Consider the following 55,052-nt stretch of genomic DNA (forward strand, 5'->3'; position numbering starts at 1 on the left):
CACTGATCGCGGCGACAGGGCCGAGGTCGAGACCCCCGTCCGGCCCGTCCTGACTCAGGTCGCCGAGCCGAGCGACACAATCACCCTCGGCCCCTTCGCGGGGACGATCGAGCCCCGCTATCAGGCTCAGCTCGGCTTCCAGATCCCCGGCCGGATGGTGGCGCGTGACGTCACGGTGGGCGACCTCGTCAAGAAGGGGCAGCGCCTGGCCGCCCTCGACACCATCGTCAGCCGCTTCGACCTGACCCGCGCCGAGGCTGACCTCGCCGATGCCCGGGCCCAGGCCGAGAACGCGGAGGCCGCCGAGGCGCGCACGCGCCGCCTGATGACCGGCAACAGCGTCGCGCAGGCCACGCTGGATCAGGCCGTCGCCCGGCGCGACACCGCGCGGGCCCGCGTCGATCAGGCGATGGCGAGCTTGCAGAAGGCCCGGGACCAGATGGGTTACACGGAGCTGAAGGCCGAGTTCGATGGCGTCGTCACGCAGCGCCTCGCCGAGATCGGGCAGGTTCTGAGTGCGGGCCAGGGCGTGGTCACCGTGGCCCGGCCGGACGTGCGTGAGGCGGTCATCGACATACCGGAAGCCTATGTCGCGGCGCTGCCCCCGGATTGCCGCTTCACCGTCGCGCTCCAGAGCGCCCCGGACCTGACCACGACCGGCCGGGTGCGCGAGATTGCGCCGCTCGCCGAGGCCGGGACGCGCTCGAAGCGGATCCGGATCGCCCTGGACGATCCCGGGCCTGCCTTTCGCTTGGGTGCGACCATCGATGTCGCGCTCGCCAGCAATGTCCATCCACGGTTCCTGCTCCCCCCCTCGGCGCTGCTGGAGGAGGGCGGCCGGCGCTCGGTCTGGGTGGTCGCGCCGGACGGCAAGTCGGTGGCTCGGCGCGACGTGACGGTGGTGTCGGAGCGCGACCGTGCGGATCAGGGCCGCATCGCCGTCATCGACGGTCTGCGGGCCGGCGACCGGGTCGTGGTCGCCGGCGTCCACTCGCTCAAGGACGGTCAGCCCGTGCGGCTGACGCACGACGCCGTCTGAGACGGTGGCACGGGGTTTGACGTGAAAAGCTTCAATCTCTCCGACTGGGCGCTCGGGCACCGCTCGTTCGTCTGATTCCTGATGCTCGTTGCGCTCATCGCGGGCGTGATGGCCTATACCCGCCTCGGTCGTGAGGAGGATCCACCGTTCACGATCAAGACCATGGTGGTGCAGACCACATGGCCGGGCGCGACCGTCAAGGAGACCCTCGATCAGGTCACCGACCGGGTCGAGAAGGAACTGCAACAGCTCAACGGGCTGGATTATGTCCGCAGCTATACGACCCCGGGCTTCTCCACGGTCTTCGTACAGTTCCGCGATACGCTGAAGAAGAATGAGATCCAACCGGCCTTCTATCAGGTCCGCAAGCGCCTGGGCGACATCAAGGGACAATTTCCCGAGGGCGTGCAGGGGCCGTTCTTCAATGACGAGTTCGGCGACGTCTACGGCAACATCTACGCCTTCACGGCCGACGGCCTGACCTACCGGCAGCTGCGCGATTACGTCGAGGGCGTGCGCACCGAGGTGCTGCGGGTGCCCGATATCGGGAAGACCCAGCTGATCGGCACCGAGGCCGAGACGATCTTCCTCGATTTCTCGACCCGCAAGCTCGCCGGCTATGGCATCGACTTCTCGGCCCTGATCAAGGCGCTCCAGGCGCAGAACGCCGTCTCCGCCTCGGGCGTGGTCCAGGCCGGCCCCGAACGGGTCTCGCTCCGGGTCAGCGGTTCCTTCGCGTCCGAGACCGCACTTCAGGATTTCAATCTGCGGGTGAACGACCGCTTCTTCCGCCTTGCCGATATCGCCGAGATCAGCCGCGGCTACGAGGACCCGCCCTCCGCCCTGTTCCGGGTGGACGGCAAGCCGGCGATCGGCCTCGCCATCGCGATGCGGCCCGGCGCCAACCTGCTGCATTTCGGCGCGGCGCTGAAGGAGCGGATGCGCCTGATCGAGGCAAAGCTGCCCGTGGGCGTCGGAATCCACCTCGTGTCGGATCAGCCCAAACAGGTCGAGCACGCGGTCGGCGGTTTCACCGAGGCTTTGGTCGAGGCCATCGTGATCGTGCTGGCGGTCAGCTTCGTGAGTCTCGGCGTCCGGGCCGGCCTCGTGGTCTCGGTATCGATCCCCCTCGTCCTCGCGATCGTCTTCGTCATCATGCAGATCATGGACGTTACGCTGCAGCGCATTTCGCTCGGCGCGCTGATCATCGCACTCGGCCTCCTCGTCGATGACGCCATGATCACCGTGGAGATGATGGTGGCGCGGCTGGAGCGCGGCGACACGCTCCTGAAGGCCGCGACCTTCGCCTACACCTCGACGGCCTTCCCGATGCTGACCGGGACGCTCGTCACGGTAGCGGGCTTCCTGCCGATCGGCTTCAACGGGTCGGGGGCGGGCGAATACACCTACTCGCTGTTCGTGGTGCTGGCGGCCTCGCTGCTGGTGTCCTGGGTGGTCGCGGTGCTGTTCGCGCCGCTCATCGGCGTGACGCTGCTTCCCAAGACCATGAAGCACCACAGCGAAAAGGATGGGCTGTTCACCCGGATGTTCACGGCGGCTCTGCGCGTCGCGATGCGCTGGCACTGGAGCACGGTGGTGGCCTGCCTCGCCGTGATGGCCGTTGCCATCATCGGCATGGGCCACGTGCAGCAGCAGTTCTTCCCGTCCTCGGACCGCTCTGAGGTGCTGGTCGATCTGACCCTGCCGCAGAACGCCACGATCGCCGAGACGCGGGCGCAGATGGACCGCTTCGAGGCGAGGCTGAAGGACGATTCCGACGTTTCGAGCTGGTCGTCCTATGTGGGGCAGGGGGCCGTGCGCTTCTACCTGCCCCTCGATCAACAATTGTCGAACGCGTTCTTCGGGCAGATCGTGATCGTCACGGAATCGCTCGAGGTCCGCGACCACGTGATGGCGCGCCTTCAGAACATGGCCCGACGCGACTTCGTTGGAACCGACGTGTTGGTTCAGCCGCTCAGCCTCGGGCCGCCTGTGGGACGACCGGTCCAGTACCGCCTCAGCGGACCGAATATGGAAACGGTGCGCCACCTCGCCCTCGATCTCGCCAACGTGGTCGCGAGCGACACACGCCTCGACGTACCGACCTTCGACTGGAATGAGCCCGGCAAGGTTCTGCGGGTCGAGATCCTGCAGGACAAGGCGCGCCAACTCGGCGTGTCGAGCCAGGATGTCGCCGGCATCCTCAACGGCATCGAGGGTGGTCAGACGATCACGCAGGTGCGCGATTCGATCTACCTCGTGAACGTCGTCGGCCGCGCGCGCGCCGCCGAACGCTCCTCCCTCGATACCTTGCAATCGCTGCAGGTCGGGCTGTCCAACGGCACCGTGGTGCCGCTGCTGGCCTTCGCGCGGATCGGCTACGGGCTCGAACAGCCGATCGTCTGGCGTCGGGACCGGTTGCCGACCGTAACGGTTCGGGCGACGATCCATGGAACGACGCAGCCCGCCACCATCGTGGCCGCTCTCCAGCCCGGCATCGCCGCCTTCGTGAAAGCGCTGCAGGAGGGTTATACCCTGACGACCGGCGGAGCCGTCGAAGAATCCGCCAAGGGCCAGGGGCCGATCGCGGCGGTCGTGCCGGTCATGTTGCTCGCGATGGCGCTGCTGCTGATGATCCAGCTTCAAAGCGTCGGGCGCATGCTGCTGGTCTTCACCGTGGCGCCCCTCGGACTGATCGGCGTCGTGCCGGCGCTGCTGCTGTTCGACAAGCCGATGGGTTTCGTGGCGATCCTCGGCATCCTGGCGCTGGTTGGGATCATCATCCGCAACGCGGTCATTCTGGTGAGCCAGATCGAGGAGTTCCGCGACGAAGGTATGGCGCCCTGGGACGCGGTCTTCGAGGCGACCCATCACCGGATGCGGCCGATCCTGTTGACGGCCGCGGCGGCGAGCCTCGGCCTGATCCCGATCGCCCGCGAGGTGTTCTGGGGGCCGATGGCCTACGCGATGATCGGCGGCATCCTAGCCGCCACCGTCCTCACGCTCCTGTTCCTGCCCGCCCTGTATGTCGGCTGCTACCGGATCCGGCCAAGTGCCGGCGGCTCAGTGGCATCCACCGCCTGACTCGGCGCGGGCGTGACGACAACGCTTCGTCACTGGCTTCGCGAGGCGGGCAGACAGAAAGGTCAGCCCGCATCCCGAAGCCGACGCCAGCTGCTGTGCGGACCAAGACACCACGTCCGAAGACACAATAATGTATAAATCTGACGAAGATCCAAGACCATGACCGGATCCGCCTTTGACAACAACGTCATCACATCTTGATTTCTGGATATTGAACACTTAAATTTTTCAGGCGTTGTCGTTGTTATTCTTCTGCCGCGGCGCGTTTGCTCGACGCCCGGATGGCGGATCGCGATGCAATCGATCTTCGCGACGAAAGGCCTTCATCCGCGGAACCGGTTCAATATCCGGCGCGACATGGTGGCGGCGCAGGGGCTGCCCATGGCGTTGAGTTATGGCGCCGAGAAACCTTTCGAGGCACGGATTGAGGCCGCCCGGATCGGATCCCTCGACGTCGCGCGGTATGCGCAGAACGCCGACACGGGTGAGACGACGCCGGCGAAGAGCCGGCGCTATGGGAACGACGGGGGCCTCCTCGTCGCGTTGCCGCTCACCGGCGCGATCAGCAGCCTTCAGAACGATCGCTGCAAAGCTGCGGACCCGGAAGCCCCTGGTCCTCGACAGCCGTCCGGCGGTGAATGAGAGCGGCATGGGCTGCCGGAGCCTGTGCGTGGAGATACCGCGCGAGCGCCTGCAACGGGCGCTCGCACCCGCACAGATCCACGCCTCTCTCGAAATCAGCGCCGACCTACCGTCCAGCCTTCTGGCCAGCACGTTTCTGCGCGTATTGGTCGACGTGCATTCTCAGCTCTCCCCGAACGGCGTCGAGCGGATGGCATCGATCACCGTCGATCTGATCGTGGCCAGCCCCGCCGAGCGACTGGCCCGGGACGTTCCCCAGTCGCTCCGTGCCACGATCCTGCTGCAGCGGGCCAAAGCCTTCATCGCGGCCAATCTCCACGATCCCGCGCTGGATCCGCCGTGTTTCGCAGCCGCAATGGGCGTTTCCCTGCGCCGCCTCTAAGACATGTTCCACGAGGCCGGCCAGCACATCGCAGACTACATCGAGCGACGCCGGCTCGAGATGGTGGCCCGACGCCTTATCGACCCGAGCTGCGCCCACATTGCGATCCGCATCCTCGCCTATGGCTGCGGCTTCGTCAGCCAAGCTCACTTTTCCCGACGCTTCGAGGATCACTTCGGCGTGACGCCGCGGGAATTCCGGCACAGGGCTGCCTGGGCAGCGCGCTGCTATGGGTCGCGTGCCGGCAATCCGGAAACCTTGCGCATGCTTCGAACGTAGGGAGGAACCGAGAAGCCAAGGTTCCCCCGCATGAACGCCTTCATCGCCGTCGTCTTGGTCTGCGCCAACGGCATCCCCCAGGACACCTGTACGGATGACCGCGCCCTGGAGGTGCGCAAGGTCCGCGTCGCGAACGAACTCGGCTGCGCCACGGGCTGGCAGGAGATCATCGCCCGCACCGAGCGACGCGACGAGATCGGCAAGAGCGCCTACCTCAAGACCGAATGCCGCCGCGTGAAGGAGCCCCAGTGACGACCGCTACCTGTCGTACTTGATGTAGGCGAAGCGCGGATCGGTCGGCGTCCCCTCCAGCCCGTGGCCTTCCAGGCCAGGCTGCCAGGACACCACCTCCTCGATCTTCTTCGCCAGCGCGAAATCCTTCTCGGTGATGCCCTTGGCGGCGTGGTTCATCAACCGCACCTCGACCCAGGCGTAGGACGCCGTGAGGTCGGGATGGTGCCACGCCGCTTCCGCGAGATGACCCACCGTATTGATCACCATGAGCGTGCTCTTCCAGCCTGACGTCTTGTAGGTGCGGCGGATCCACCCGTCCTCGAGCCGCCATGCGGGCAGTTCCGCCTTGAGCCGCGCCTCCACGGTCGCATCGTCCAGCACGCCCTCACGCCGTTCACTCATCTGCCGCCCTCCCTCGATCGATCGGCGCAAGGTGCCGCCGCATCCGGCCCGGTGCAAGCGTATCCGCCGCGGTGGACGCGGCGACATGCGAGCCCTATGACCATTTTCCAATGGCGCCGGCACACGTCCGCACTTCAGTCTGCCTCGCCTGAACACTGCAAGAGACGACGGGAGAAGGCGTGATGCTGTCACGGCGCGCGATGCTCGCCGGCGGCCTGCTGGGCGGCCTCGGCCTTCGGGCGGCGCGGGCCGACACGCCGGTTGTCCGCCTCGGGAGCCTGCCCTTCGGAACCTCGACCTGGGAGGCGGCGGTGATCAAGGCCCGCGGCCTCGATGCAGCCAACGGGTTCCAGCTCGACCCCGTCAAGCTCGCCGGGAACGACGCCGCGCGGATCAGCTTCATCGGCGGCCAAGTCGATACGATCGTCGGCGATCTGCTCTGGGCGGCACGCCTAGGCAATGACGGGCAGGCGGTGCGTTTCATCCCGTATTCGACCTCGGAGGGCGCCGTGATGGTGCCGACCGACAGCCCGATCAAGAGCCTGAAGGACCTCGACGGGAAGCGCTTCGGCGTGGCGGGCGGTCCGCTGGACAAGAACTGGCTGCTCCTGAAGGCCCAGGCCAAGGACGTCGCCGGCATCGATCTGGAGCGCGCCGCGGAGATCGCCTACGGCGCGCCGCCGCTCATCACCCTGAAGCTGGAGCAGGGGGCGCTCGACGCGGCACTGACCTACTGGACCTATTGCGCGCGGCTCGAAGCCAAGAAATTCCGCCGCCTCATCGGCGCGGAGGACATCATGCACGCCCTCGGAGTCCCCGGGGACGTGGCGCTGATCGGCTATCTCTTCCAGGACGCCACCGTGAAGGAGAAGCCGGAGGCGGTCGCCGGCTTCTACCGCGCGTCCCGCGCCGCCAAGGACATGCTGGCCCAGGATCCGTCCACGTGGGAGATCGTGCGCCCGCTGATGGCCGCGGAGGACGAGGCGACCTTCGAGGCGCTGAAGCGCGATTTTCTGGCCGGCATCCCCCGCCGCCCAGTGGCGGAGGAGCGCGCCGACGCGGAGAAGCTCTACGCCGTAATGGCGCGGCTCGGGGGGGCGCGCCTCGTCGGCAAGGGGAGCAGCCTGCCGCCCGACCTCTATTACGACAACAGCCGCAATGGCTGAGGCGTCCCTCCGCCACCGATTTGTCCCGCGCGTCCGGATTGCCGGGACCGCATGGGCGCGCTGACCCGGATCGCGTCCCTGGTCGTGCTCATCGGCGCGTGGCAGGCGACCGCGCTGGAGGCGCATTCGCGCCTGCTCCCGGCGCCGCTGACGGTGCTGAGCTTTATCGCGCAGGAGGCCGCTCGGGGCGATCTTGCCCACAATATCGGCATCACCCTGTTGCGGGTGGCGATCTCCTTCGCGATCGCGATGGTGCTCGGCGTTGCGTTGGGCGTGGCGCTCGGCCGCTCGAAGGCCGCCGACCTGACCCTCGATACGCCGCTCCTCGTGCTGCTCAACACGCCCGCCCTCGTGATCACGGTGCTGGCCTATGTCTGGGTCGGGCTGACCGAGACGGCCGCCATCCTGGCAGTGGTGCTCAACAAGCTGCCGAACGTCGCGGTGATCGTGCGCGAGGGCGCCCGCAACCTCGACCCCGGCCTCGACGAGATGGCCCGTGCCTACCGCCTCGACCGCTGGACCTGGGCCCGGGATGTCCTGATCCCGCAGCTTCAGCCCTACATGGTCACCGCCGCCCGGTCGGGGCTATCGCTCGCCTGGAAAATCGTGCTCGTGGTCGAGCTGCTCGGCCGGCCGGACGGGGTCGGCTTCGCGATCAACTACTACTTCGTCCAGAGCACCGACGTGGCCGCAATCATCGGCTACAGCCTCGTCTTCATGGCCGTGATGATCGGCATCGATGTCCTCCTCCTTCAGCGGCTCGAAGCCCATGTCCGCCGCTGGCGCTGAACCCGTCCTGCGGGTTGCGATCGCTTCGAAATGGTACCGGCCGCGCGGCGCCGAGCCCGTCGAGGCGGTCCGCGACCTCGCCTTCGGCATCGCGGCCGGCGAGATCGTCTGCCTGATCGGTCCGTCCGGCGCGGGCAAGACCACGACGTTGCGCATCCTCCTCGGGCTCGACACCGCGTTCGAAGGCCGCGTTTCCGGGGCCGAGCAGGCCGGCATGGTGTTCCAGGAGCCGCGGCTGCTGCCCTGGCGCAGCGTCGAGCACAACGTGCGGCTGGGCCTGCCCCGGGCGCGGCGGGGCCTCGATCTCGATGGCCTGTTCGCGCAGCTTGGGCTGACGCCATGGCGCGACCGCTACCCGAAGGCACTCTCCCTCGGGATGCAGCGGCGCGTGGCCCTCGCCCGGGCGCTCGCCGCAGGGCCACGGGTGCTGGTCCTCGATGAACCCTTCGTCTCCCTCGACGATGCCGCGGCCGCCGAGCTGCGCGGCCTCGTGGTCGAAACCGTCGATCGGGCGGGCATGAGCGTCCTGATGGTGACCCACAACGTTGCCGAGGCGATCGGAATCGCGGATCGCCTGCTCCTCGTCTCGCGCCGGCCGGCGAGCCTGATCGCCGATATACCCCTCGACCGGCCGCGTCAGGCGCGCGACCGGGCCTGGGCGGAGGCGACCCGGGCCATGCTCGCAGCGCAGCACCCGGAGATCATCGCGCTCTGAGCGAACCTCAGTTCGCCCTGGCGTCGACGTCCAGCCGGTCGAGCACGAGGGCGGGGGAACGCGCGGCGCCCAGATCGATGAAGCCGATTCCGGCGGGCTCCTTGGCCATGGCGTGCAGCACCAGCTTACCAGGCTTCATCACGAACTGGCCCATCGCCGCCCCGATCGCCTTGGCGGCAGGACCATTGCCGAGGATGATCGGGATGCCGAGCAGGCTCGCGGTGACATATTCCTTGCGCAGCTCATCGGGCCTGAGGCTGAGATCCTTTGCCTGCGCGGCCAGGAAGCGCTCGAACAGGCCGGCATTCTCCACCGTGAGGTCGAGGCTCTTGGCACTGCCGGAGAACATCAGCAGGGTCGCCGCCGGGAGGGTACCGGAGAGAAGTTCCGGTCCAATCCCGCCCAGCGTTCCGGACAGGCGGACAGTGCCGATCTCGCGGCCCGAAATCGTGATGTCGCGGACCAGCAGATCGCGCGCCTTCCCGTCGACGGCCAGGTCGGCCACCACGTCGAAGTCGACGTTGCGGTAGCCATAGGCCGGGAGCATCCCGACGATCGGCTGGCCGGCCAGCAGATCCGCAGGCAGGCTCAGGCCCGACAGGGTCAGGCGGCTGTTGCTCGGTACGCCGTCGGTGGGCGGACCGAAGGCGAGGCTGGCCTCCCGGAGCACTATCCGGGATCCTGGCTGCGGCGTGACGGTGACCGCCAGGGGATCTCCGGTCCGCGGTTCGACACCCTTCGGGTCCGCGGGCTTGCCGGCATTGAGGCGAGCCGTCTCGGAGCCGGTCCCACGGGCCGGGATCCGTCCGTCCCGATGGGGCGTCCGCTCCGGGGTGGCCTCCGGCGGAAGTTCAATGGCGAGGTCGTTGAGGGTCAGATTGCCGATCTGCGGCGTGAGGCGACGCATCTCGGCATCGGAGAAGCCGGTCCCGGCCGCCGGCTCGGCGGCGATACCCTGCAGTGCCGCCACCGTGGGGGCGAGGGACGCCCCGGTCAGTGTCAGGCGGCCGAGCTGCGTGCGCAGGCCGCCCCGCGACAGCGCGAGATCCTCAAGCCGCGTACCGGCCTCCGGCCCGGCGGACGCATAGGCGATCCGGCGGATCTCGAACAGCAATGGCCCCTTCGGATCGGCATCGCTGACGCTGAGACCCTGCAACTCCAGGCTTCCCAAGGTGGTCGCGGCGATCAGGTCGGCCGCCGCAGCCGCGAAGGCGCGGCGATCGGCGCCGTCCTGAAAGCCCCCGGCCACGATGGCGAAGGCGCCATTCCAGCCATCGGGGATCTGCCGACCGCCGAGGTCGCGCCCGCTCAGGCTCGCAATCTTCACGGTTGTGCCGCGGGCATCAGCGTAGACGACGTCCGCAACCTGGATCGTCCCGTAGACGCGCTGGACCGGCCCTTTGCCGTCCCCGGGAGTGGTGTAGAGGCGGCTCAGCGCCGCGAGATCGAGATCCGTCGCCCGCACCTGACCGTAGGTCCCTGAGCCACCATTCGGCCCCGCCACCACGTTCACGGTCGCACCGGCGGCCGTGAGCTCGCCGACGCGGCCGGCTCGTACGTCCCGGGCCACGACATCGCGATAGGTTACGGTCTGGCGGTTCTCCCCGGGCCCGGCATTCTCCGATGTCAGGACCGGGACCGTCAGGCTGGCGGCATCGAGCCGTGCGAGCCGCTCGTTCCACGGAACCGCCGAGTCCGGGCGCAGGATCGCGGCAAGGTCCTCCTTCGAGAGGCGTGTGCCGCTCGCCGTCAGCTTCGGCGCCTTGAGGAGCGTGCCGCCAAGCGGCAGAACCACGTCGGTGACCGTCACGTCCTGGACCGCAGCGGCGCCCTCCTGCGCAACGAGCGGCGCGGGGAGCGCGACGAGGCCGAGCAGCACCGCCGTTCCGGCCGCCGCCAGGGTCGACCGGAGGCGGAATCGGGCCTTCGGAGAGATCATGACAGGGTCCGGATCAGAGAGCGTGTGCGTGTCCGTTACGCGTGCCGCGTTTTGCCGGGCGAGGCAATCGCGCCCGCCGGCTTACCCTGTCGAGCCCGCACGGGTGTCGTAAGCCGGCAACGACCGGAGCGTCAGGCCCCGCACCAGACTTCCTAAAGCGAGAAGGAGGTCCCGCAGCCGCAGGATGCGGTGGCGAGCGGGTTCTCGATCTTGAAAGACTGGCCGATCAGATCGTTCACGAAATCGATGGTCGAGCCGCTCATGTATTCCAGCGAGACCGGGTCAACGACCACGGTGGCGCCGTCGCGCTCGATCGCGACGTCCTGCGCCTCACGGCTCCGGACAATATCGAATGCGTAGGAGAAGCCCGAGCAGCCGCCGCCGTTGACGCTGATCCGCAGCGATGAGCCTGCGGGCTCGGCAACCATAATCTCGTTGATGCGCTTGGCGGCGCGATCGGTCAGGGTGATGTCAGCCATTGGTCTCAAGGCCACGCATTCGTTCGGTGGACGCCGCCGCCGGACCGTTGTCCCGGACGTCATGACCGACAAGATATGGATCATGAGCCCGCGCCGCAACGCGTGGGATGAGAGGTAGTCATGACCGGTTTGCGTGAGACAGCGGACAGCTCCCGTGCGGCCTAACGGCGAGCGTTGGCGTGCGCCCTACGCCACGGACCCGGCCCGGACCCGGGGCCGCCTCATCCCCGAGGCCGGCTCGCCGACGCGCAGCGACTTTCAGCGCGACCGGGACCGGATCGTGCATTCGACCGCGTTCCGCCGCCTGAAGCACAAGACGCAGGTCTTCGTGCATCACGAGGGCGACCATTACCGGACCCGGCTGACCCATACTTTGGAGGTCAGCCAGATCGGCCGGGCGCTGGCACGGGCGCTGGGTCTCGACGAGGATCTGGCTGAGGCCTTGGCGTTGAGCCACGACCTCGGCCACACGTGCTTCGGCCATACCGGCGAGGACGCGCTGGATGCCTGCATGGCCGACCATGGCGGTTTCGACCATAACGCGCAGGCCCTGCGGATCGTCACACGCCTCGAACGTCGATACGCCGGATTCGACGGGCTCAACCTCGCCTGGGAGACGCTGGAGGGTCTGGTCAAGCACAACGGCCCGCTGCTCGATGCTGAAGGCCAGCCGATGCCGCGATACGCCGAGCGCGGCATCCCAGCCGCGATCCTGGAATACGACGCTCTGAACCCCCTCGATTTGTGGAGCCAGGCCGGTCCGGAGGCACAGGCCGCCTCGCTCGCCGACGATATCGCCTACGCGGCCCACGACCTCGATGACGGCCTGCGCGCCGGCCTGTTCGAGATACCGGATTTGCGCGCCGTCCCGTCCCTGGCCGGGCTGCTCGATGAGATCGACGGACTTCACCCCGGCCTGGAACCCTCGCGCAAGATCCACGAACTGGCGCGCCGGGTCATCACACGCTTCGTGGAGGACGTGATCCGCGAAAGCGATCACCGGATCGCTGCGCTCAAGCCGCGCAGCGTCGAGGACATCCGCGGGGCGCGCGAGCCGGTCATCGCGTTCTCGGCCGCCATCGCGGCGGCCGACGCCGACGTCATGCGCTTCCTGTGGGGGCGGATGTACCGGCACCCGGGCGTGGTGGCGGTGCGCAAGAAGGCCGATGCCATCGTCCGCGACCTGTTCGCCGCGTTCACGGCGGATCCATCTCGCATGCCCGAAGAATGGCATATCGGATTGGACGGCGCACCGACTGCGCGGATCGCGCGCCGTGTTGCCGACTATATTGCCGGCATGACTGATACCTATGCGGTGCTGGCCCACCGCAAGCTCTACGACGCGACCCCGGATCTGCACTGGGAGTTGCCGAGCCGGGGATTGCCGCTGGCCGAGCCTTGAAACCCGTCGACTGACTGCTGGCACGGCGCTGCGGCCGGGGAATCATCCGTGACCCGGCCGCCCCCTTTACCTTGAACCACCGAAGAGTTTTCGGGCGCCCTGGTCAGCAGCCGCAGCCGTAACCGTAGGCGCCGCCGGTGACGGGATAGCCGTAACCGTATCCATATCCGCCATAGGCCGCCGGATAGCCGTAGCCGTAAGCGCCATACCCGTAGCCACCATAACCACCGTAGCCGTACCCCCCGTAGAGGCTACCGGCGGCGAGACCCAATCCGAGGCCGAGGCCGGCACCGGCAAGTCCGTAGCCCAGGCCGCGTCCATAGCCGTAGCCCCGCCCGTATCCCCGGCCATAACCGTATCCATACCGGTGGCCGTAGTATCCGCCCCGATAGCCGTAGCCGCCGGCGCGGAAGCCGTAGCCGTAATGTCCGCCCTGGAACCCGCCACCCCGGTATCCGCCCGCTTCCGCGGCCGGTGCGGCCAGGAGGAGGGCGCACAGCGCCGAGCCGGCCATCATCAAGGTCTTCATGAAGGTCTCCCCGTTCGAAGATTCGCGATCGCCGCCGACGAGACCGCCTTGCCCAAGACGAAACAAGATTTTTTCGAATGGATCGGTAATCTCCGCACGGGATCGTCCGATCGGACCACCCGTGGGCCAGCCGCCGCGGATCCGGGTCCCGCGCATACCCGGCGCCGTGACACCCTCCCGCCCCCTTGCTAGACGGCCGGGGCGGGCCCGGCTCGATTGGGCCGGGCAACAGGTTCCCCGCGAGCGAGACTGAGACCGATGAATATATTCGCCCTGTTCGAGGCGCGCGTACGCGAGGCCGTGGAGGCACTCATCCGCGCCGGTCAACTACCGGACGGGCTGGATCTCGGCCGCGTGGTCGTCGAGCCGCCCCGCGACCCATCCCATGGCGATCTCGCCACCAACGCCGCCCTGGTGCTCGCCAAGGAGGCACGGACCAACCCGAAGGCCCTGGGCGAGGCGCTGGCCGGGGAACTGCGGGCCGATCCGCGAATCGTCGAAGCCAGCGTCGCCGGGCCCGGCTTCATCAACCTGCGGCTCGATCCCGCGATCTTCCATGCCGTGCTGCGCAGCGCCCTCTCGGCGCCGGAGGCGTTCGGCCGGGCGCAGATGCCGGGTGGCCCGATCAACGTCGAGTACGTCTCGGCCAATCCCACCGGGCCGATGCATGTCGGGCACGGCCGGGGTGCGGTGTTCGGCGATGCGCTCTGCAACCTGCTGGTCGCCGCTGGTCGAACAGTGACCCGGGAATACTACATCAACGATGCCGGCGCGCAGGTCGACGTCCTGGCCCGCTCCGCCTTCCAGCGCTACCGCGAGGCGCTGAACGAGCCCTACGTGATCGGGGAGGGCCTGTATCCGGGTGACTATCTGAAGCCCGTCGGCGCCAAGCTCGCCGAGACCCATGGGCGCGCCCTCCTCGATCAGTCCGAGGCGGAATGGCTGCCTGTGGTGCGCGAGACCGCGCTTGCCATGATGATGGACATGATCCGGGCCGATCTGGAGGCGATCGGCATCCGGCACGATGTGTTCTTCTCCGAGAAGACGCTTCAGGAGAGCGGCGCCGTGAAGGCGCTCCTGCAGGAGCTGCGGGAGCGTGGACTGGTCTACGAGGGCCGGCTGCCGCCGCCGAAGGGCCAGCTCCCCGAGGATTGGGAGGACCGCGAGCAGACGTTGTTCCGGACCAAGGAGTTCGGCGACGACAGCGACCGCCCGCTGCTGAAGTCCGACGGGTCCTACACCTACTTCGCCTCCGATATCGCCTATCACCGGGCGAAATACCTCGCGGGTACCACCGAGCTGATCGACGTGCTCGGCGCCGACCATGGCGGCTACGTGAAGCGCATGCAGGCCGCCGTGAAGGCCGTCAGCGACGGCCAAGCGACGCTCGACGTCAAGCTCTGCCAGCTGGTGCGGCTGTTGCGCGCAGGCGAGCCGGTGAAGATGTCGAAGCGCGCCGGCGAATTCGTCACCCTGCGCGACGTCATCGACGAGGTTGGCCGCGACGCAATCCGCTTCATGATGCTCTATCGCAAGAACGACGCGACGCTGGATTTCGATCTGGCCAAAGTGGTCGAGCAGTCGAAGGACAACCCGGTCTTCTACGTCCAATATGCCCACGCTCGCGTGCGCTCGGTCCAGCGGCAGGCGCGCGACGCCTTCCCGGACGCCGACCTGTCCCCGGCCGCACTGCTGGCGGAGGCGGATTTCGGCCTGCTCACCGATACCGGGGAAGCCGAGATGATGCGGCTCATCGCCCAATATCCGCGGGTGCTCGAATCGGCAGCCAACGCCCACGAACCCCACCGGATCGCGTTCCACCTCTACGAAATCGCTTCGTCCCTTCATAGTTTCTGGAACAAGGGCAAAGACTTGCCGCAATTACGGTTTGTTAATGCAACCGATCGAAAGTCGACCTGGGCCCGGCTGGCGCTCGCCGAAGCACTTCGGAGCACGCTTGCCGCGGGCCTCACGGTGCTCGGTGTGACCGCGCCGGACGAGATGCGATAGGCCCAGCTCCGATGGGCCTCTGACCGGCGCTGATGTAAGGATGCTGCCATGACGAACGCTTCGCGCGCTCAGGTCGATCTGGACGCCTTCGCGCGCGATCTGCGTCATGATGGCCAAACGGGTCAGGGTTCCGCAAAGACCGACCCGCTGGCCGAGCTGGCGCGGATCGTCGGGCAGGACGACCCGTTCCGGGCCCTGCTGGCAGCCCGCGACCAGATGCGGGCCGTTGCACCCGCGGAGCCGCAGGTCGGCTGGAACGGGCGGGTGGAGCCGAGTTTCGCCCCCGAGCCGGTCAAGGCTTCGCCAGCCGATGCTTTCGATCAGTATCTGGCCTCGGTCGAGCGCGATACGCACGAGGAGGCGCCCTACGCCCATCAAGGCGACGTGGCCGTGGAAGCCGGCGAGGGCAGCTACGCGGACGACCGGCCGCTGCGGCGGACCAACCCACGGCGGCGGTTGGTCTCCGTCGGGGCGGGCATCGCCGTCGTGGCGGTCGCTGTAACCGGGGCACTGACCTACAAGGGCATGAACAGCGGCGGGCACGGCGGCATACCCGTGGTCCAGGCCGATTCGACCCCCCTCAAGGTGGCCCCCAAGGTGGCTGACGGCGTCGAGATCCCCGATCAGAACCGGCAGATCTACGATCCGAAGGGGAAGAAGGAGGGGCAGATCAAGATCGTGAACCGCGAGGAGCAGCCCCTCGACGTGGCCGAGGCCGCGCGCGCCGTTCAGGGTCCCACGGTCGCCGCATCGAACCAGGGTGGCACGACGCCCGGGAACGGCCCGTTCGAGGCCTTCGGTGAGCCCCGGCGAGTCCGCACGGTCGCGGTGAAGCCCGAGGCGCCGCCCGCGCCGCCGGCCCGTGAAGCGCAGGCCGATGCCGCCCCGTCCCCGATTCCCACCATGATGTTGCCCGGCGACGATCCGGCCCCGCCGCCTGCGCCGAAGGCCAAGCCGGGCCGGCAGGCCGCGGCGAGCATACCCCAGGCGACCCCGGCCCCCGTCGAGGCACCGCCGACCCCCGCGCCCGTGGAAGCGCCGCCGCCCAAGCCGGTTGCGGTGAAGCCGCCGCCGAAGGCTGCGCAGCGCGTCGCCACGGCGGGCCCGGCCTCGATCCCGGACACGACGGCCAGCACGACCACCGATGACGCGGCGCTGAGAAGCGGTCCGGTCGGCGGTTTCGCGGTGCAACTCGGCGTCCGCGGCTCAGCGGCCGAGGCCCGGGCCGCGCTGCATCAGATGCAGGGTAAGTACAGCCAGCTGGCCGGCAAGCCGGAGCTCATCCGTCAGGCGGAGGTCAACGGCAAGACCATCTTCCGCGTACGCGTCGGGCCGCTGGAGAAGGCCGAGGCGTCCAGCCTGTGCAGCGTCCTTCAGAGCGCGGGCGGCCAGTGCTTCGTCGCCAAGAACTGACGGCCTGAGCAGCCCGTCGTCACGGATCCTCGCGAGCGGGCTGCCGCGGGTGTTCCCGGAGGGCCCTCGGGCCCGATAAGCGGGATCGTTCGCTCCGTTTCGTCGCGCCCGACACGATCGTCCCCGCGAACCGGGATACGGCGGGGAGACTTGCCTCCATCCGAGTCCCGGGGGCAACACGTCCGGCTCGCGAGCTTGTTCGCCACATTGCGCCGTCGATTCGTCTTGCCGGCTCCCCGTTCCCGCCCGACTCTGTAAGCATCGATTCGGACCGGCCGAGAGCGCCTTCGCGCCGCGCACCCCCTGAATTTTCGAGACGTCCCGATGACCTCCCGTGCCCTGATTCTCGGCTGCGCCGGCAAGTCGCTCTCCCCCGAGGAGGCCGCCTTCTTCCGCGAAGTTCGCCCCTGGGGCTTCATCCTGTTCAAGCGCAACATCGGCACGCCCGAAGAGGTGCGCGGCCTGACCGATGCCCTGCGCGCCTGCATCGGCCGTAACACGGCGCCGATCCTGATCGATCAGGAGGGCGGCCGGGTCCAGCGCATGGGTCCCCCGCATTGGCCGGCTTATCCGGCGGGCGGCCGCTATGGACGGCTGAACGGCAGCGCCCGGACGATCGCCCGGCTCGGGGCGCGCCTGATGGCGCACGATCTCGCAGACGTCGGCATCAACGTCGATTGCGCCCCCGTCCTCGACGTTCCGGCACCGGGCGCCCACGACATCATCGGCGACCGGGCCTACGGGACGGATCCTGCCTCCGTCGCCGCGATCGGCCGGGCGGTTGCCGAAGGTCTGATGGCCGGCGGGGTCCTGCCGGTGATGAAGCACATCCCGGGGCACGGCCGCGCCGCCTGCGACAGCCACCACGGGCTACCGATCGTCGAGTCCAGCCGCGAGTCCCTGATAGCGCAGGATTTTCGCCCGTTTGAGGCGCTCGCGGACCTGCCGATGGCGATGTCGGCCCACGTGGTGTTCACCGCGATCGACCCCGAGCACCCGGCTACGCAATCCGCAACGGTCATCCGGGAGGTGATCCGGGGCACGATCGGCTTCGACGGCCTGCTGATGACCGACGACCTGTCGATGCACGCCCTGACCGGGACATTCCGTGAGCGGACCGAGCGCGCCTTCGCGGCCGGCATCGATATCGGCCTCCACTGCAATGGCGCGATGGAGGAGATGCGCGCGGTCGCCGAGGCGGCGCCTTTGCTCGCTGGACGGGCGGCGGAACGGGCCGCCACCGCGCTGGCGCGGCTCGGTCCCGCCGGCGACGGCCTGGACCTCCCGGAAGCGCGGGCTCAGTTCGCCGCGGCCCTGGCGGCGGCCTGACCCGCTGTCGTCCACCGCGGCGTTCCACCGCCCTGGCACCGCCCATGCTTGTGTTCGGGCGGCGTGATCCCTAGGTTCGCCCCGAAATCCTCAACCGGACGTGGCGTCCCGCTCCCGCTTTCCCGGGGCGTACGCAGGAGGTTGCCATGGGCAGCATGAGTATCTGGCACTGGGTCATCGTCGCGGTCATCGTGATGCTGCTCTTCGGGCGCGGTAAGGTCTCCGACCTGATGGGCGACGTCGCCAAGGGCATCAAGGCGTTCAAGAAAGGCATGGCGGAGGACGAGACGCCCCCGACCAGCCCGACCGTCGTGCCGCCGAGCGAGCCCGTCCGCACGATCCCGCATACCGCCGAGACCAGCCCCGGCACCGCCATCCCGGCGAGCCATATCCCCGGCGGCGAACGCAAGCCGGTGTGAGGGGACTCCCACGGGACGTGCGCTGGTGTAGAGCCTGACGGGAGCCGAACTTCGGTTCCCCGGGCAGCAGGACCGTCGACGACATGCTGGACATGAGTTGGGGCGAGGTGATGCTGATCGGCGGCGTCGCCCTCATCGTCATCGGGCCGAAGGACTTGCCGAAGGCGCTTCGCACCGTCGGACAGATCACCTCGAAGCTGCGCCGCATGGCCGGCGAGTTCCAGATGCAGTTCAACGAGGCGATCCGAGAGGCGGAACTCGATGAGGTTCGCCGCGAGGTCGACGGCATCCGCAATACCGTGCGCGGCGTGGGATCGACCTTCAATCCCGTCCAGACGATCCGCGACGAACTGAAGGGTGCCGTGGAAGGCCGGGCCAAGGTCGGGCCCGAGAAACTCGGCCCCCCGCCGCCGGGTGAAGAGACGCGCTCCCTGGCCGAGGCCACGGCGCAGCTGAAGGCCGAGCAGGAGGCCGTCGCTCCTGCGGTCGAACCGGCCCCTGTCGAATCCGTAGCGCAGCCGGCGGCGGCTGAGGCGCCGCTTCCGGTGCCCGGCTCGGTCGACGACCCGTTCGGGCCGCCCGCCGAGCCGGCCGCCGTCGATGACGCCCACCGCGACACGAAGAACGGCGCCGCTGTCCGATGATGACCGACACCGATGAGGCCGAGATCGAGGCCTCCCGGGCTCCTCTGCTCGAACACCTGATCGAGCTGCGCGCGCGCCTGATCAAATCGCTCATCGCCTTCGTGGCGATGTTCTTTCTGTGCTTTTTCTTCTCGCGCAACATCTACAACGTGTTGGTTTACCCCTACACGTCGGTGGTGGGCACAGAGAATGCCGAGCTGATTGCGACCCACTTCCTCGAGCAGGTCTTCACCAACATCAAGCTCAGCGTCTTCGGCGCGGCCTTCCTGGCCTTCCCGGTGATCGCCACGCAGATCTACGCCTTCGTGGCGCCGGGCCTATACCGGAACGAGCGCAAGGCCTTCCTGCCCTACCTCGTGGCGACACCGATCTTCTTCCTGCTCGGCGCGCTGGTGGTGTTCTTCCTGGCGATGCCGCTCCTGATCAAGTTCTCGGTTTCGCTCCAGCAAGTGGGTGTCGCCGGCGAGCCGACCATCAAGCTGATGCCGAAGGTCGACGAGTACCTCTCGCTGATCATGACGCTGATCTTCGCGTTCGGAATCGCGTTCCAATTGCCTGTGATCCTGACCCTGCTGGGGCAGATCGGCATCATCGACGCGGCCTTCCTGCGCGAGAAGCGGCGCTACGCCATCGTCCTGGTCTTCGTCGCCGCGGCGGTTTTGACGCCGCCTGACGTGATCTCTCAGCTCTCGCTCGCCTTGCCGATGCTGATCCTCTACGAGGCCTCTGTGTTCTCGGTGGCCCGAGTCGAGAAGCTGCGCGCGGCGCGGCGGGTCCAGGAAGGGCTGGATCCGTAGGATGCCTGTCGCTCAGTCCGGGGCGCGCAGGCGGTAGCCGACACCGGTTTCGGTGAGCAGATAGTGCGGGCGTTCCGGGTCCGGCTCCAGCTTCTGTCGCAACTGCCGGATATAGACGCGCAGGTATTGCGGATCGGAGGAAGCCGGCGCGTGGCGCATCAGCTGGGCGTGCGTCAGGACCTTGCCCGCATGCTGCACGAGGACGCGCAGGAAGTCGTATTCCCGCGGCGAGAGCTTCACCTCCCGCTCGCCGACCCGCACGATCCGTCGCACGAGATCGACCGTCAGGTCGTCGACTCGAAAGACCGGCCGCTCGCCCTGCATGGCCAGACGGTGCCGGAGCGCCGTGCGGATGCGGGCGAGTAACTCGTTCATGCCGAACGGCTTCGTCACGTAGTCGTCGGCCCCGAGGTCCAGGGCTTCGACCTTTCCGCGCTCGTCGTCGCGGCTCGACAGGACGAGGACCGGCAGGTCCGGCCAGCGCTCACGGATCTTTCCGAGCAATGCGTGGCCGGTCATGTCGGGCAGGCCCAGATCGAGGATCGCGAGGTCGAGGCCGCCCGCTTCCAGAGCCGAAAGCGCCGCAGCGCCGTCCCCGGCCTCGACGATCGCGTAGCCCTGGGTGCCGAGACCGGTTCGGAGCAGGCGCCGGATCGGCGGCTCGTCGTCGATGACCAGGATGCTGGCGGACGCGCTCATTCCACCCGCAGCAGCACGTGCCGCTTCTTGCCGAAGGAGAGCTTGATGACGCCATCCGCCGTCAGGTCGCCCTGGCCGAGCGTGGCCTTCTCGTCGGTTACCGGCACGTCGTTGACCCGCAATCCGCCGCCTTTAATCTGGCGCCGCGCTTCGCTGGTCGACGGCACCAGCTTGGCGATGTCGGGCCCGAAGGCCGTGAGCACGCCGAGCCCGGCCTCCAGCGTGGCGGCCGGCACCGAGACGCTCGGCAGATCGGCCGCGAGCGTCCCCTCCACGAAGGTCTTGCGCGCTGTCTCGGCGGCCGCCTCCGCGGCCTCGCGGCCATGCATCAGGGCCGTCGCCTCCGTGGCCAGCACCGTCTTGGCCGCGTTGATCTCGGAGCCGGCGAGGGCCGCGAGCCGGGTGATCTCCGCCATCGGCAGCAGGGTGAACAGCTTGAGGAAGCGAGCCACGTCCGCATCCTCGGTGTTCCGCCAGAACTGCCAGTAATCGTAGGGCTTCAGCATCTCCGGGTTGAGCCAGACGGCACCCGCGGCGGTCTTCCCCATCTTGGCGCCCGACGAGGTTGTCAGGAGCGGACAGGTCAGCGCGTAGAGCTGCGGCGTACCCATGCGGCGGCCGAGATCGATGCCGTTGACGATGTTGCCCCACTGATCCGAGCCGCCCATCTGCATCACGCAGCCGTAGCGCCGGTTCAGCTCCACGAAGTCGTAGGATTGTAGGATCATGTAATTGAATTCGAGGAACGAAAGCTCCTGATCGCGCTCCAGACGCAGGCGCACGCTGTCCATCGACAGCATGCGGTTCACCGAGAAATGCCGGCCCACATCGCGCAGCATCTCGATGTAGTTGAGTTTCGTCAGCCACTCGGCGTTGTCGACCATCACGGCGTCGTTCGCGCCTTCGCCGAAGCGCAGGAACCGATCGAAGGTCTTGCGGATCTCGGCCTTGTTGGCGTCGATCTGCTCGACGGTCAGGATCTTCCGGGTCTCGTCGCGTCCGGACGGGTCGCCGACCCGGGTGGTGCCGCCGCCCATCAGGGCGATCGGCTTGCCCCCGGTCGCCTGCAGCCAGTGCAGCATCATGATCGACAGCAGGTGCCCGACATGGAGCGAGGGCGCCGTGCAATCGTAGCCGACATAGGTCGTGAGCCGCCCCTCAACGGCCGCGGCATCGATCCCGGCGAGGTCGGAGGTCTGGTGGATATAGCCGCGCTCGGTCAGGATCCGGAGGAGATCGGATTTCGGCGCGAAGCTCTCGGCGGTCATGGTTACAATCTCGGGCCGCGTGCTGGCGCGACAGGCCGAGGCCCCGCATGCTAGCTCGCGCTGGGTTCAGGATACGGCGGGCTCTTAGCAGGGCGCTGGCCGAAAGGCACGGGGCGGAACGGCATGGCGATGATGCGCGCGATCGGACTGATGAGCGGCACGTCGCTGGACGGCGTCGACATCGCGCTGATCGAGACCGACGGCGAGCGGGTCCATGTGGTGAAGGGGGCCAACAACTTCCTGGAGCCGCTGGGGCCGACCGGGTATCGCGGATACGCGGACGACGAGAAGGCGCTCCTCCGGGCCGCCACCAAGGATGCGGAATCCGTCCTCCATCCCGGGGACCGGCCCGGCCGCCTGCCGGAGGCGGAGGCCTTCGTCACACAGGCCCATGCCGAGGCGGTGGAACGCTTTCTCGAAGAGAACGGCCTGGCCGCCTCGGAGATCGACGTCATCGGCTTCCACGGCCAGACCGTGATCCACCGTCCGGACCAGCGCCTGTCGATCCAGATCGGCGACGGGCAAGCGCTGGCGACGCGCCTCGGCATCCCCGTGGTCTCGGACCTGCGCCGCGCCGATGTCGAGGCGGGCGGGCAGGGGGCACCGCTGGTGCCGGTGTTCCACAAAGCGCTGGCCGAGGCGTCGGGCTTCGACGGGCCGTTCGGCATCCTCAATATCGGCGGGGTCGCCAACGCGACACTCATCGACTCGAAGGGCGGCGTGATCGCCTTCGATACCGGCCCCGGCAACGCCCTGATCGACGAGTGGATGCAGGAGCGCGAGGGCAAGAACCTCGACGATGGCGGCCGCACCGCCGCCCGGGGCCGGCCCGACGAGCAGTTGCTCGCGTGGCTGCTGACGCACCCGTTCTTCTTCCGCAAGCCGCCGAAATCGCTGGATCGGAACTGGTTTTCGCACAAGCTGGCGGGCCAACTCACGACCGAGGACGGCGCCGCGACGCTCACTGCCTTTACGGCGCGCGCCGTGGCCCGCGCCCTGGACCACGCCCCCGAGATCCCAACCCGCTGGATCGTCGCCGGCGGCGGGGCGCGCAATGGCGAGTTGGTCCGGCTGCTGAACTACCACCTGCGCGCGGAGATCACGACCGCGGACGCGATCGGCTGGTCCTCGGCCTATCTGGAGGCGCAGGCCTTTGCCTATCTTGCGGTGCGCTCGCTGCAGGGTCTGCCGATCACGTTGCCGTCGACCACCGGGGTCCGCGAGCCCATGACGGGTGGGGTTCTGGCGCGTCCGTGAGCCTCGGCTACGCTCTGCGGCGGATCATCGAGGAATACCCGCTCGCCCGGCTCGACCCACCTGCCAAGCATCCACTCGCCGCGGTGATCCGGAAGGGCGCGCCGGATGAGGTGCGCGGCGCTCTGGCTTCGATCGACGGGCCCTTCCTCGTGAAGGGCAGCCCGGGGCGCGGCAGCAAGTGGGCGGCCGTGCCGTGGATCGCAATCTTCGATCCCGCGGTCACCACGAGCGCAACCCGGGGCTATTACCTCGTCTACCTCTTCCCGGCACATCGTGAGGCTGTCCATCTGTCTCTGGCGCAGGGGACGGTTGCGGCCATCCGCGAGCACGGGGCCGGCGCGGGCGATCATCTCCGGGCGAGCGGGGCTATGTTCCGGGCGCGCCTCGCCGATTTCGCCGATCGACTGCCAAATGAAACGATCGGCCTCGGCACGGTCGGCGAACTGCCGGAGGGCTACGAGGCGGCGCACATCCTAGGGTTGACCTACGATCTCGATGCGCTCGGCGATGAGCGGCGGCTGCGGACTGATCTCACGATGGCTGTCACGGCCTATCGAGCGCTGAAGGCGCGGGGTGGCCTCGATTGTAAGACGTGTTCCGTCTAGGGATGTAGCCTATAAACTACAGAATACGCGACGCTGACGATTCGCCAGACCGAAACCTTCGCGGGGTGGTTTTCAACATTGCGCGACGAGCAGGCGCGAGCTCAGAGCAACGTCCGGATCAAGCGCCTCGGGTTGGGAAACCCGGGCGATGTGAGACCCTTCGGCGCCGAAGTGAGCGCGCGTCGATTATGGTCCGGGCTCTCACGTTTACTTCGCACAACGCGGGGAGGCGTTTGTCCTACTCCTGTGCGGCGACAAGCGAACGCAGGATCGAACCATACGCGAGGCATAGTTCATCGATCGGCAGGAGCAGGGCCGATGACCATCGAAACCCGTGTCTGGGACGTCGTGGAGCATCTCGACACGCCAGAGCGCATCGCGGCCTATATCGAAGCTGCGTTGGACGATGGTGATCCCGCGCTTCTTTCCGCGGCGATCGGCGAGGTGGCGCGGGCTTACGGATGACGCAGATCGCGTTCGAGACGGGACGGTCTCGTGAGAGTTTGTACCGGACCCTGCCCGAGATGGGTAACCCGGAGCTCGACACGCTGGTGAGCGTCCTCAAGGCGGTCGGCCTCCGGCTCAGCGTCCAGCCTATCGCCGAGTCGAAGCCGGCTTAGCATCGGAAGCATGCACCATCGTTTGTGCCCCCGCCGCTCCCGCGCTAAGGCAGCCGGGCCATGTCGCACAACACCTTCGGCCACCTGTTCCGCGTCACGACCTTCGGCGAGAGCCACGGGGTCGCGCTGGGCTGCGTGGTGGATGGCTGCCCGCCCGGCCTGCCGCTGGAGGCCGAGGAGATCCAGGCGGAACTCGACCGGCGCAAGCCCGGTCAGTCGCGCTTCACTACCCAGCGCCGCGAGCCTGATCAGGTGAAGATCCTGTCGGGCGTCTTCGCCGACGACCGCACCGATGGCCGCCAGTTCACCACCGGCACGCCGATCGCGCTGATGATCGAGAATACGGATCAGCGCTCGAAGGATTATTCCGAGATCCGCGACAGCTATCGGCCCGGCCACGCCGACTACACCTACGACGCCAAATACGGCATCCGTGACTATCGTGGGGGCGGCCGCTCCTCGGCCCGGGAGACCGCCGCGCGCGTCGCCGCCGGCGCCGTGGCCCGCAAGGTCATTCCCGGCATCACCATCCGGGCGGCCCTCGTGCAGATGGGTCCGCACGCCATCGACCGGTCGCGCTGGGACTGGGCCGAGGTGGAGCGCAACCCGTTCTTCTGCCCCGACGCGGAGACGGCTGCCTTCTACGAAACCTACCTCGATGCGATCCGGAAGGATGGCTCGTCGGTGGGCGCCGTGATCGAGGTGGTGGCCGAGGGTGTCCCGCCGGGCCTCGGCGCGCCGATCTACGGCAAGCTCGACGCGGATCTCGCCGCCGCGATGATGTCGATCAACGCCGTAAAGGGCGTGGAGATCGGCGACGGCTTTGCGGCGGCAGCGCTCCGCGGCGAGGACAATGCCGACGAGATGCGCGCCGGCAATGACGGCCGCCCTCGCTTCCTGGCCAATCACGCAGGCGGCATTCTCGGCGGCATCTCCAGCGGCGAGCCGGTGGTGGTACGCTTCGCCGTGAAGCCGACCTCCTCGATCCTCACGTCACGCCGCTCCGTCACCCGCGACGGCGCCGAGGTGGACCTCGTCACCAAGGGCCGCCACGATCCCTGTGTCGGCATCCGCGCCGTGCCTGTGGCGGAAGCCATGATGGCGTGCGTGCTCGCCGATCACTACCTGCGCCATCGCGGGCAGGTCGGGCCGCAGGCCTGATCCCGGTCGCGGTCCTAACAGTTCGAGAATGCCCGTGCCCCATTGCACCGTTACCGAGGCCATCGCGGCCTTCGCCAAGGGCGAAATCGTGGTCGTCACCGACGATGACGATCGCGAGAACGAGGGCGACCTCGTCGTCGCGGCCTCGCTCTGCACGCCGGAGAAGATGGCGTTCATCATCCGCAACACCTGCGGCATCGTCTGCGCGCCGATCACGCAGAGCGAGGCGCGGCGGCTGCATCTCGCCCCGATGGTCGCCTCGAACGATGCGCCGCTCGGCACCGCCTTCACCGTGACGGTGGATGTGAAGCACGGGCTGACCACGGGCATCTCGGCGGAGCAGCGCTGCAACACGGTCCGGGCGCTGGCCAACGGCAACATGGGCGCGGGCGACTTCGTGCGTCCCGGACACGTCTTCCCGCTGATCGCCCGGGATGGCGGCGTGCTCATGCGCTCGGGCCACACCGAGGCCGCGGTCGATCTCTGCCGGTTGGCCGAGTTGCCCCCCGTCGGCGTGATCTGCGAACTCGCCAACGACGACGGCACGGTGATGAAGGGGCCGCAGATCGAGGCCTTTGCCGAGAAACATGGGTTGAAGCAGGTCTCGGTGGCCGATCTCATCGCCTATCGGCAGGCCCGGGACCGGCTGGTGGAGCGGGTCGGGCATTTCCCGGTCCGGTCGAACCACGGCGACATGAACGCCTACGTGTTCTCGACGCCCTTTGAGACGATCCAGCAATTCGCCTTCGTGATGGGCGAGATCGGCGACGGCCGCGACGTGCTGGTGCGCCTCCACCGCTCAAACGTCGCGGCCGACGTGATCGGCGGCGGCAAGCAGATCGATGCGGTGCTGAAGCGCTTCGCAGACGCTGGACGGGGAGTGCTGGTCTATCTCCGCGACGGGACCGCCGGCGTGCCGGTGAAGAGCGTCACCGACGAGGGCACAGAGGCCCTGCGCGCCCGCCAATGGCGCGAAGTCGGCCTCGGCGCGCAGATCCTGCGCGACCTTGGCGTCGTCTCGTTCCGCAACCTCGCTACCTCGTCGCGGGCCTATGTCGGTCTGTCGGGCTTCGGCATCGAGCACCTGGGCGACGAGCCGTTGGAGGCCTGACGCCCAAGTCAGACGCGGCGCGCCACCGTCCAGATCGCGGCGCCGGCCATAATGGCGGCCGCGCCGCGCTTCAGTCGCCGGTGGAATGCTGCGGTCTGCAAGGCATGCCGTGCCCGTGACGCCAGAGCCGCGTAGGGCGTCATCACCACGGCCACGACGAGGGCCGTGACGGCGACGAGCCCAGCGAAGTCGCTTCCTGTGACAGTCCGGAGATCCAGGACGGTGGGCAGCACCGCGAGATAGAAGACGATCGTCTTCGGGTTGGCGAGCGTCACGGTCAGCCCGGCGAGGAAGCTCCCGAAGGGTCTGTCGGCACTGCACCCCGCGACAGGCTGCGCGCGCGCTGCGGCGCGCCACAGCTGGATGGCCAGATAGCCGAGATACAGGCCCGCACCGATCCGGACCACGACGAACACGTCGCCGAGCGCCTCGGCCACGCGGGTCAACCCGAACACCGCGGCCGCCAGGAAGGTCAGATCGCCCAGCATCAGGCCTGCAGCGAACGCCATGCCGGCCCAGAAACCCGAAGCCAGCGGCCGGGCGACGAGGGCCACGACGCCGGGGCCCGGGATCGCGGCAGCGACGCCCAAGGCCAGCGCGTAGGCCAGAAAACCAGCCGTCGTCATCGCGCAGATTCCGGCCGGCCAGTGATGGCCGGCGCCATGAAGCGGCTATGCGCTGCCATGATCCTGATTCCCCCGAAGCCCGAGGCTACGGCGGGATCCGGCGCCGTCGCAACCGTCGATCGCGCCTACCGACCCATCAGCGCATCGACATGCGCGGCGGTCGACTTGGCGAGACCTTCGAGGCTGTAGCCACCTTCGAGCACCGAGACGATGCGCCCGCCCGCGCAGCGTTCCGCCAAATCCATCAATCGGCGTGTCGCCCAGGCGAAATCTTCGGCTTCGAGGCGGAGATTCGCCAGGGGATCGAGCCGATGGGCATCGAACCCCGCCGAGATCACGATCAGGTCCGGCCGGAACGTCTCCAGGCGCGACAGGATACCGGCCTCGAACGCCTCGCGAAACACCTCGCCATCGTCGTTCGGCTGCAGGGGCACGTTTACGATCGTGTCCTTGTCGCCGCGCTCCGAAGCTGCGCCGGAACCGGGATAGAGCGGCATCTGATGCGTCGAGCAGTACAGGACGGAGCCGTCGTCCCAGAAGATGTCCTGGCTGCCGTTGCCGTGATGGACATCCCAGTCGACGAGTGCCACGCGGCCGGCGCCGTGCTGGGTCTGGGCGTAGCGGGCCGCGATGGCCGCGTGGTTGAACAGGCAGAACCCCATGGACCGGGTCCGCTCCGCGTGATGGCCGGGCGGCCGCATGGCCACGAAGGCGTTGCGGCACTCGCCTGCCACGACGGCGTCGACGGCGTGCGTCGCACCGCCGATGGCGCGCAGCGTCGCCTCCAGGCTGCCGGCCGACAGGACCGTGTCGGAGTCGATCCCGACCATGCCGGTCTCCGGCACCGCCGCGACCAGCGCATCGACATAGGAGCGGGGATGGGCGAGCGCGGCGGTCTCCAGCTCCGCACGGGGCGCAGAGGCGCGCACAAGGCCGGCGAAGCGTTCGTCCTCCAGGGCGCGCTCGACCGCGCGCATCCGGGCCGGCCGCTCCGGGTGGCCCTCCGGCACGAGGTGATCGAAGCTGGCGGGATGGCTCACGTACAGTGTGGTCACGACGGTCGCTCCCGGGTCCGATCCTGTCGCGCGCCTGCAACAGGAGTCGGCAATGTGCCACGGTCGCAACGCGCGGACTACGGCCGCGTGCCCGCCACGATTAGGCTTGTCCCGATTGTCTTCAGATTTTCCCAGTCGCCGAACGGTCTTCGGTGCGGGATCGAACGTCGAGACCGGCCGCATGCGCATCGTTCCGATCATCGTCTGTGCCGGTCTCCTGGCAGGGTGCACCTTCAAGGGCGTGCCCGACCCCGCCCTCTCGGCCCGCGACGCGGAGTTCATGGCCCTCGTGCCCGATGCCGAGTTCGATCCGCATTTCGCCCGCTACGAGATGAACGATCCGACCCATGAGCCGCCCGGCACCATCGTGGTCGAGACCAAGGAGCGCCAGCTCTACCTCGTCCAACCCGGCGGGAAGGCGCTCCGCTACGGCGTCTCGGTGGGCGACGAGGCCTATGGCTGGACCGGTTGGGCGATTGTCGACCGCAAGGCGGAATGGCCCGCCTGGAACCCGCCGGCCGAGATGATCAAGCGCTGGCCGCATGTCCACGCCATGCAGGGCGGCCCGATGAACCCGCTGGGCGCCCGGGCCCTCTACCTGTCGGATCACGGCAAGGACACGCTCTACCGGATTCACGGCACCAACGAGCCGGAGAAGATCGGGCAGGCGGTCTCGTCGGGCTGCATCCGCATGCGCAACATCGACGTGGTTGACCTCTTCAATCGCGTGCCCGTGGGCGCCACGGTCATCGTCCGGTAACGCAACCAATCAACGTCCCAATAAGCTTGCTTGCTTGGGCTGTGTTTACCTGAACTTCCGTTCAGATCTGGCCATTAACCTCTGGCAGGGAAGCCGTCCCGTAGGTTGAAGACACACCGGGACTAGCGCCGACCAAAGCAAAGGTCGGGGAGACAGGCGACCATGACCATGATTTCCGTTCAACAGTTCTGCAACCATGCCGTTTCGACCGGGACGATCAGCGACGAGGACCTCCTGGTCCTCAAGCGCGAGGTTCTCCCCGAAGGCCTGATGAGCCGCGAAGAGGCCGACCTGCTGATCGCCCTGGAGCGCGCCGTGATCGGCTCCGAGGCCTTCGCCGACTTCCTCGTGGCCTCGGTCGTCGATTTCGCCGTTTGGGGCACCCGGCCGACCGGTTACATCGATCGCGACGTGGCCGCTTGGCTCGCCGCCTCGCTCAGCGGCCGCGATGGCCCGAGCCCGGTCGGTGGGCGGATCGCGATGGAGATCGTGCGGGAAGCCCAGGGCAGCGCCGAATCGCTGATGGCCTTCGCCCTCGAAGCCAACCGCCGGATCCGCGACGCCGTCCAGCCCGCCCGCACGAGCTTTGCTCTGGCGGCCTGAGCCTTCGACAAAGGCGCAGCTTCCGTCTGTCGCGCAACTGATCTATCGGGACAGTCAAGCCGGTGCGCAGTCCGGCGATCTCGGAAGCAGTGCGCCAGCGATGTTCGACAAGATCCTGATCGCAAACCGGGGCGAGATCGCCTGCCGGGTCATCAAGACCGCCCGGAAGATGGGCATCAGGACCGTAGCGGTCTACTCGGATGCCGATCGCGACGCCGTGCACGTCGCCATGGCGGATGAGGCCGTCCATATCGGTCCGGCCGCAGCTTCGGAATCCTACCTGGTCATCGACAAGATCGTCGAGGCCTGCAAGCAGACCGGTGCCCAGGCCGTACATCCCGGCTACGGCTTCCTATCCGAGCGCGAGGCCTTCCCGAAGGCGCTTGAGGCGGCCGGCATCGTGTTCATCGGTCCGAATCCCGGCGCCATCGCCGCCATGGGCGACAAGATCGAATCGAAGAAGGCGGCCGCCTCAGCGGACGTTTCGACCGTGCCCGGCTTCCTCGGCGTCATCGAATCGCCCGAGCACGCCCGGACGATCGCCGACGAAATCGGCTATCCCGTGATGATCAAGGCGTCCGCGGGCGGCGGCGGCAAGGGCATGCGCATCGCCCACTCGGGCGACGAGGTGGCGGAGGGCTTTGCCCGCGCCAGGTCGGAGGCGGCCTCCTCCTTCGGCGACGATCGCGTCTTCATCGAGAAGTTCATCACCGATCCGCGCCACATCGAGATCCAGCTGATCGGCGATAAGCACGGCAACGTCGTGTATCTCGGCGAGCGCGAGTGCTCGATTCAGCGCCGCAACCAAAAAGTGATCGAGGAGGCGCCGTCGCCACTCCTCGACAAGAAGACCCGCCGCAAGATGGGCGAGCAGGCGGTCGCGCTCGCCAAGGCGGTGAATTACGATTCGGCCGGCACGGTCGAGTTCGTCGCCGGCCAGGACAAGTCCTTCTATTTCCTAGAGATGAACACCCGGCTCCAGGTCGAGCACCCGGTGACCGAAATGATCACCGGCCTCGATCTCGTCGAGCTGATGATTCGGGTCGCGGCCGGTGAGAAGCTGCCGATCACACAGGACGACGTGAAGCTGAACGGCTGGGCCGTGGAGAGCCGCGTCTATGCCGAGGATCCGACCCGCAACTTCCTGCCCTCGATCGGCCGGCTGACCACCTACCGTCCGCCGGAGGAGGGGCAGCAGGGCAAGGCGATCGTGCGCAACGATACCGGCGTGGAGGAGGGCGGCGAGATCGCCATCCACTACGATCCCATGATCGCCAAGCTGGTGACCTGGGCGCCGAGCCGCGCCGAGGCGATCGCCGCACAGGGCGAGGCCCTCGATGCCTTCGCGATCGACGGCATCCGCCACAACATCCCGTTCCTGTCGGCTCTGATGGCGCACCCGCGCTGGCAGGATGGCCGCCTCTCCACCGGCTTCATCGCCGAGGAGTTCCCGAACGGCTTCACCGCGCCGGAGCCCGCCGGACCGGTGGCGGCCCGGATGATGGCCGCCGCGGCGGCGATCGATCACAAGCTCAACCAGCGCAAGCGCGGCATCTCCGGGCAGATGCGCGCCCCGGGGCTGTTCGCCTTCGAGCGGGACCGCGTGGTGATCCTGGCCGGTCAGTCCTATCCCGTCACGGTGGAGCCGGAGGGCGAGGATCTTTTGATCACCCAGGATGACGGCACGTCCCTGACGGTGGCGAGCGCGTGGCGTCCGGGCGAGCCGGTCTGGATCGGCACGATCGGATCCGAACGCGTTGCCATTCAGGTGCGCAGCCTGCTCAACGGCGTGTTCCTGCAGCATGCCGGCGCGGCCGCCGAGGCCCGGGTCTTTACGCGTCGCGAGGCCGAACTCGCCGCGCTGATGCCGGTCAAGGAGCAGGCGGGTTCGGGCAAGCAGGTGCTCTGCCCGATGCCGGGGCTCGTGAAGCAGATCCTCGTGGCCGAGGGCCAGGAGGTGAAGAATGGCGAGCCGATCGCGGTCGTCGAAGCGATGAAGATGGAGAACGTGCTCCGCGCCGAGCGGGATGCGACCGTGGGCAAGATCCACGCAAAGGAAGGCGAGAGCCTCGCGGTCGACGCGGTGATCCTGGAATTCGCCTGAGCCTATCGACCTTCGTCGTGAGTGCGGTTCACAACGAACAGACGAAGCTGCTGGCCACCGCGGTTAACAACATCGCGGTGGCTTTCGCGGTGATCGGCTTCGTGACACCGATCACCGCGATGAGCTTCGGGATCGCGAGCGCGCCGACCTTGCATCCGGCGACGGCCTTCTTTGTGGCGATCTGGCTTTGCGCTGTGATCGGCGTACATCGGGTCGGGCGGCGCGTGCTGCGGAGCATCAGGCCATGAGTTCGGGTGAGATCTTCGTCACCTTCGTGATACCCGCCGTGACCCTGGTGATCGCCTATGCGGCGATGCGTGCGAACGAATGGGCGATCCAGCGCGACGAGCGCAAATCGGGCAAGTGATGCGGGTGAGCGGCGGCTGATCTCGGCGGCATGCCCCTCTACTTTGCCTACGGCGCCAACATGGATGCCGCCGCGATGGCCCGGCGCTGCCCGGTCTCGCGGCTGATCGGCGGCGGCCATCTGCCGAGATACCGGTTCATCATCATGCGCGAGGGTTACGCCTCTGTGGTGCGCGGTCCCGCGCACACTGTCTGGGGTGTGCTCTGGGACCTCGCCAGCGACGATATCCCGGCCCTCGACCGCTACGAGGGCGTCGCGGGCGGCCTGTACACGAAAGCGACCCTGCCGGTTCGGACTCCGGATGGTGTCAAGCGCGCCCTGATCTATCTCGGCTGTTCCACGGCGCCCGGCCGTCCGCGGCCTGGTTACCTCGACGCGATCCTGGCCGCGGCCCGCGCGGCGCAGTTGCCGCCGGCCTATATTCGCGAACTCGGCCTTTGGTCGCGTGGCCTTCCGGCCTGAGCGTTCTGAAATTGGTACGCGACATGCTTGCCCACGATCGAGCTGGCGGGCGAGGGGGCTCCCCGTGCCCGGCCGGCCATCCGTGATTGCGCAGGGCGTCCGTCGATCAACGGCGATTGGCGCGCGTCTGCGAGGGAGTTTGTCGCATGTCGTATCTGGCGCCCGCCGATTTCGTGAAGAAGGCCGTCGACGCAGGGGAGTCGAAGGTTTTCATGGCCACCAAGGACACCTTTATCCGGGCCTATATGGCCGGCGCGATCCTGGCGCTCGCCGCCGCGTTTGCAGTGACTATCAATCAGACCACGGGCCAGCCGCTCGTTGCGGCGCTGCTGTTCCCGGTCGGCTTCTCGATGCTGTACCTGCTCGGCTACGACCTGTTCACCGGCGTCTGCGTGCTCACCCCGCTGGCGCTGATCGACAAGCGGCCCGGCGTCACCGTGGCGGGCGTTGCACGCAACTGGGTGCTGGTCTTCTTCGGCAACTTCGCGGGGGCGCTCACCACCGCGGTGATGATGTCGATCGTGTTCACCTTCGGTTTCGCCACCGAGCCGAACGCCGTCGGCAAGCTGATCGCCGGCATCGGCGAGGCCCGGACGCTCGGCTACGAGAAGTACGGCGCCTCCGGCATGCTGACGCTCTTGGTGCGCGCCATGCTGTGCAACTGGATGGTCTCGACCGGCGTCATCGGCGCGATGCTGTCGACCTCGGTACCCGGCAAGGTGATCGCGATGTGGATGCCGATCACGGTGTTCTTCTTCATGACCTTCGAGCACTCGGTGGTGAACATGTTCCTGTTCCCGTCGGCGATCCTCATGGGCGGCCACCTGACCGTCATGGACTACCTGCTGTGGAACGAGATCCCGACGCTGATCGGCAACATCGTCGGCGGTATCGCCTTCACGGGCCTGATGCTCTACGCGACCCACGTACGGACCGGCGCGACCCGGTCAGCGGCCATCGAGGCGAACGTGCGTCGTCCCATCGCGGCCGAGTGAGGCAATCCGGACCCGCGCGCCAGACGTGCGGGTCCCCGATGGGTGTAGTTTTGCATGCATGAGGTACGGACCGTCTCCGTCGAGATCCGGGGGCGGGTGCAGGGGGTCTCATACCGGGCCTGGACCCGGAGCGAGGCCCGCGCCCGCGGTTTGACCGGCACCGTGCGCAACCGCGACGACGGCACGGTGGAAGCGGTGTTCAGCGGCGCGCCGGAGGCCGTGGCCGAGATGCTGACGCTGTGCAGTTCCGGGCCAATGGGCGCTCGCGTGACCGACATCGCCGTACGGGAGCACGTGGGTGCGCCCGCTCTGACCGGCTTCGAGATCCTGCGCGACTGAAATCCGGCCGGCGCAGACGCGCGACGGCGGCTTCTGCGTCGACCGATTGGCTGGTATGGCGTCGCGTATACCGGCCAGCACCCTATTTTGAGGATCATGACCGCTCTATCCGCCGGCCAGGCCGCGTTCTCGCCCGTGGATCTCGGAGCGCTCCTGTATTTCATCCTCGCCTGGGTGGCGTACGGGCTCTCCGTCGGGCGGTTGCGGGGCCGGATGGTGTCCCTGAGCCAGATCATGAACGGCCACCGATCCAACTGGGCCCGGCAGGTCATTGGCCGCGACAACCGCGTCGTCGACACGCAGATCAACGCATCGCTGCAGAACGGCACCGCGTTCTTCGCATCGACCTCGCTGATCGCCCTCGGATCCGTCCTCACCCTGTCGCGCTCCGGCGACGACGTGCTGAATCTGTTCGCGACGCTGCCGTTCGGCACGGTGGCGAGCCGGCTCACCTGGGAGTTGAAGGTTGCCGGGCTTGCGCTGGTTTTCGTCTACGCGTTCTTCAAGTTCGCCTGGGCCTACCGGTTGTTCAATTATGCGGCGATCCTGCTCGGCGCGGTGCCCTCGAAAGGGTCGGGGGCGAGCGAGACCGAGATGCTGCGCGCCGTCCGGCGTCTTGCGGCGATGAACGTCAGCGCAGGCCGGCATTTCGCACGTGGGCAGCGGGCTTTCTTCTTCGCGCTGGCGTATCTGGGCTGGTTCGTCAGCCCCTATGTGCTCCTGGTCTCGACATCGGCGGTGGTGATCATCATGTGGCGTCGTCAGTTCGCGTCCGAGATCCGCATGGCGCTGCTCGAAGCCGGCGAGGGTCCCCATGAGGGTCCCCTGCTGTCGCCCCTGGAAGAGGCACGACCATGACCGATGCGCGAGCGGATGACGCCACGATCGAAGAGACCATGCTCGGCCTCGTTGCCGCGCGCGGCGCGGACAAGACCGTCTGCCCCTCGGAGGTCGCGCGGGCGCTCGGCGGCCCGCATCCGGACGGGTGGGGCCCCCTGATGCAGCCGGTGCGCCGGGTCGCCGTGCGCCTCGCCCATGCGGGACGCGTCGCCATCCTGCGCAAGAGCAAGCCGGTCGACCCGGATGATTTCCGCGGCATTTACCGGCTGGCGCTGCCCTCGGGCGCCTCCGGCCCCGGAAGCCAGTCCGGCGTGTAGCCCGCCCACCGGTAGACTGCGAGACCGATCCACTCCTTCACGGCCAAGTCGAGCTGGAGCAGACCATCCGAGGCGAAGCCGTTGAAGCGGGCGATATCCCCCCAGCCGCGCGTCCGATAATCGACCGGAAAGGCGTCGACCGTGAACCCGGCCTGCCGGAAGCAGCCGACCGCCCGGGGCATGTGCCAGGCCGATGTCACGAGGCGCCAGCGCTCACCGGGCTTCGGGTGCACGAGGGCGGCGGTGAACTGCGCGTTCTCGTGGGTGTTGCGTGACCGATTCTCGAGGATGAGGCGCGTGCGCGGAACGCCGATCGTGTCGGCCTGACGGCTGACGATATCGGCCTCCGCGATCCCGCCACCGATGAAGCCGCTGCCCCCCGAGAAGACCAGCCGCGCCGTCGGGAAGCGCCGGGCCAGATCCGCCAGATAGATCGGCCGCTCGCCGGCATCGTTGACGATGACCTGCCCCCGGGCCTCGGACAGCCCGGCCTCGATCCCGCCGCCGAGCACGATGATGCCCGTGGGCGGCGGTCCATCAGCTGGCGACGGCGGAAAACGTTGTTCGAGCGGCAGCAACAGGATTTCAGACAACGGCCCAAGGCCTCCGATCGCAAGGCCAAGGGCACCGAGCAGTACCAGGGACGCCCCGGTCCGCCGCAGCCGCGCAGCCACGAGGAGGAGCGCTCCGAACAGGGTTGCGAAGATCAGGAAGTTCGACGGGGTGATCAGGAAAAAGATCACCTTCGACAAAGGGAAGAACACGGTGTTCACGCCGGCTTGGTCTCGGACTGGAAGCGCGCCAGGGCGGCGGCGTCGGGCGGCAGGAGGCTGCCGAGGCTCTCGCCCCGTTCGGCCTCGCGCTGAATCCACAGGTCGAGGCGCTGCTGCTCCACGGCCTCGAGGGCGATCCGTTCGGCAATGCCTGCGGGCAGGGCGACGATCCCCTCCCGCGTACAGACCACGATGTCGCCCGGATGGATCGCGGCGCCGCCGCAGGCGACGGGCTGCTGCGTGCCGACCAGGGCAAGCGTACCCGAGCTTTCCAACGGCGCGGCCCCGTGCGGCAGGCCGATCTCGTCCGGCAGGGCTGCATCGGTGATCAGACCCACGGCGCCGCGCTGGACGAGCCGGGCCGCCAGGATCGCGCCGAACGGCAAGGGCGAGCCGGTCCCAGCGGCGTCGATCACCACGACCGATCCCTCCGGAACCGCGTCGATCGCGGCGGCGATGTCGCCCGCGGCATCGTCGCGGGCCGGGATCATCCGAAGCGTAAAGGCGGTCCCGATCGCGGTGCCGCCGCGCAGGGTCAAACCCAGGGGGCTGAACGCCTTGACGCCCGCCCGCATCAGCGCACGGGCCAGACTGGCCGGCGTCACGGCGGAGAGCGCGTCACGCAAGGTCGGGTCGATCGCCATCGAAAATTCCTCGGGGCGGCATGCTCCGCCGCCGGCTCTGTCAGGTCGATCTGCAGCCAAGTGGATCCAGCGCGTCCGACGGCAAGACCGCCACGAACGCAAGCGACAGGATCCTAAGCGATGAGAACCTCAGCCGACTGGCTCGCCGAAGGCGTGGGCCGAGCCCGGCCGGTCGGCGAGTCGCGCGTACCACCGCTTCAGGGCCGGGCGTTCGACCCGCTCGGCCGGCAGGTTCAGCCAGCGGTGTACGGCACAGCCCAGGGCGATGTCGGCGATGCTGAATGCGTCCCCGACCGCATAATCCCGCTCCGCCAGACGGGCGTCGAGGAGTGCCGCCAGGGCTTCCGTCCGCTTGAGCGAGTCGGCGATGAGCGCGCGGTCTGGATCGGATGACCGGAACAGCTGCCAGAACGCGTCTCGCATGGCCGGCGTGAAGCTCGTTGCCTGCCAATCGAGCCACTGATCGATGTGAGCGCGGGCGCGGGGATCCTCCGGCAACGCCAGCGCCGGGCAGGTCGACGCAAGATAGCGGAGGATCGCATTCGACTCCCAGAGCACGAAGCCGTCCTCCTCCAGCGTCGGGACGAGGCCGTTCGGGTTCAGGGCGCGGTAGGCGGGATCGGCGACGACGCCGAAGGCGCCGCCCGCATCGATCCGCTCATAGGCGAGCCCGGCCTCGTCGAGCCCCCAGACCGCTTTCTGCACGTTCACCGAAGTGAGTCGCCCCCAGAGCCTGCGCATCGTCACGCCTTCGTCCTCAAATCTTCGGGGGATAGGCATGGTCGCGCCCGTCCGGATCGGTCACCCGCTGCCCGTCCGCCGTATCGCGCAGGTACTGGGGACCCACCGGCACCTTGCCGTGACCGCCGGGAATGTCGAGCACGTAGGTCGGCTGCGCGAGGCCGGAGAGGCGCCCACGCAGGGCGCGCATCAGCGCCTGTCCCTCGGCAAGGCTGGTGCGCAGATGGCTGGTGCCCGGCGCAAGGTCGCCATGATGCAGGTAATAGGGCTTGATCCGGTTCTCGACGAAGCTCCGCATCAACGCGTCCAGCGTCGCCGCCGAATCGTTGACGCCGCGCAGCAGCACGGTCTGGCTCACCATCGGGATCCCGGCATCGACCAGCCGGGCACAAGCGGCGCGCGCTGCGGGGGTGAATTCGCGCGGGTGGTTCGCGTGCAGGGCGACGAAGACCGCACGGCCGAACCGACGCATCGCCTGCACCAGATCGTCGGTCACGCTGTCGGGTTTGACCACGGGCACACGGGTGTGAATCCGCAAGACGCGCACATGCTCGATGGCCGCGAGCCGCCCCGCAATGCCGCCGAGGCGCCGGGCCGAGAGCGCGAACGGATCCCCGCCCGTCAACACGACCTCCCAGATCCGCGGATCCCGCGCGATATACGCCAGCGCGGTCTCCAGCTCGGCCTCGCTGAGCGTCCCGAGCCCGGTCGGCCCGACCATCTCGCGCCGGAAACAGAAGCGGCAATAGACCGGGCAGACGTGGAGCGGCTTGAGCAGCACGCGGTCCGGGTAACGGTGGACGATCCCGATCACCGGCGCATGGGCGTCGTCGCCGATCGGGTCGGCCCGTTCCTCGGGCTCGACCCGGCCTTCCGCGATCGAGGGTACGAATTGCCGGGCAATCGGATCACCGGGATCCGACGGATCGATCAGCTCGGCCATGTCGGGGGTCAAGGAGACCGCGTAACGATCCAGCACGTCGCGCAGCCGAACGGCTTCCGCGTCCGAGATCAGGCCGGCCGCCACGAGATCGTCGGATCCGTGCAGGGCATGGGTCATGCCGGGGTCTCCGCGACCGGTGTCCAGATGACATCCTCGATGCGGCTGGCGCCACAAGCCAGCATCGCGAGCCGGTCGAAGCCGAGGGCGATCCCCGAGGAATCCGGCATGTATGCGAGGGCCGCCAGGAAATCCTCGTCGATCGGATAGCGCTCGCCGTAGACGCGCAGTTTCTCGGCCATCTCGTCCTCGAACCGACGGCGTTGCTCGTCCGGGTCCGTCAGCTCGCCGAACGCGTTGGCGAGTTCGACCCCGCAGACATAGAGCTCGAACCGCTCCGCGACGCGAGCGTCATGCGGCGACGGCCGGGCGAGGGCCGCCTCGCTGATCGGATACTCGCACAGGATCGTCGGCCGACCGATGCCGAGATGCGGCTCGATCCGTGCCACAAGGACCCGGGAGAAGAGATCGGCCCAGGTGTCGTCCGGCGCGACACGCAGATCCGCAGCCGCAACCGCGCTGGCGAAGGCATCCCGGTCGGTCTCGCCAGTGTGCGACACGGTGGCGAGCAGGTCGATTTTAGCAAACTGCGCGAACGCTTCGGCGAGCGTGAGCCGTTCGGGCTCCGCATAGGGATCGGCGTCCCGGCCGCGATACGTGAAGCGATGCGCGCCTGCCGTGGTGGCCGATAATCGGAGCAGCGCGGCGCAGTCGTCCATCAGGGCGGTGTATGGGGCCGCAGCCCGGTACCATTCGAGCATCGTGAATTCGGGGTGATGCAACGGCCCCCGCTCCCGATTGCGGAACACCCGTGCGAGGCTGAACAGCCGCGTCTCGCCGGCCGCCAGCAATTTCTTGCACGCGAATTCGGGCGATGTGTGGAGGTAAAGCGGCATGCGCGCGCCGCCGCCGCCCACGGCCTCGGTGGCAAAGGCCGAAAGATGCGCCTCGTTGCCCGGCGAGACCTGCAGGCAGGCTGCATCGACCTCGACGAACGCCCGCTCGGCAAACCAAGCCCGAACAGCCGCGGTGAGGCGGTTGCGCAGGATCAGCGCCGGCCGGCGATCGGCATGGCGGTCGACGGACCACCAGGGCGAAGCCGGCGCCGTCACGCGCCGATCCCGGTGACGGGCGACGCCGGATGCAGCCCGCTGACAGGCGTGTCGGTCCGGACCATCCTCGGCCCCCTCCGGCTATGCGCGGACGCGTTCACGACATGACCTGTCGCCGGCTCACGACGACTCATCGACCGCCCGCTGGCAACCGGGACGCAGATGCGATAGTGGCGGGGTCCGAGATGCAGCGCCCGCGCTTGGCGCGTGCCGCCCCCCATGTCAATGCAGGACGCAATTCCGTGAAGGTGATCGCCTCAACGCTCCGCAAGGGCAACGTCGTCGATAAGGACGGTAAGCTCTACGTGATCCTGTTCGCCGAGAACATCCATCCCGGCAAGGGCACGCCGGTGACCCAGCTCGACATGCGCCGCATCACGGACGGTGTGAAGGTCTCCGAACGCTACCGGACGACCGAGCAGGTCGAGCGCGCCTTCGTGGAGGATCGTGAGCACACCTTCCTGTACAGCGACGGCGAAGGGTTCCACTTTATGAACCCCGAGAATTACGAGCAGATCGCGGTCCCGGAGGATGTGGTCGGTGACGCCGCGCCCTACCTCCAGGAAGGCATGGCCGTCATGCTGTCCGTCCACAACGGCGTACCGCTGACGATCGAACTGCCGCAGCGCGTGACGCTGGAGGTCGCCGAGACCGAGCCGGTCCTGAAGGGGCAGACTGCCTCGTCATCCTACAAGCCTGCCACGCTGTCGAACGGCGTGCGCACGACCGTGCCGCCGCACATCGCGGCCGGGACGCGCGTAATCGTCATGACCGCCGATGGGGCCTACGTCGAGCGCGCCAAGGACTGAGCGGGCTGAACCGGCCCGGCTCGACGCTCAGGAGCGTCTCGCTGAACGGCTAGCCCTTAGGGGATCTCCCGCCGGCCGCGACAGCGCAGCGGGAGTTCTTGGCAGCGCTCTTGGAGCCTCGCGGGATACGCGGCCTTGGGTCCAGAGTGATGCCGGTAGCGGCTCCGCGCTGCGGACGCCCAACCGTCACCTCCGATCAGGCGTCACCGCATTGATCGGCGCATGCTCGAGGGCTCCGTAGCACTGCTGCGAGAGATCGTGGGCGCGCACCTGCTCGGCGACGGTGTATGGGCGCCCATCCTCCCGGAACAGATCCTCCCGGAGCAGGGCGTCCGACGTGCAGCGGGCTGCGATCCGGCAGAGCGGCGCCTCGCCGCCGGTGCGGGTGCAGATTGTTACATAATCGGCGCGGAACGCCCGCAGTCCGGCATGCGGGTTGGGGCCGGTCACGCTCACGACGGCGGTGAGCAGCCCCAGCAGGAGCGGCTGGTGGATCAGGTAAATCACCAAGCTGTGGCGACCCGCGAAGGTCGCACAGCGGCCGAGGCGTGAACGGGGAGTCCAGGCGCCGAGGCGTAAGGCGGCGAGCCGCGGCAGGCCGATCCGACCGAGGACGATGCCCGCCAGGACCAACCCGAACCAGGGGAATAGCGGCACGTAGTCGTTGGTTCGCGGCATCACCGCACCGAGCCCGAGGAAGAACAGGGCCGGGGCATCGAGGAACGCCGCGTGCAGGACCAGCGGAGCGGCCAGAACCAGCGCCGCAGCGAAGGCGGCGACCGACACCGGAAGGAACAGGAAGGGCAATCCCAGCACGCTCGCCAACGCGATGCAGTGCAGGATGCCGAAGAACACGAAGGCATCCGGGAAGGCGACCCAGGTCCCGAGGGTCACGAGCAGGGCGGCGCCGCCGATGCGTCCGAGCCGGATCAGCGTCGCCCTCGGCCGGATGCCACGGCCATTCATCAGCACCAGTCCGACACCGACGAGGAGCAGGAAGGTGCCCGCGATCGTCTCGGCGGCACGATGCCCGAGGGGCGTCAGCGCATAATTTTCGACCGTCAGCCGAAGATAGCCGAGGTCCCAGAGCGTATGATAGCCCGCCATGGCGGCCAGTGCGGTCGCCCGCGCGGCATCGATCACCGGAAGGCGGCCTTGGCCCGGACGGGCGGTCGACGCGGTCGGGGGGGGAACGATGGCGGCTTCGGTGAGCATGGTGGCGCAGTCAAACCACGGGGGTGGGACCAATGCCAAGGGGTGCTCGCTTCACGTCGCGGCCGCGGTCCAGACGTCTCCAACACTCTCGAAAACGTGAAACTGTTCAGCTCCCGATCTTTCGGACCGACGTGACTGGAGCCCGGGGCGGAATCCACGTCGCGGTCCAGATGGTTGAGTACCGATACGTGCGCTGCATCGACTGTTGCCGTCGCGCATACACCCCCCGAGATTGCAACTCGGTCGCGCTCATTGGTCGGCGAAATGGGCTTCCCGCGAGTCAGGACTTCGTTAATCTTGCCGGGAAAGAGCGCGGCGTGATTCAGGGTAGGTTGCTCGGCCATGTCTGACGAACACGGGTCCGGGCCAGCGAACTCAGAGCGGGCGTCGGCTCGAAGCGACGAGACCGGCCTTCGCGAGGACGAAGTCCTCGATCTCGTGGAGGTGGCGGGCCATATCAAATGGTTCGACGTCTCCAAGGGATTCGGTTTCATCGTACCGGATGACGGCGCACCGGATATCCTGCTGCACGTGACCTGCCTGCGGCGGGACGGCTATCAGGCCGCCAGCGAGGGCGCGCGCATCGTCGTGGAGGCGGTTGAACGGCCGCGCGGCTGGCAGGCCTTCCGGGTAATCTCCCTCGACCAAGCGTCGGCTTTGCATCCGTCGGAGATGCCACTCCCGAGAACCCACGTCACCGTGACGCCGACGAGCGGCCTCGAAACCGCAGTGGTGAAGTGGTTCAATCGCTTGCGCGGGTTCGGCTTTCTGACCCGGGGCGACGGCACGCCCGATATCTTCGTCCATATGGAGACGCTGCGCCGGTATGGCATCGCGGAGTTGAAGCCCGGCGAAGCGGTTCTGGTACGCTACGGCGATGGCTCGAAGGGGGTCATGGCGGCGGAGGTGCGGTTGATCGATGGGACGCTTCCGGCCTCCCATTGAGGTGACATCGGATTCCCACCCGCCCGATGTTGGCCTATGTCGGCTGCAAGCATGATGGCACGAGGGGCTTCAGCCTGTGAGATTCCAGTTTCGCCTCGCGGCGTTCGCGACCGTGGTCGGTCTTGGCCTGACGTCCGTCGTCCCGGTTTCGGTCGCTCGCGCGCAATCGGGCGCCCAGGCGGCGACGGCCAAGGCTGAGCCGTTGACCATCGTCACCAAATCCGGGCCGAAGCGCTTCGACGTCGAGGTCATGCGCGACGATGCGGGGCGCTCCCGCGGACTGATGTTCCGCCGGCATATGGCGGTCGATCATGGAATGCTGTTCGATTTCGAGCAGGACGTGCCCGTCACCATGTGGATGAAGAACACTTATCTCCCGCTCGACATGGTCTTCATCCGGCCGGACGGCACCATCAGCCGCATCGCGGCCGATACGGAGCCGCTCTCCACCGCCATCATTCCGTCGGGTGGTCCCGTCACCGCAGTGCTCGAACTCAATGCCGGCACTGCCGCCAAGCTCGGAATCCAGCCCGGCGATCGCATCGAGCATCCGATGTTCCGAGGGCGCTGATACGCGCCGCGAACGCACCGGGAACATCCACCTTGACCAACGCATCCATCCGGGCCAGTGTTCCGGCAATGTTCCGATGCTTCGGAATGCCGGGACGGCGCGGAGGATCCGATGGGCGATGTGGTCGAAGCCGAGCTGTTCGGCAACGATGACTGGACGGTGCAGGCCGACGGGATCGAGCATCGGGCGACGGGGTACTTCATCGCCCGCGAAACGCTGGCGCATCGCCGCGCCGAGGGCCTGTGGGACTGGCCGCTGCAGATGGCCGAGAAGCGCTGGTGCCGTCCCAGCCTGTTCCGTGAGGCCTTCCTGGCCGCGCTCGATCACTTCGGCATCGCCCGCGATGCCAATCTGCTCCGCTCGTTCGCGCTTGGTTACGGCATCCGTGCGGTCGTATCGCCGGCCGCCGAGACGTTCGTGACCTTGGCCGACATCCTCCAGCCGCGCAACGCACCGTCGAAGGTGCACATCGCTACCCGCCCGGCCGCGCGTGCGCTGATCGCCGCCGGGGCGTGAGGCTGACGCCGGTCGGGACGCGTGCGCCGCCGGTCGAGTCCCCGGGGAGACGATCGCTGCCAAACGCGGTACGTCTGCAAGGAACAGGGACGGAGATACCAGCATGGCGGAGCACAATACGGCCGGCGACGCGGGAGAGCTGGAGGGACTGATCAGCTCACCGCTTTCGCGACGCGGTTTCGTCATGACCAGCCTGATGAGCGGCCTGACGCTCGCCACGACCCGGGTCGAGGCACAGGTGATCCATACCGACACCACCGGCATCGAAGCCGGCGAAGTTAAGATCCCGGCCGCGGACGGGCCGATGCCGGCCTACAGGGCGGTGCCGCAGGGGGCAGGTCCGTTCCCGATCGTGCTGGTGGTCGAGGAAATCTTCGGCGTTCACGACTACATCAAGGATATCTGCCGGCGCCTTGCCAAGGCCGGATATTGCGCCGTCGCGCCGGAGCTTTACGCCCGCCAGGGCGATCTTTCGACGATGACGGATCCCAAGGTCATCATCCGGGATGTCATCTCGAAGACCCCGGACGCGCAGTGGATCGGCGATCTCGACGCGACGGCAGCCTGGGCCTCGACGGCTGCGAAGGGCGACGCCCATCGCCTCGCCGTGATGGGATGGTGCCGCGGCGGGCGCGATGTCTGGCTCTACGCCGCGCATCGCCGGGATCTGAAGGCTGCAGTCGCTTGGTACGGCCCGGTGGGCGGCGAGCGGACCGAGATCCAGCCGCGTACGGCCGGTGATGTGGCGGCGGAAATCAACGCGCCGCTGCTCGCCCTCTACGGGGGAGCCGACCAGGGCATCCCCGTTGCGTCCGTCGAGGAAGCGCGCGATCGGGCGAAGGCGGCCGGGAAGAGCGTCGAGCTCGTGGTCTATCCGGATGCGCCGCACGGCTTTCATGCGGATTATCGACCGAGTTACCGGCGCGAAGCCGCCGAAGACGGTTGGACACGCGCCTTGGCCTTCCTCAAGGCCCACGACGTCGGCTGAAGCTGGCCGGGGCGGAATGGCCATGGCGTAGTGATCGGGAGGTAAAACGCCGCCCGGTCTCTGCAAATCCGACCGTCCCTGGGACTGATCACCCGCGGGCGGAACAACACGCGACTGCCACGCGGAGAGGCATATCCGGCCGTTCCTGAGTGGCTGTGTTACTCAGGACACAAACACAACTTCTTTATTATGCAAGGATCACAGGAAGCTTCGTGCCTGCGCGGGTCCGGCCTACCGCCGCGATAATGCGTTGAACCGATTGCGACGGCCGCCGTTCAGCCCCTGTAGAGTGTCCTGGCCCATGAGCGATTCGGTACAGACCGGCCGGAAGCCCGTGATCCTCGTCGTGGAGGACCAGCCCGACGAGCGCTTCCTCGCGGCTACGCTGCTGGAGGACACTGGGTTCACCGTGATCGAGGCTGAGACTGCGGACCGCGCGCTGGAAATCCTCAACAACCGTGGGGACGAGGTGAGCGTCGTCTTCTCGGACGTACGGACGCCGGGTCCGATCGGCGGCTTCGAGCTGGCGCGGATCATCGGCGTGACGTGGCCACGGGTGCGGGTCCTCCTGACGTCCGGCGATGCCGGTGATCAGCCGAGTGACCTGCGCGTCTCCGCGACCTTCATCCCGAAGCCCTGGCGCGCCGAAGATATCCTGGCCTGGGTGGAGCAGGCGGCGGGCCGCCCGTCCGGCGAGACGGGACCCTCGATCATCGGAACGGGCGGCAAAATAATCCGCCCCGGTCTGGAAACTTGAAGCAGCGGCGTCGTTGTACGGCTCTCCAGAAGGCGGCGCCGAGCTACGCGCACAACAATGGATCGCAGGCGTCGCCATGAAGATCGTTGCTGTCAACCACGCTGATTCCTTGCGCCGGCCCGGCGAATCCGAATCTGCCGAATTGGCGATTGTCGACTCGGTTCGTGAAGAGCTGCTCAGTTTCTACGGCGCTGCGGACGATACGGTCCCGCACACGCTCGCCGCCCTGGCCCAGCAACTCGATCAGGTCGGATCGCCTGACGGTCAGCGCGTGGCGTGATACCGGGCCGGTCTCAAATGTTGGCTCGCGACGCTGAGGCGATCGTAAAACTCGATCCGGGGTCGTTTGGAGACAGAGTTGGTTTGACCTTTCCCGCCGGACGGTAGTGCACCGCGTGCAGGATGCGATGTGTGATGCCTTTAATGTTCCTGAAACCTTGCCCCCTGGGCTCGCGCCAGGAACGAACAACCTTCCGTCCACAACACGGTCGATAAGATCGGCCCCGGCTCGCCAAGACCCAAGAATCTGCTATTCACCGCCTTCAATCCTGCAGGCGCAGGCCTTTACGTAATCGAGCCCTCCATGCGTCTCACCGCCCTTCGCGGATCGCTCGCCACGGTCGCGATCCTGATCCTGGCCGGTGTGGTGTCCGCGCAGGGGGCAACTCCCCCGCCTCAACCGGCCGACGGTCCCGGCAGCGTCGGGGATCGTAAGGCTACGGTGGTCAAGCGCCTGCTCGGTCGTGGCAGCACCAGCAGCTACGCTTTCTACACGGCAGGCTCCGCGCCGGAGACCGGTCGACCGGTCGCCGTGTTCCTGCACGGCTGGGGCATCGTGAATCCGCAGAGCTACGGAGCCTGGATCGACCATCTGGCCCGGCAGGGCTGGCTCGTGATCCTGCCGCGCTTCCAGGATGTGAACCGGACGCGACCTGCCGATGCACCGGCCAACGCCGAGGGGCTGGTCAAGGCCACCCTGGCCGACCTCGCTGCCGACCCTGAAGCCAAGCCCGATCTGGGCCGTGTCGCCATGATCGGCCATCTGGCCGGCGCCCCTCTGGCCATGGATCTCGCGGCGGACGCGAAGGTGCGGGGTCTGCCGACGCCGAAATTGGTCTTCGCGGTCATGCCTGGTGGCATTGCCAGCGGTCCGAAATCCCGTGGCATCACCCTCGGCGACATCTCGGCGATCGACCCCGCCACGATGATCATCGCCATGGTGGGCGACAAGGATACACGGGCCGCCGATCTCGCCGCGAAGCGCCTGCTGCGCGAGGCGAGCTCCGTGCCTATGGACCGCAAGTTGTTCGTGCGGATCCTCTCGGACGACCACGGCTTCCCGGCGCTCACCGCGACGCTGGCTGCGCCGGCCGGCGTGGACTCGGCCTATGACGGCAGCGCCATCAAGCCCGCACCCGAGCCCAAGGACGCCCCCAAGGACAACCCGAAGCCGCCGCCGTTCCGTTGGTCGCCCGATATGGCACTGACCGGAGAGCAGCAGACGCTGGTGTCCCAGGTCAATCTCGCCCGGGTGGATGCCCTGGACTATCTCGGTTTCTGGAAGGTCTTCGATCTGGCCGCGAGCACGGCCTTCGCCGGTTCGGATGCCGCGGCGCTCAAGAACAACCCGCGGCTCGCCGATATGGAGCGGTGGAGCGACGGCTGGCCGGTGAAGCGTCTGGTCGTCGAGACCCCGCGCCCAGCCCCGGCGGCTCAGGCCAAGCCGCCTGCCGAGGCCAAGTCCTCTGCCGAGGCCAAACCCTCCGCGCCTTCGCGTAAACGGTGATACCCATGGCCGGGCAGCTTGGCCTTGGCGCGTGGCTTGCTACGTTGGTCCCGTTCGGAACGGGAGCGAAGCCATGCCCGAGTTCGTCGCCAGCCTGCTCGCCGCAGCGGCCTTCTGCCTGACCCTGCTCGCGCTGAATGCGCTCACACGCGTGCTGATCCAGGCTCATATCGGACCCTCCGATCTGGGAGAGACCGGCTTGCTGCAGGTGGGCGGCGCCCTGGTTGCCGCGCGCGTCGCCTACCGGCGGGCGCCCCACCGCGAGTTACCCTGATCGCACCGGGCGCCGGGTCGGGCATGGTTATCGGAGAAAGGTCCCGAACGAGCGCGGGCCGTCGCCGGTCGGGATGGTCTTGATCACCGTGAGCGTGGCGGCATTGAGGATGCTCAGCGTGTTGTCGCCCCAGTTGGCGACATAGAGGCGGCCATCCGCGTCGGCGCCGATCCCCTCCGGATGATCGCCGACGTCGATGTCGGCGATCGGCTTGAGCGTTCCGAGATCGAAGACTGTGACGCTGCCGGCATATTGATCGGTGACGAAGCCGCGCCCCTGACTGAGAGCGATCACGTAGGGACGCCGCCCGGTCGGAACCCGCCCGATCTCGCGGCCCGCGGCAAGGTCGATCACCGAAACATCGTCGCCGGTGACGTTGGCCGTGTAGGCACGGCCCGCGGCGGCATCGAGGGTGATGCCGAACGGGTGCTGCCCGACCGGGATGGTCTTGGTTTCTCGACGCTTCGCCGCGTCCACGACCGAGACCGTGTCGGCCTCGCGGTTGGCCACGTAGAGCGTCGCGCCGTCGGGACTGACCGCAATCCCCGATGGGGAGGCGCCGACGGCGATCTCGCCATCGGGAACCAGGGTGCCATCGTGCGCGCTCAGAACGAACAGGCGGTGCCCGTACCAATCGGCCACGTAGACCCGGCCGCCCCGCGGGTCCGCCGCGATCCCGAGCGGGCCACCGGGCAGCGGAACCTCGGACACGAGCTTGCCGGCATCGAGATCGATGATCGCGACGCCATGGCCCTCGGGACGCGTCACATAGGCAAGCCGATGATCGGCCGACAGGGCGATCCCGGCCGGGGCCCCATCGACCGGGATGCGGCGCACCACCTTGCCGGCGGCAAGGTCCACAACCTCGACCGCGCCGCCGAGCTGCGCGGTGATGATCGCCTCACGCGCCGGCTCGGCGCGGGCGACGCCGGCCGCAAGGGCGAGGGCGGCGGCGAGCGCCGCCCGGCCCAGGCTCACGAGCCCTTCTCGACCTTGGCCTTCAGGTTGGCGAGGCTCGCCTTGATCCAGTCGCCGACGCCCTTCTCGGAGGCCTCGTCGTTGAGTTCGGGCGGCGGATCGTTGTTCATATAGCCGCGGTAGAAGGCCGCCTTCCACTCGACCTTCGACTTGGCATCGCCCTCCGGCTCAACCGTGATCGTGGCCGAGTAGTCGTTGGCCGGCAGATCCTTCACGTCGACCTTGTCGATGTAGTACGAAAACAGCTTGTCATCGGGCTTGTACTTGTTGCTGGTCTCGGAGATCTGATCGCCGTTCTTGAGCGTCAGCACCCGCTTGAACTTACCGACCGGATCGCCGTTCAGCTCGGTCTTGGTGACATTCTGCATCCAGTCCGCGTTCTTGAGGTCGCCGACCACTGCCCAGACCTTGTCGGCCGGCGCGTTGATCTCGATCGACTCGTGGATCTTGCGCCGCGTCGGGCCGTGGGCCTGCGCGGTCGCAGCGACAAGCGCCGCGGTGGCCGCCAGGGCCAGGGTGATTTTTTTCATTGCGTCCTACTCCTCCCGCGATCAGCGGTCGTCACGACCGAGGATCCGCGCCTCGGGGCCAAGAGCCGCCGCGACCTTGTCCTCGATCCAGCCCCAGGCCTCGCGCTCGCGGGGTCCGGCAGTCTTGCCCACGGCGATGGCGAGATAGGCCATCTCCGTCAACACCTTCTCGGGTTCCAGCATGTGGAGCCGGGTGGAAAGAACAGCGGCCTCCAGAACCGCCGCCTGCGCGCGGTTATAGCCGATGAACGGCGCGTGTGCCGCGCTGTGGACCATGCGGCCGCGGAAGCGCGGCCGGACCTCGTGATCCTCGACCGCCGCGACCTCGAACTCGGCATGGCCGAAGCTATCGGCGAGGCGCCGGCCCGCGATGGCATCGCAGGCGACGGTCGGCCAATCCCGCCGCCCCGTGACCGTCCCGGCGATCACCCGGATATCCCGCGGGCTGGAAGCCGCGAAGCACGGATTCGTTTCCAGGTTGACGATGGTCGGCGAAGGGCGGAACGGCGCCAGCACGTAGCCGTCTTCCTCGCCGATCAGCCCGAAGGGCACGAGGTGTAACTCGCCGGCCGGCGAGAGGGTCGTGACGATGGTCTCCAGGATCAGCGGCATCGGCTCACGCCTGATCGACCGGAACCAGCCGGCCGCAGACCAGCTTGGTTTTCGGTTCCTGCGGTCGCTCCGGAGACGCCTCCGAGCGGGCCGCCGTTTCCGGAACGACCTCGGGCGGATCCTCGTCGACCTCGGGCGTCACGAGCCGTGCATCCCGGGTGCCGGGGGGCGGTGCATCAGGTCCGGAATGGCGCGTGTGACCGGCCTTCTTGAAGGCGGTGGCGTCCTCGACCTCGGCGTCGGCGGCACAACCCCAATCCAATGGCTCGTCCTGCACATAGCGCTTGCCGAGCCGCCACGCGGTCTCGGCCTTGGCGAGCTCCGCGCCGAGATAGAAAGCGTGGGCGCCGTCGCTGGCGACTTCAAGTTCGGGGAAGAACGCCATCGCGTCGGTGCCGACCCTGTGGATGTCGCGGTTGTAGACGTGGATGCCGTCCTCCGCGACGGCGATCCGGTAGTTGGGATCGCGGACCTCCGCGGCGGCCTGGGCGATCTCCTCTGCCGTCTGCACGAAGGGTCGCTTGTCGTGAAGCCCCAGCAGTGCCCGGCCGTAGCCCTTGGGCAGGGCTGAATCCGCCTTGGCGGCGTACATGACCCGCCGGGCCGCGTCGTGCTCCTCGACGGTGCGGCGGGTGTGGTTGGACACCTGCACGATCAGCACATTCTGGATCGCCAGTTCCGAGCACATGCCCACGAGGAGCGCGGTGACGCCGAGGGAATCGGCCTCCGTCAGCTCCGTGAGGTTGCCGGTGCCCATCATCATGGCGATGTCGGGCCAGCGGTTGCGGGTGTCGCGATAGCGGGCGATCGAATCCACGAAGCCGTGGTGGATCGGCTCCAGGATCGGATCGGCGAGGAACGGCCGGCCGGCCTCGCGCATCCGCGCGATCGCCCGGTCGAGGGAGGGCAGATCGTCGGGGCGCGTCGGCACGAGCACGGGGACCGCGTCGGTCTCGAAGGCGAGGTCGAGGGTGTCCTCGTTGAGGCTCAGCAGGAAGTCGGCCCCGGCCTCGGCACCCCGGGCCAGTTCGTCGCGCGAGAAGGAATCGACGCTGACCTTGAGCCCGGCGCCCTTCAGGGCGCGCACGGAATCCTCCAGATGCGGAAAAGACGTGTCGGGTAGACCGCCGAGATCGATCACGTCGGCGCCCCTCCGGGCAAGGTCCTGCCCCTTGGCCAGGATCTCGGCGACGCTCATCTTCGAGGCATCGACGATCTCGGAAAAGATCCGGAGGTCGTGGCGGGAAAGATCGATCTTTCGGGCCGAGAGCCCCAGCCAAGCCGGGAGATCGACCACCTCGTCCGGGCCGCGCTCCACAGGCACGCCGAAATGGGCTGCCAAATGCTCCGGATTCGCCCGGCAGCGGCCGGGCAGGATCACGCGCGTCGCGCCCTGGGGCAGCGCGACCCGGCGGCGGATGATCTCCTCGGTCATCAGCGCGGCGACCTTCACGCCGGCATCCGCGATGCTCCAGCGGAATTTGTCCGGCAGCCCAGCCGCGACCTTTTCCAGCCTGGCCCGGGCGAGACGGCCTGTCACGAAGACGATGTGCTCGGGCGCGCTCACGCGGCATCCCTCGGCGCGATGGCGACGCGTCCGGCCGGCCCCCAGATCTCGATCGGGCCGCCGTAACGGGCCGCGAAGGCCGGGAACGCCGCGTCCACGAGCCCGCTCCCTGCGAGGGCGGTGGCGTCCTGCCCCGGCGTTGCATCGATGGATTTCACCAGCACGCAGCGTTTCGCGGCGACCCGCCCGGCGAGCCAGAGGGCGAGACTGTCGGAGGTTACGTCCCAGGTCTCAGGGATGTCGGGATGGCCGTCGCGCAGGGCGCGCGGATTCCAGACACGTGCCGTCGCGGACGCGGTCTCGGTCCAGGGCTCCAGGGTGTGGACGAGGCGCGGCTCGACCCCGCGGAAGATCCCGGCCGCGTCGCTCATGGCATCCAGGGCCCTTCGGTGGGCTTCCGCGTCGGTGAAACCCTCCCGCGCCTGCGCGGCCCGCACGAGGCCCGCGAAGGTGCCCCCACCCGGAACGACGATACAGCGTCCGTGAGCGCCGTCCGCGATCGCGGCCAGCAGCACGCGACGACGGTGGGGGTCCGCCTCCAAGCTGCCTCCGATCTTGATGACGGAGATCACGCGGCGTCCCGCTGATTGGGTCGGAGCGCACGCAGCGCCTCGGCGACCCGCAGCGGGTCGATGCCGTTGCGCCGGTCGAAATCGCGGCAGAGACCACCGCGGAAGCCGAGATAATCCGGCGCGTGTTCCGCCAGCGGCGCGATGTCGATAACGCGGAGTGAACCGGCAAGGCCGCTCATCAGGCCAAGGGCGCGGCAGGCCTGGGTGAAGGCCGCCAGATCGCCGGGCGGCGCCAGATCGGGCAGTCGTGCACCGTGCTTGCCGGCGGTATCGATCATGGCGCCCGCAAACCCCGCTCGGGCCAGGCCTGGGATCAGGGCGGCGGCTGGGCCGTCCTCGACGAACAGGACGGCGATCAGACGGTTCGGAGCTGCCGCCGCAAGATCCGCGAACGCGGCGGGCTCGCGGCGGCGGCCCGCATCAAGACCGGTCTTCACCCAATCGACCCCGGTGGCTGCCATGGCGGCAATCGCCGCGGGCGCCGGATCGGCGACCGCGCTGGTCACCGCTCCGCCGGCGACCCGCGCCACGATCTCGCGCACGTCGCTGCAGGCTAGGGCGCCCAACGCGCCACGCTCAGGATCCTTGGCGTCGATCAGGTCGGCGCCCGCGAGTCGTGCGGCCTCCGCTTCCGCCGGATCGCGGACGCTGACGAGCAGACGGGGCAGGGGGCGGAGCGGGGTGGAAGACGCGTGCACGAATGACTCAGGACGCTGATGGATAGCCTCAGGACTTCCCGGGCAGCGGCTCGGCGAGCAGGCGGTTCTTCACCACCCAGCGCATCGCGTGGGCCCAGGTATCGTCGGTGTCGGCCCGGATCGTGACCTGCCCGCCGCGCACCACCTTGCCAGTGTCGGCCTCGGCGATGGTGACGGTCAGGTTGAAGATCTGACCCGATCCCTTCTCCACATAACCCGTCGCGACGAGGTCCGCACCCAGGCTCTTGCCGATCTCCGCCGCGCAGCCGTTGCATTTGTAGAGCGGCCCCTCCTTGGCCACGGTGTCGGCCTTCGGCGCCGTGTCGATGATCTCCAGCCCGGCCTGATCGTGCAGGGCCTTGCGCAGCTCATCGGTGACGAGCGTCAGCTTCTTGGTGTCGGCCGGTCGCGCCCGCGCGCCATAGGAAGCCCCGGGCTCGAACAGCTCCACCGGAAACACGGCAGCCTTCTCGGCAGCCAGCGCGGCGCCGGGCAGGACGGCCGCGAGGGCGAGGAGACCGCAGGCGGTCGCCGCATGGAGGGACAGGTGACGCATGGGCGGAGCGTTCCTCTCGACGATCCGGCCGCTTCGAGCGGCCTCTCTCGGCCCATAGGTCGGGCGACGGGACACTTTGGCAATGTACTTCCCGGTCGGCCTGATCCACGAGGGGCCTCCGCACGGTCGGTCACGCGATCGTCGCGAACGTGAACGGCGCAGCGACAGGCCGCACTAGAGCGGTCGGGACGGAAACTGATAGAGGCCGTGCCTATGCACAATCCTGCAGCCGAGATACGCGTCCGTTCCCCGGCACAGCGGCAATGGCTTCGGGCCGGCCTCGCCGTGCTGGCCCTGGTGCCGTTCTCGGCCTGGGCGCAGCAGCCGGCGCCCCAGCCCCTCGACACCTCGATCGGCCTGATCTACCGGCCCCAGCCCGCCCCGTCCTCCTACGATGCCGAAGCTGCACCCGAGGATGAGGGGCTGGCTGGCGCCAAGATGGGCATCGCCGACAACAACACCACCGGCCGGTTCACCAAGCAGACCTACACCCTCGACGATATCGCGCTGACGGACGACAAGCCAGATCCGGTCGCCGCCGCCAAGGAGCTGGTGGCGAAGGGCATCCGCTACCTCGTCCTGGCGCTGCCGGCCGATGCCGTGCTGGCGGTATCCGACGCCGTGAAGGATACCGGCACTGTAGTGCTCAATGCCGGCGCCCCGGATGATCGGCTGCGCGGGGCGGAGTGCCGGGCCAACGTGTTCCACATCCTGCCCTCCCGGGCGATGCTCACCGACGCTCTGGCGCAGTACCTGACGGTCATGCGCTGGCGGAAAATCTTCCTGATCGTCGGACCGACCGAGGCCGACAAGGCCTATGCTGACGCAGTGCGCAACTCCGCACGCAAATTCGCCCTCAAGATCACTGCGGAGAAACCCTGGACCTTCGGGCCGTTGGCCAAAGCGCGGGGCGATACTCCGACCCGCGCAGAGGCGATGGTGTTCACCCGGGGGCTCGACTACGACATGGCGATCGTGGCCGACGAGGAGGGCGACTGGGGCGACTACGTTCCCTATCGCACAGTGGATCCCAGGCCCGTCGGCGGCACCCAGGCCCTGACTCCGACCACGTGGTCCCCCGTCCTTGAAACCTGGGGCGCCGCACAGGCGCAGAACCGGTTCCGCCGGCTGGCCGGGCGGCTGATGCGACCGCTCGATTATCAGGTCTGGGCCGCGGTGCGAACGGTCGGCGAGGCGGTGACCGCCAAGAAGACCAACGATCCGGCCGTGATCGCGCCCTATCTCGTCGAGCCTGAGTTCACGCTGCCGGCCTACAAGGGTGTGCCGCTGAGCTTCCGTCCCTGGGACCACCAGCTGCGGCAGGCGATCATCGTGGTCCAGCCGAAAGCGTTGGTCTCGGTGGCCCCCGAGCAGGGCTTCCTGCATCAGCGCACGCCGCTCGACACACTCGGGGTGGATCTCCCCGAAACCACCTGCAAGTTCAAGTGAGCGGAGTACCTGCGGCGTTGACGAGCGGCCGAGACTCTCGCAACACGCGGATATCGCACTACTATCGCCCCGCAAGAACGTTCCCGGATCGAGCACCGTCACGGGACGCCGGGAAGATTTCAGGGAAGGGAAAGGCATGAGCCGCCGCATCGTGGCAGGACTGAGCGTTGTCGCCCTCGGCACGTGGGTTGCCCTATGCGGTCCGGCGGCCGCCTTCACGGCTTACGTCACCAACGAGAAGGGCAATTCGGTCAGCGTCATCGACAGCAACACGATGGCGGTCACCGCCACGTGGAAGGTCGGGCGACGCCCCCGCGGCGTGACCCTGTCCAAGGACGGCAAGGAGCTGTTCGTCTGCGCCAGCGACGACGACCGGATCGACGTGCTCGACACCAGCTCCGGCAAGGTGGTCCGCTCGCTCCGCTCGGGGCCGGACCCGGAGCAGTTCATCCTCGATGCCTCGGGCAACCCGCTGTACGTCGCCAACGAGGACGACAGCCAAGTCACCATCATCGACATCGAGAAGAACAAGGTGCTGGCCGAGGTGCCGGTCGGCGTCGAGCCGGAGGGAATGGGCCTGTCGCCGGACGGCAAGGTCTTGGTCAACACCTCCGAGACGACCAATATGGCCCACTTCATCGACACAAAGACGTTCCAGGTCATCGACAACGTGCTGGTGGATGCGCGCCCGCGCTTCGCCGAGTTCACCGCCGACGGCAAGTTCCTGTGGGTGTCCGCGGAGGTCGGCGGCACGGTGAGCGTGATCGATGTCGCCCAACGCCGGGTGATCAAGAAAATCACCTTCAAGATCCCGAGCGTGAACGACGAGGCGATCCAGCCTGTCGGCATCCGGATCACCAAGGACGGGTCCAAGGCCTTCGTGGCGCTCGGGCCTGCCAATCGCGTCGCGGTGATCGACGCCAAGACCTACACGGTCGAAAAATACCTGCCCGTGGGCCAGCGCGTCTGGCAACTGGCCTTCACGCCGGACCAGAAGCAGCTCTTCACCACGAACGGCACCTCCAACGATGTCTCGGTGATCGATGTGGCCTCCGAAAAGGTGGTCAAAAGCATTCC

62 protein-coding genes and 1 pseudogene (1 of these 63 running past the window's edge) are annotated in these 55,052 nt (G+C 68.0%); 42 read left to right on the top strand and 21 right to left on the bottom strand.

What is annotated here, in order from left to right:
* The 6 genes from MKK88_RS05980 to MKK88_RS06005 all read left to right on the top strand — a co-directional run.
* Window positions 1-1,039 (top strand): efflux RND transporter periplasmic adaptor subunit (locus MKK88_RS05980; RefSeq protein ID WP_243997846.1); only part of this gene is annotated, 1,039 nt, incomplete at its 5' end.
* An 81-nt stretch (window positions 1,040-1,120) separates the two neighbouring features.
* A complete protein-coding gene (locus MKK88_RS05985) occupies window positions 1,121-4,123 on the top strand; it encodes an efflux RND transporter permease subunit (protein ID WP_243997848.1) in 3,003 nt (1,000 codons plus the stop codon).
* Window positions 4,124-4,417: 294 nt separating this feature from the next.
* Window positions 4,418-4,765 carry a hypothetical protein gene (locus MKK88_RS05990; RefSeq protein WP_243997850.1) on the top strand — a complete coding sequence of 116 codons (348 nt, stop codon included), beginning with the start codon at window positions 4,418-4,420 and terminating at the stop codon, window positions 4,763-4,765.
* A 28-nt stretch (window positions 4,766-4,793) separates the two neighbouring features.
* Window positions 4,794-5,147, top strand: a complete 354-nt coding sequence (locus MKK88_RS05995) for a hypothetical protein (protein WP_243997852.1) — start codon at window positions 4,794-4,796, stop codon at window positions 5,145-5,147.
* Between the two features lie 3 nt (window positions 5,148-5,150).
* Window positions 5,151-5,426, top strand: a complete 276-nt coding sequence (locus MKK88_RS06000; protein ID WP_243997854.1) for a helix-turn-helix domain-containing protein — start codon at window positions 5,151-5,153, stop codon at window positions 5,424-5,426.
* A gap of 30 nt (window positions 5,427-5,456) precedes the next feature.
* Window positions 5,457-5,678, top strand: a complete 222-nt coding sequence (locus tag MKK88_RS06005; RefSeq protein ID WP_243997856.1) for a hypothetical protein — start codon at window positions 5,457-5,459, stop codon at window positions 5,676-5,678.
* A gap of 6 nt (window positions 5,679-5,684) precedes the next feature.
* Here the strand turns inward: MKK88_RS06005 and MKK88_RS06010 are convergent, their stop codons facing one another.
* The gene (locus MKK88_RS06010; protein ID WP_243997858.1) at window positions 5,685-6,062 is read right to left on the bottom strand and encodes a 4a-hydroxytetrahydrobiopterin dehydratase; all 378 of its coding nucleotides are present in this window, start codon (window positions 6,060-6,062) and stop codon (window positions 5,685-5,687) included.
* A gap of 182 nt (window positions 6,063-6,244) precedes the next feature.
* Here MKK88_RS06010 and MKK88_RS06015 point away from each other — a divergent pair, with 182 nt between their 5' ends.
* From MKK88_RS06015 to MKK88_RS06025, 3 genes are read left to right on the top strand one after another with little or no spacing between them, the layout of a single operon-like run.
* The gene (locus MKK88_RS06015; RefSeq protein ID WP_243997860.1) at window positions 6,245-7,228 is read left to right on the top strand and encodes an ABC transporter substrate-binding protein; all 984 of its coding nucleotides are present in this window, start codon (window positions 6,245-6,247) and stop codon (window positions 7,226-7,228) included.
* Between the two features lie 51 nt (window positions 7,229-7,279).
* Window positions 7,280-8,017, top strand: coding sequence for an ABC transporter permease (locus MKK88_RS06020; protein ID WP_243997862.1), 738 nt, complete (start codon window positions 7,280-7,282; stop codon window positions 8,015-8,017).
* Complete coding sequence (locus MKK88_RS06025) at window positions 7,998-8,732, top strand: ABC transporter ATP-binding protein (protein WP_243997864.1); 735 nt, start codon at window positions 7,998-8,000, stop codon at window positions 8,730-8,732. Before MKK88_RS06020 ends, MKK88_RS06025 begins: the two co-directional genes overlap by 20 nt.
* A 7-nt stretch (window positions 8,733-8,739) precedes the next feature.
* Here MKK88_RS06025 and MKK88_RS06030 read toward each other — a convergent pair whose 3' ends face one another.
* Window positions 8,740-10,671, bottom strand: coding sequence for a hypothetical protein (locus MKK88_RS06030; protein ID WP_243997866.1), 1,932 nt, complete (start codon window positions 10,669-10,671; stop codon window positions 8,740-8,742).
* Window positions 10,672-10,823: 152 nt separating this feature from the next.
* Entirely contained in the window at window positions 10,824-11,150 is a 327-nt protein-coding gene (locus MKK88_RS06035; RefSeq protein WP_243997868.1) for a HesB/IscA family protein, read from the bottom strand.
* Between the two features lie 154 nt (window positions 11,151-11,304).
* Here MKK88_RS06035 and MKK88_RS06040 point away from each other — a divergent pair, with 154 nt between their 5' ends.
* Window positions 11,305-12,552, top strand: a complete 1,248-nt coding sequence (locus MKK88_RS06040) for a deoxyguanosinetriphosphate triphosphohydrolase (protein ID WP_243997870.1) — start codon at window positions 11,305-11,307, stop codon at window positions 12,550-12,552.
* A 103-nt stretch (window positions 12,553-12,655) separates the two neighbouring features.
* Here the strand turns inward: MKK88_RS06040 and MKK88_RS06045 are convergent, their stop codons facing one another.
* Window positions 12,656-13,081, bottom strand: a complete 426-nt coding sequence (locus tag MKK88_RS06045) for a hypothetical protein (protein WP_243997872.1) — start codon at window positions 13,079-13,081, stop codon at window positions 12,656-12,658.
* 258 nt (window positions 13,082-13,339) lie between these two features.
* Between MKK88_RS06045 and argS the strand changes: the two genes are divergently transcribed.
* The 6 genes from argS (at window position 13,340) to tatC (ending at window position 19,693) form a co-directional block, all read left to right on the top strand.
* Window positions 13,340-15,091 (top strand): arginine--tRNA ligase, encoded by a 1,752-nt coding sequence (gene argS, locus MKK88_RS06050; protein ID WP_243997874.1) that lies wholly within the window; start codon window positions 13,340-13,342, stop codon window positions 15,089-15,091.
* 48 nt (window positions 15,092-15,139) lie between these two features.
* Entirely contained in the window at window positions 15,140-16,504 is a 1,365-nt protein-coding gene (locus tag MKK88_RS06055; protein WP_243997876.1) for an SPOR domain-containing protein, read from the top strand.
* A 324-nt stretch (window positions 16,505-16,828) separates the two neighbouring features.
* On the top strand, window positions 16,829-17,833 hold the full coding sequence (nagZ, locus tag MKK88_RS06060; protein ID WP_243997878.1) for a beta-N-acetylhexosaminidase: 1,005 nt from the start codon (window positions 16,829-16,831) through the stop codon (window positions 17,831-17,833).
* A 146-nt stretch (window positions 17,834-17,979) separates the two neighbouring features.
* Window positions 17,980-18,252, top strand: a complete 273-nt coding sequence (locus MKK88_RS06065; protein WP_243997880.1) for a twin-arginine translocase TatA/TatE family subunit — start codon at window positions 17,980-17,982, stop codon at window positions 18,250-18,252.
* A gap of 83 nt (window positions 18,253-18,335) precedes the next feature.
* Complete coding sequence (gene tatB, locus MKK88_RS06070) at window positions 18,336-18,896, top strand: Sec-independent protein translocase protein TatB (protein WP_243997883.1); 561 nt, start codon at window positions 18,336-18,338, stop codon at window positions 18,894-18,896.
* Window positions 18,893-19,693 (top strand): twin-arginine translocase subunit TatC, encoded by an 801-nt coding sequence (gene tatC, locus MKK88_RS06075; protein WP_243997885.1) that lies wholly within the window; start codon window positions 18,893-18,895, stop codon window positions 19,691-19,693. The genes tatB and tatC overlap by 4 nt, the downstream gene beginning before the upstream one ends.
* Window positions 19,694-19,705: 12 nt before the next feature.
* On the opposite strand, the gene MKK88_RS06080 is transcribed toward tatC, so the two are convergent.
* Window positions 19,706-20,392, bottom strand: a complete 687-nt coding sequence (locus MKK88_RS06080; RefSeq protein WP_243997887.1) for a response regulator — start codon at window positions 20,390-20,392, stop codon at window positions 19,706-19,708.
* Window positions 20,389-21,660 (bottom strand): tyrosine--tRNA ligase, encoded by a 1,272-nt coding sequence (tyrS, locus tag MKK88_RS06085; protein WP_243997889.1) that lies wholly within the window; start codon window positions 21,658-21,660, stop codon window positions 20,389-20,391. The genes MKK88_RS06080 and tyrS overlap by 4 nt, the downstream gene beginning before the upstream one ends.
* Window positions 21,661-21,783: 123 nt before the next feature.
* Between tyrS and MKK88_RS06090 the strand changes: the two genes are divergently transcribed.
* The 5 genes and pseudogenes from MKK88_RS06090 to ribB all read left to right on the top strand — a co-directional run bounded on the left by MKK88_RS06090 (window position 21,784) and on the right by ribB (window position 26,414).
* Window positions 21,784-22,917: an anhydro-N-acetylmuramic acid kinase gene (locus MKK88_RS06090; protein ID WP_243997891.1), complete on the top strand. Its 1,134-nt coding sequence runs from the start codon at window positions 21,784-21,786 to the stop codon at window positions 22,915-22,917.
* Window positions 22,914-23,522, top strand: a complete 609-nt coding sequence (locus tag MKK88_RS06095; RefSeq protein ID WP_243997893.1) for a DUF3578 domain-containing protein — start codon at window positions 22,914-22,916, stop codon at window positions 23,520-23,522. Before MKK88_RS06090 ends, MKK88_RS06095 begins: the two co-directional genes overlap by 4 nt.
* Window positions 23,523-23,840: 318 nt before the next feature.
* Window positions 23,841-24,142, top strand: a pseudogene (locus MKK88_RS34230) (addiction module antidote protein).
* Between the two features lie 60 nt (window positions 24,143-24,202).
* A complete protein-coding gene (gene aroC, locus MKK88_RS06110) occupies window positions 24,203-25,303 on the top strand; it encodes a chorismate synthase (RefSeq protein WP_243997896.1) in 1,101 nt (366 codons plus the stop codon).
* 34 nt (window positions 25,304-25,337) lie between these two features.
* Window positions 25,338-26,414 carry a 3,4-dihydroxy-2-butanone-4-phosphate synthase gene (ribB, locus tag MKK88_RS06115; RefSeq protein WP_243997898.1) on the top strand — a complete coding sequence of 359 codons (1,077 nt, stop codon included), beginning with the start codon at window positions 25,338-25,340 and terminating at the stop codon, window positions 26,412-26,414.
* Window positions 26,415-26,422: 8 nt separating this feature from the next.
* Here the strand turns inward: ribB and MKK88_RS06120 are convergent, their stop codons facing one another.
* Window positions 26,423-27,040, bottom strand: coding sequence for a LysE family translocator (locus tag MKK88_RS06120; RefSeq protein WP_243997900.1), 618 nt, complete (start codon window positions 27,038-27,040; stop codon window positions 26,423-26,425).
* Between the two features lie 125 nt (window positions 27,041-27,165).
* Entirely contained in the window at window positions 27,166-28,095 is a 930-nt protein-coding gene (locus MKK88_RS06125; RefSeq protein WP_243997901.1) for a histone deacetylase family protein, read from the bottom strand.
* Between the two features lie 181 nt (window positions 28,096-28,276).
* On the opposite strand from MKK88_RS06125, the gene MKK88_RS06130 reads away from it, so the two are divergent.
* The 10 genes from MKK88_RS06130 to MKK88_RS06170 all read left to right on the top strand — a co-directional run bounded on the left by MKK88_RS06130 (window position 28,277) and on the right by MKK88_RS06170 (window position 34,882).
* Window positions 28,277-28,855: a L,D-transpeptidase gene (locus MKK88_RS06130; protein WP_243997903.1), complete on the top strand. Its 579-nt coding sequence runs from the start codon at window positions 28,277-28,279 to the stop codon at window positions 28,853-28,855.
* Window positions 28,856-29,017: 162 nt separating this feature from the next.
* The gene (locus MKK88_RS06135; protein ID WP_243997905.1) at window positions 29,018-29,458 is read left to right on the top strand and encodes a hypothetical protein; all 441 of its coding nucleotides are present in this window, start codon (window positions 29,018-29,020) and stop codon (window positions 29,456-29,458) included.
* A 100-nt stretch (window positions 29,459-29,558) separates the two neighbouring features.
* Window positions 29,559-31,562, top strand: a complete 2,004-nt coding sequence (locus tag MKK88_RS06140) for an acetyl/propionyl/methylcrotonyl-CoA carboxylase subunit alpha (protein ID WP_243997907.1) — start codon at window positions 29,559-29,561, stop codon at window positions 31,560-31,562.
* Window positions 31,563-31,579: 17 nt separating this feature from the next.
* The gene (locus MKK88_RS06145) at window positions 31,580-31,810 is read left to right on the top strand and encodes a hypothetical protein (protein ID WP_243997908.1); all 231 of its coding nucleotides are present in this window, start codon (window positions 31,580-31,582) and stop codon (window positions 31,808-31,810) included.
* Window positions 31,807-31,929, top strand: a complete 123-nt coding sequence (locus MKK88_RS33755; protein ID WP_279602096.1) for a hypothetical protein — start codon at window positions 31,807-31,809, stop codon at window positions 31,927-31,929. The genes MKK88_RS06145 and MKK88_RS33755 overlap by 4 nt, the downstream gene beginning before the upstream one ends.
* A 30-nt stretch (window positions 31,930-31,959) precedes the next feature.
* Window positions 31,960-32,391 (top strand): gamma-glutamylcyclotransferase family protein, encoded by a 432-nt coding sequence (locus MKK88_RS06150; protein WP_243997911.1) that lies wholly within the window; start codon window positions 31,960-31,962, stop codon window positions 32,389-32,391.
* Window positions 32,392-32,537: 146 nt separating this feature from the next.
* Window positions 32,538-33,386: a formate/nitrite transporter family protein gene (locus tag MKK88_RS06155; RefSeq protein ID WP_243997913.1), complete on the top strand. Its 849-nt coding sequence runs from the start codon at window positions 32,538-32,540 to the stop codon at window positions 33,384-33,386.
* Window positions 33,387-33,440: 54 nt separating this feature from the next.
* The gene (locus MKK88_RS06160) at window positions 33,441-33,725 is read left to right on the top strand and encodes an acylphosphatase (RefSeq protein WP_243997915.1); all 285 of its coding nucleotides are present in this window, start codon (window positions 33,441-33,443) and stop codon (window positions 33,723-33,725) included.
* Between the two features lie 96 nt (window positions 33,726-33,821).
* Complete coding sequence (locus MKK88_RS06165; RefSeq protein WP_243997917.1) at window positions 33,822-34,583, top strand: DUF599 domain-containing protein; 762 nt, start codon at window positions 33,822-33,824, stop codon at window positions 34,581-34,583.
* On the top strand, window positions 34,580-34,882 hold the full coding sequence (locus MKK88_RS06170; RefSeq protein ID WP_243997919.1) for a DUF3253 domain-containing protein: 303 nt from the start codon (window positions 34,580-34,582) through the stop codon (window positions 34,880-34,882). Before MKK88_RS06165 ends, MKK88_RS06170 begins: the two co-directional genes overlap by 4 nt.
* Here MKK88_RS06170 and MKK88_RS06175 read toward each other — a convergent pair.
* The 5 genes from MKK88_RS06175 to epmA all read right to left on the bottom strand — a co-directional run bounded on the left by MKK88_RS06175 (window position 34,825) and on the right by epmA (window position 39,152).
* Entirely contained in the window at window positions 34,825-35,646 is an 822-nt protein-coding gene (locus MKK88_RS06175) for a YdcF family protein (protein ID WP_243998199.1), read from the bottom strand. The two genes, MKK88_RS06170 and MKK88_RS06175, sit on opposite strands and share 58 nt — an antisense overlap.
* A gap of 5 nt (window positions 35,647-35,651) precedes the next feature.
* A complete protein-coding gene (locus MKK88_RS06180; protein WP_243997921.1) occupies window positions 35,652-36,299 on the bottom strand; it encodes a dimethylmenaquinone methyltransferase in 648 nt (215 codons plus the stop codon).
* Between the two features lie 129 nt (window positions 36,300-36,428).
* Entirely contained in the window at window positions 36,429-37,040 is a 612-nt protein-coding gene (locus MKK88_RS06185; RefSeq protein ID WP_243998201.1) for a glutathione S-transferase family protein, read from the bottom strand.
* 16 nt (window positions 37,041-37,056) lie between these two features.
* Window positions 37,057-38,100, bottom strand: coding sequence for a lysine-2,3-aminomutase-like protein (locus MKK88_RS06190; protein WP_243997923.1), 1,044 nt, complete (start codon window positions 38,098-38,100; stop codon window positions 37,057-37,059).
* On the bottom strand, window positions 38,097-39,152 hold the full coding sequence (gene epmA, locus MKK88_RS06195; RefSeq protein WP_243997926.1) for an EF-P lysine aminoacylase EpmA: 1,056 nt from the start codon (window positions 39,150-39,152) through the stop codon (window positions 38,097-38,099). The genes MKK88_RS06190 and epmA overlap by 4 nt, the downstream gene beginning before the upstream one ends.
* 185 nt (window positions 39,153-39,337) lie before the next feature.
* On the opposite strand from epmA, the gene efp reads away from it, so the two are divergent.
* Window positions 39,338-39,961, top strand: a complete 624-nt coding sequence (gene efp / locus MKK88_RS06200; protein ID WP_243997928.1) for an elongation factor P — start codon at window positions 39,338-39,340, stop codon at window positions 39,959-39,961.
* A gap of 186 nt (window positions 39,962-40,147) precedes the next feature.
* On the opposite strand, the gene MKK88_RS06205 is transcribed toward efp, so the two are convergent.
* Window positions 40,148-41,176 carry a heparan-alpha-glucosaminide N-acetyltransferase gene (locus tag MKK88_RS06205; RefSeq protein WP_243997930.1) on the bottom strand — a complete coding sequence of 343 codons (1,029 nt, stop codon included), beginning with the start codon at window positions 41,174-41,176 and terminating at the stop codon, window positions 40,148-40,150.
* A 342-nt stretch (window positions 41,177-41,518) separates the two neighbouring features.
* On the opposite strand from MKK88_RS06205, the gene MKK88_RS06210 reads away from it, so the two are divergent.
* The 8 genes from MKK88_RS06210 (at window position 41,519) to MKK88_RS06245 (ending at window position 47,013) form a co-directional block, all read left to right on the top strand.
* Window positions 41,519-42,121, top strand: coding sequence for a cold-shock protein (locus MKK88_RS06210; RefSeq protein ID WP_243997932.1), 603 nt, complete (start codon window positions 41,519-41,521; stop codon window positions 42,119-42,121).
* Between the two features lie 127 nt (window positions 42,122-42,248).
* On the top strand, window positions 42,249-42,692 hold the full coding sequence (locus tag MKK88_RS06215) for a DUF192 domain-containing protein (protein WP_279602105.1): 444 nt from the start codon (window positions 42,249-42,251) through the stop codon (window positions 42,690-42,692).
* Between the two features lie 111 nt (window positions 42,693-42,803).
* Complete coding sequence (locus tag MKK88_RS06220; protein WP_243997934.1) at window positions 42,804-43,208, top strand: hypothetical protein; 405 nt, start codon at window positions 42,804-42,806, stop codon at window positions 43,206-43,208.
* Window positions 43,209-43,311: 103 nt separating this feature from the next.
* Window positions 43,312-44,196: a dienelactone hydrolase family protein gene (locus MKK88_RS06225; protein WP_243997936.1), complete on the top strand. Its 885-nt coding sequence runs from the start codon at window positions 43,312-43,314 to the stop codon at window positions 44,194-44,196.
* Between the two features lie 301 nt (window positions 44,197-44,497).
* A complete protein-coding gene (locus MKK88_RS06230) occupies window positions 44,498-44,953 on the top strand; it encodes a response regulator (RefSeq protein WP_243997938.1) in 456 nt (151 codons plus the stop codon).
* Window positions 44,954-45,029: 76 nt separating this feature from the next.
* The gene (locus MKK88_RS06235; protein ID WP_243997940.1) at window positions 45,030-45,233 is read left to right on the top strand and encodes a hypothetical protein; all 204 of its coding nucleotides are present in this window, start codon (window positions 45,030-45,032) and stop codon (window positions 45,231-45,233) included.
* 303 nt (window positions 45,234-45,536) lie between these two features.
* Window positions 45,537-46,739, top strand: coding sequence for a chlorophyllase/cutinase-like alpha/beta fold protein (locus MKK88_RS06240; RefSeq protein WP_243997942.1), 1,203 nt, complete (start codon window positions 45,537-45,539; stop codon window positions 46,737-46,739).
* 73 nt (window positions 46,740-46,812) lie between these two features.
* Complete coding sequence (locus MKK88_RS06245) at window positions 46,813-47,013, top strand: hypothetical protein (RefSeq protein WP_243997944.1); 201 nt, start codon at window positions 46,813-46,815, stop codon at window positions 47,011-47,013.
* Window positions 47,014-47,040: 27 nt separating this feature from the next.
* Here the strand turns inward: MKK88_RS06245 and MKK88_RS06250 are convergent, their stop codons facing one another.
* From MKK88_RS06250 to MKK88_RS06280, 7 genes are read right to left on the bottom strand one after another with little or no spacing between them, the layout of a single operon-like run.
* Complete coding sequence (locus MKK88_RS06250) at window positions 47,041-47,991, bottom strand: YncE family protein (RefSeq protein WP_243997946.1); 951 nt, start codon at window positions 47,989-47,991, stop codon at window positions 47,041-47,043.
* On the bottom strand, window positions 47,988-48,521 hold the full coding sequence (locus MKK88_RS06255; RefSeq protein WP_243997948.1) for an SRPBCC family protein: 534 nt from the start codon (window positions 48,519-48,521) through the stop codon (window positions 47,988-47,990). The genes MKK88_RS06250 and MKK88_RS06255 overlap by 4 nt, the downstream gene beginning before the upstream one ends.
* A 21-nt stretch (window positions 48,522-48,542) precedes the next feature.
* Window positions 48,543-49,133: a DUF447 domain-containing protein gene (locus MKK88_RS06260; protein ID WP_243997950.1), complete on the bottom strand. Its 591-nt coding sequence runs from the start codon at window positions 49,131-49,133 to the stop codon at window positions 48,543-48,545.
* Window positions 49,134-49,137: 4 nt separating this feature from the next.
* On the bottom strand, window positions 49,138-50,700 hold the full coding sequence (locus MKK88_RS06265) for a DUF6513 domain-containing protein (RefSeq protein ID WP_243997952.1): 1,563 nt from the start codon (window positions 50,698-50,700) through the stop codon (window positions 49,138-49,140).
* The gene (locus MKK88_RS06270; RefSeq protein WP_243997954.1) at window positions 50,697-51,272 is read right to left on the bottom strand and encodes a uridylate kinase; all 576 of its coding nucleotides are present in this window, start codon (window positions 51,270-51,272) and stop codon (window positions 50,697-50,699) included. Before MKK88_RS06270 ends, MKK88_RS06265 begins: the two co-directional genes overlap by 4 nt.
* Window positions 51,269-51,970, bottom strand: coding sequence for a (5-formylfuran-3-yl)methyl phosphate synthase (locus MKK88_RS06275; RefSeq protein WP_243997956.1), 702 nt, complete (start codon window positions 51,968-51,970; stop codon window positions 51,269-51,271). The genes MKK88_RS06270 and MKK88_RS06275 overlap by 4 nt, the downstream gene beginning before the upstream one ends.
* 28 nt (window positions 51,971-51,998) lie before the next feature.
* The gene (locus MKK88_RS06280; protein ID WP_243997958.1) at window positions 51,999-52,526 is read right to left on the bottom strand and encodes a DUF3280 domain-containing protein; all 528 of its coding nucleotides are present in this window, start codon (window positions 52,524-52,526) and stop codon (window positions 51,999-52,001) included.
* Window positions 52,527-52,739: 213 nt separating this feature from the next.
* Between MKK88_RS06280 and MKK88_RS06285 the strand changes: the two genes are divergently transcribed.
* Window positions 52,740-53,975: an ABC transporter substrate-binding protein gene (locus MKK88_RS06285; protein WP_243997960.1), complete on the top strand. Its 1,236-nt coding sequence runs from the start codon at window positions 52,740-52,742 to the stop codon at window positions 53,973-53,975.
* Window positions 53,976-54,111: 136 nt separating this feature from the next.
* On the top strand, window positions 54,112-55,052 hold the 5' portion of the coding sequence (locus MKK88_RS06290) for a YVTN family beta-propeller repeat protein (RefSeq protein WP_243997962.1). It continues 43 nt past the right edge of the window; only the first 941 of its 984 coding nucleotides appear in the window; its start codon is at window positions 54,112-54,114; its stop codon lies off the right edge, out of view.

Origin of the sequence: Methylobacterium sp. E-005 (genome assembly GCF_022829725.1) — a bacterium.
Taxonomy (GTDB): domain Bacteria; phylum Pseudomonadota; class Alphaproteobacteria; order Rhizobiales; family Beijerinckiaceae; genus Methylobacterium.

Bases quoted from the DNA above. Each gene is read 5' to 3' on its own strand.
- MKK88_RS05985 (WP_243997848.1), top strand. From the start codon at position 1,121: ATGCTCGTTGCGCTCATCGCGGGCGTGATGGCCTATACCCGCCTCGGT.
- MKK88_RS05990 (WP_243997850.1), top strand. From the start codon at position 4,418: ATGCAATCGATCTTCGCGACGAAAGGCCTTCATCCGCGGAACCGGTTC.
- MKK88_RS06000 (WP_243997854.1), top strand. From the start codon at position 5,151: ATGTTCCACGAGGCCGGCCAGCACATCGCAGACTACATCGAGCGACGC.
- MKK88_RS06005 (WP_243997856.1), top strand. From the start codon at position 5,457: ATGAACGCCTTCATCGCCGTCGTCTTGGTCTGCGCCAACGGCATCCCC.
- MKK88_RS06010 (WP_243997858.1), bottom strand. From the start codon at position 6,062: ATGAGTGAACGGCGTGAGGGCGTGCTGGACGATGCGACCGTGGAGGCG.
- MKK88_RS06015 (WP_243997860.1), top strand. From the start codon at position 6,245: ATGCTGTCACGGCGCGCGATGCTCGCCGGCGGCCTGCTGGGCGGCCTC.
- MKK88_RS06020 (WP_243997862.1), top strand. From the start codon at position 7,280: ATGGGCGCGCTGACCCGGATCGCGTCCCTGGTCGTGCTCATCGGCGCG.
- MKK88_RS06025 (WP_243997864.1), top strand. From the start codon at position 7,998: ATGTCCGCCGCTGGCGCTGAACCCGTCCTGCGGGTTGCGATCGCTTCG.
- MKK88_RS06030 (WP_243997866.1), bottom strand. From the start codon at position 10,671: ATGATCTCTCCGAAGGCCCGATTCCGCCTCCGGTCGACCCTGGCGGCG.
- MKK88_RS06035 (WP_243997868.1), bottom strand. From the start codon at position 11,150: ATGGCTGACATCACCCTGACCGATCGCGCCGCCAAGCGCATCAACGAG.
- MKK88_RS06045 (WP_243997872.1), bottom strand. From the start codon at position 13,081: ATGAAGACCTTGATGATGGCCGGCTCGGCGCTGTGCGCCCTCCTCCTG.
- argS (WP_243997874.1), top strand. From the start codon at position 13,340: ATGAATATATTCGCCCTGTTCGAGGCGCGCGTACGCGAGGCCGTGGAG.
- MKK88_RS06055 (WP_243997876.1), top strand. From the start codon at position 15,140: ATGACGAACGCTTCGCGCGCTCAGGTCGATCTGGACGCCTTCGCGCGC.
- nagZ (WP_243997878.1), top strand. From the start codon at position 16,829: ATGACCTCCCGTGCCCTGATTCTCGGCTGCGCCGGCAAGTCGCTCTCC.
- MKK88_RS06065 (WP_243997880.1), top strand. From the start codon at position 17,980: ATGGGCAGCATGAGTATCTGGCACTGGGTCATCGTCGCGGTCATCGTG.
- tatB (WP_243997883.1), top strand. From the start codon at position 18,336: ATGCTGGACATGAGTTGGGGCGAGGTGATGCTGATCGGCGGCGTCGCC.
- tatC (WP_243997885.1), top strand. From the start codon at position 18,893: ATGATGACCGACACCGATGAGGCCGAGATCGAGGCCTCCCGGGCTCCT.
- MKK88_RS06080 (WP_243997887.1), bottom strand. From the start codon at position 20,392: ATGAGCGCGTCCGCCAGCATCCTGGTCATCGACGACGAGCCGCCGATC.
- tyrS (WP_243997889.1), bottom strand. From the start codon at position 21,660: ATGACCGCCGAGAGCTTCGCGCCGAAATCCGATCTCCTCCGGATCCTG.
- MKK88_RS06090 (WP_243997891.1), top strand. From the start codon at position 21,784: ATGGCGATGATGCGCGCGATCGGACTGATGAGCGGCACGTCGCTGGAC.
- aroC (WP_243997896.1), top strand. From the start codon at position 24,203: ATGTCGCACAACACCTTCGGCCACCTGTTCCGCGTCACGACCTTCGGC.
- MKK88_RS06120 (WP_243997900.1), bottom strand. From the start codon at position 27,040: ATGACGACGGCTGGTTTTCTGGCCTACGCGCTGGCCTTGGGCGTCGCT.
- MKK88_RS06130 (WP_243997903.1), top strand. From the start codon at position 28,277: ATGCGCATCGTTCCGATCATCGTCTGTGCCGGTCTCCTGGCAGGGTGC.
- MKK88_RS06135 (WP_243997905.1), top strand. From the start codon at position 29,018: ATGACCATGATTTCCGTTCAACAGTTCTGCAACCATGCCGTTTCGACC.
- MKK88_RS06140 (WP_243997907.1), top strand. From the start codon at position 29,559: ATGTTCGACAAGATCCTGATCGCAAACCGGGGCGAGATCGCCTGCCGG.
- MKK88_RS33755 (WP_279602096.1), top strand. From the start codon at position 31,807: ATGAGTTCGGGTGAGATCTTCGTCACCTTCGTGATACCCGCCGTGACC.
- MKK88_RS06150 (WP_243997911.1), top strand. From the start codon at position 31,960: ATGCCCCTCTACTTTGCCTACGGCGCCAACATGGATGCCGCCGCGATG.
- MKK88_RS06155 (WP_243997913.1), top strand. From the start codon at position 32,538: ATGTCGTATCTGGCGCCCGCCGATTTCGTGAAGAAGGCCGTCGACGCA.
- MKK88_RS06160 (WP_243997915.1), top strand. From the start codon at position 33,441: ATGCATGAGGTACGGACCGTCTCCGTCGAGATCCGGGGGCGGGTGCAG.
- MKK88_RS06165 (WP_243997917.1), top strand. From the start codon at position 33,822: ATGACCGCTCTATCCGCCGGCCAGGCCGCGTTCTCGCCCGTGGATCTC.
- MKK88_RS06170 (WP_243997919.1), top strand. From the start codon at position 34,580: ATGACCGATGCGCGAGCGGATGACGCCACGATCGAAGAGACCATGCTC.
- MKK88_RS06180 (WP_243997921.1), bottom strand. From the start codon at position 36,299: ATGGCGATCGACCCGACCTTGCGTGACGCGCTCTCCGCCGTGACGCCG.
- MKK88_RS06185 (WP_243998201.1), bottom strand. From the start codon at position 37,040: ATGCGCAGGCTCTGGGGGCGACTCACTTCGGTGAACGTGCAGAAAGCG.
- MKK88_RS06190 (WP_243997923.1), bottom strand. From the start codon at position 38,100: ATGACCCATGCCCTGCACGGATCCGACGATCTCGTGGCGGCCGGCCTG.
- efp (WP_243997928.1), top strand. From the start codon at position 39,338: ATGCAGCGCCCGCGCTTGGCGCGTGCCGCCCCCCATGTCAATGCAGGA.
- MKK88_RS06205 (WP_243997930.1), bottom strand. From the start codon at position 41,176: ATGCTCACCGAAGCCGCCATCGTTCCCCCCCCGACCGCGTCGACCGCC.
- MKK88_RS06210 (WP_243997932.1), top strand. From the start codon at position 41,519: ATGTCTGACGAACACGGGTCCGGGCCAGCGAACTCAGAGCGGGCGTCG.
- MKK88_RS06220 (WP_243997934.1), top strand. From the start codon at position 42,804: ATGGGCGATGTGGTCGAAGCCGAGCTGTTCGGCAACGATGACTGGACG.
- MKK88_RS06225 (WP_243997936.1), top strand. From the start codon at position 43,312: ATGGCGGAGCACAATACGGCCGGCGACGCGGGAGAGCTGGAGGGACTG.
- MKK88_RS06230 (WP_243997938.1), top strand. From the start codon at position 44,498: ATGAGCGATTCGGTACAGACCGGCCGGAAGCCCGTGATCCTCGTCGTG.
- MKK88_RS06235 (WP_243997940.1), top strand. From the start codon at position 45,030: ATGAAGATCGTTGCTGTCAACCACGCTGATTCCTTGCGCCGGCCCGGC.
- MKK88_RS06240 (WP_243997942.1), top strand. From the start codon at position 45,537: ATGCGTCTCACCGCCCTTCGCGGATCGCTCGCCACGGTCGCGATCCTG.
- MKK88_RS06245 (WP_243997944.1), top strand. From the start codon at position 46,813: ATGCCCGAGTTCGTCGCCAGCCTGCTCGCCGCAGCGGCCTTCTGCCTG.
- MKK88_RS06255 (WP_243997948.1), bottom strand. From the start codon at position 48,521: ATGAAAAAAATCACCCTGGCCCTGGCGGCCACCGCGGCGCTTGTCGCT.
- MKK88_RS06260 (WP_243997950.1), bottom strand. From the start codon at position 49,133: ATGCCGCTGATCCTGGAGACCATCGTCACGACCCTCTCGCCGGCCGGC.
- MKK88_RS06280 (WP_243997958.1), bottom strand. From the start codon at position 52,526: ATGCGTCACCTGTCCCTCCATGCGGCGACCGCCTGCGGTCTCCTCGCC.
- MKK88_RS06285 (WP_243997960.1), top strand. From the start codon at position 52,740: ATGCACAATCCTGCAGCCGAGATACGCGTCCGTTCCCCGGCACAGCGG.